Here is a 55904-nt window from a genome sequence, read left to right on the forward strand (position 1 = left end):
TGGAAATTGCCGTTGCCAAGGCTGCCAAGCCGGCAAGCCTGGCACCGGTGGCCGCACTAACACCTAGAAAATGTCTGCGCGCGGCATTGCGCGGCAGCTGCGGATCTTCCGTGGATGACATAGCTGGTGTCCTTTGTTGAAAAGAGTAACACCGGCAAAATTTACAATAGGTTGCATTCTATTCAACTTCGCAGAACAGCGGTAGGGTCTACTGAAAAGGGAGTAGGCAACGGTATGGAACCGGGCGCAATGGCCACCGAAGAGGTTTATGAATCTCCCAGCGATCAGGGGACGCAAGACAAGAGCGAACATTGTAACCAAAGGTTGAGTAGGCGCAAGCTGCTCAAGACAGGACTGGTTCTCAAACCTTGGTTTGGGAAGTAAGCGGCGGCCTTCGATGTTAATTTTGGGGTCCGCTTATCCAAGGAGATTGCGATGCAGGTCACGAAATTCACTGTATACGTCATGGTCGGTTTCAACACATTGCTTGCTGGCTGGCTCGCCCTTTACATGCTCTACGATCCTGAAAGCTGGTACTATTTTATCCCCGGCGTGACTGATACAGGGATGTTCAACCAGCATTTCATTCGCGATATCGGCATTATCCAGGGCTTCATCGCTCTTGCCTTTGCCATTGGTGTGTGGAAGGCGAGCCGGCGGGTCGAGCTGTGGACAGGGGCGACGCTTTGGCTCATCGCACATGCCACCTTCCACCTCTGGGAAGTTGCCGTCGGTATCTGTTCCTCGTCCGTCATCTTGCGGGATTTTCCGGCGGTAAGCTTGCCGGCGATATTCGGGATCCTGGCGACGCTCTGGGCAGTTCAACAGACCGCCGGCTCCGCGAACCGGCAGGGAGCTGCAAGCGTGCGAGCTTAGACTAAGGAAGAGGTCTCTCCGATATTGAAAGGGAGGCGCTGGTGGCGCCTCCCTTTTTCGTTTTCTAACCTCCGTAAATGCGGAAATGCTGCCGGCCTTTGGCGCGCTGTTATCCGCCGCCTTCTTGGGCTGCAATCAGCGACCGGAAAAGCCAGTCGTGGAACGTCAGACTTCCGGCCAGAGCGTTGGCGCCCGGCAGAAGCGTCGCGTTCGCAAGCCCGACACCGAAGTATGGCGCATCTGGATCGATTGCGATCGACCGCGTGTCCTCGGTCACCGTCAGTATCTCGCGTGCCAACTGGTCCAGCGGGACGGCTTCCGGGCCGGCGATTTCAACGATGTCATTATGGGGCAAGCCGATTGCGATCTGGGATATCAGGGTTGAAGCCTCATCGGCCGCGATCGGCCTCACCAGTGCTGGCGACAGCCGAAATCCATCGCCCTCGGCTGCCGAATTGATGATCCCGTTGAAGAACTCGAAGAACTGCGCGGATCGGACGATCGTATAGGGCAGGCCGGAAGCCCTTATGAGGTTTTCCTGCACCAGCTTTGCACGGAAGTAGTCGTTTTCGACGAGGCGATCCGCCGCGACGACCGACAGTGCGAGGTAGTGTCCAACGCCTGCCTGTTTTGCCGCCATCAGCAGATTCTTCCCCGCCTGCTTGAAGAAGTCGAGCGCGTCGGAATCTCCGAACGAGCCGGAATTCGTAACGTCGATCACTACGTCCGTATCGGCAAGCGCCGCCTGCAACCCTTCGCCGGTATAGGCATTGACGCCCGTCTTGGTCGAAGCTCCGCTGACAGACTGACCACCTCGTTCCAGTTCTCGAACGATCTTGGATCCCATCATCCCGCTCGCGCCAACCACCGTAATTTTCATCTCACGTCTCCGGGATTTGCCTGACTTCTTGAAAGGATAGCCGTTTCAGGGATCGGATCGATAAAACGAAGTTTTGGGTTGACCCGAACTAGGGATGGCGCGATCGGCCACGCCCGATATTCGGAGGATCAATAAAACCAGAGTTTGGCAAACCAAGGTTAGGGATGCCAGGCGCTGCATCGGCCGGTATCTGAGCATTCGTGAGCCGTGTTAACCGGACACGATGGAGATGATGAACGCAGGCATTTTTCCGGCTTCTTCCTGCGGCCAACGAATTGGCAGTCGAGCGTCCAACCCATCCGGCTTACGTCGTCGAGCAGGCAAGGCCGGCAGCGTCTGCTGCCGGTCTTGTTCGTACTTTGAGGACTAAGGAGGAACGAGCTGGTCTGGCCGGCGGTAGTAAACCAAGGTGTACCGTCCACTGGCATCTGGTCCGTGTTATCTGTTCGACATCTGAGGAAGCAGGCGTTGGCTTTCGGGCGCCAGCAAAGCATGGAGCGGGGAGGCGGCAGCTTATTCGGTTGTTGGACAATCTCCCAGGCACCAAAGAGGTAATTCGATGCAAAACGCTCAGGTAAAGACGGACAAGAGCGCCGAGCCGATCATTTACGTAATCGATGATGATGCAGAGATGCGCAGCGCCCTTCTGGACCTTTTTACGGTAACCAATAAGCGCGCGTCGGCCTTTCCAAGCGGATTGGAGTTTCTCAAGTGGGCAGATGTAAACGCGGCCGGCTGCATTGTCGTGGATCTACGGATGCCGGGTGGCACGGGCCTCGACCTTCAAAGTCAGCTTCTGGCCTTGGGCTGCAAGCTGCCGCTTATATTCCTGACGGCCCACGCGGACGTTTCAACGAGCGTTAAGGCGATGAAGGCCGGCGCCACTGATTTCATCACGAAGCCATTCGTCAATCAGGTTCTCCTCGATGCTGTCGATCATGCGATCAAGGTGGACGACGAACGTCGCAAGTCGAATGAGGAACTAAAACGCGTTCAGACGCTCGCGAACAGCCTGACCCCGAGGGAGCAGGAGGTCATGCATGCGGTGGCAAGTGGTTTGATGAACAAGCAGGTCGCCTATCAGCTTGGCATCAGCGAAATGACAGTCAAGCTTCACCGGATGAGCCTCATGCGCAAGATGCAGTGCCGTTCCCTGGCGGATCTGGTCCGCAAGGTCGAGCAGCTTCAGCGGGGCTAAAAACCGCCGGACGCTGTGGTCAAAGCGATCGGCATTCCAAGGAAGACCGCCTCGCTGTAGCTCGTTCAATCAGGCATTCCCGCTGGATTCTTGTTCGGCCGGCCGTCAGCCGATCCCCAACGTATGTTTGGGTATGAGTCCAAAGATAATCGCTTAGGCTTGAGTCCTGGCCGCTGGCAACGCAGCCAATCATTCCATAATGGATCCAGAACCGAAGCGATGATGCAACCTGTTAATTTTGCAAGGGAATTGCGGGAATTCTTCAGGTCCATGGATTCTGTGACTGCTGCTGTAACGCTTGGTTTGGGCAAAACTCGCCTGAATTAGCAGGCCCCGTCGCCTCGCTCCCGAAGCGTGGCGTTCTTCGAATCCTCTAGTAGAGCAAAAGGAGCACATCATGAAAATTGTTGTCATCGGCGGGACAGGCCTTATCGGTACAAAGCTCGTCAAACGCCTCCAGGCGAAGGGCCACGAGGCTATTGCCGCATCTCCCGCATCTGGCGTCAATACGATCACGGGCGAGGGCCTTGCGGACGTTCTCAAGGGAGCGCAGGTCGTTGTCGATCTCTCGAATTCCCCCTCGTTCGAGGATAAGGCGGTAATGGACTTTTTCCAGACAGCGGGCCGGAATATTGCGTCCGCTGAAGCGGCGGCCGGAGTGAAGCACCATGTCGCTCTGTCCGTCGTCGGCACCGAACGTCTTCCAGACAGCGGCTATATGCGCGCCAAGCTTGCCCAGGAGAAGATCATCAAAGAATCTGGGATTCCTTATTCCCTGGTTCACTCGACGCAATTTTTCGAATTCATGTTCGCCATCGCCCAGTCCGGCGTGCAGGGTGACAAGGTTCACCTTTCACCGGCCATGATGCAGCCGATCTTCTCGGATGATGTTGCTGACGCACTCGTCGACGTCGTTCTCGGAAATCCGCTGAATGCTACGATCGAGATCGCCGGTCCGGAGCCGATCAAGATTGCGGACGCCGTCACCCGCTACATGCGGCAGATCGGCGACAAGCGCGATGTCGTCGCCGATGACCAGACCCGTTACTTCGGTGCCCTCCTCAAAGAAGGCTCCCTTATGCCTGGCAGCCAGGCACGGATCGGCAAGACGCGGTACTCCGAGTGGGTCAAGACGGCGACGCCGCCTCCGGGTCACTGATCGGGCATTGAAATCCGCATAGAAATAGTCAAAGCCCCGAAAGGGGCTTTGATCATTTTGCGTCTGTTTGTCATGCCGATATCCGCGGATAAAGTCGATCTGCGGTTCAAACCTGCTCAGTCCGGCCTGCACTGTCCGGGAGGGAGGCGCCTTGCCGGCGCCTCCCGAAATCATCAGGCTTTGAAGAAGCTCAGCAGATCCGCATTGACGATGTCGGCGTGCGTCGTCGCCATGCCATGCGGCAGACCCTTGTAGATCTTCAGCGTCGCATTCTTCAGCAACTTTGCGGAAAGCGGCGCGGAATCGGCGACCGGGACAATCTGGTCATCGTCGCCGTGCATAACGAGAGTCGGAACCTCAATCGACTTGAGGTCGTCGGTAAAGTCTGTTTCCGAAAATGCCTTAATGCCATCGTAATGGGGCTTGGTGCCGCCGGCCATGCCCTGACGCCACCAATTCTGGACAATCGCCTGCGATACTTGTGCGCCCGGGCGATTGAAGCCATAGAACGGGCCACTGGCCAGGTCGATGTAGAATTGCGACCTGTTAGCCGCCAGTGCAGCGCGTAGACCGTCAAAAACTTCGATCGGCAGACCGCCCGGATTGGCCGGGGTCTTGACCATGATCGGCGGGACGGCGCCGATGAGGACGAGCTTGGCGACCCGACCTTTGCCGTGCCGCGCGACATAATGCGTTGCCTCGCCGCCGCCGGTCGAATGACCGACATGGATCGCGTCGCGAAGATCAAGGTGCTGGACGACCGCTGCGGCGTCTGCGGCGTAATGGTCCATATCGTGGCCGTCGCTGACCTGGCTGGAGCGGCCGTGACCTCGGCGGTCATGGGCGATGACGCGATAACCCTTGCCGAGGAAGAACAACATCTGGTTATCCCAGTCATCAGCGCTGAGCGGCCAGCCGTGATGGAAGACGATCGGCTGAGCGTCCTTCGGACCCCAATCCTTGTAAAAGATCTGAGTGCCGTCTTTCGTTGTGACGTATTGATTGCTCATAGCATGTTCTTCCTTCGATTTCTTTGGCTCGTCGGCCATTGCAGGTGAGGAAAGTTTCAATGTTGCGGCAGCGACCGCAAGTGTAATCGCTCCCGTCATCGTATCTCGGCGCGTTGGCCGAAATTGTTGCGGATCCACGTAAGTCTCCTTGTCTAGAAACACTTAATAAGCGTTGTGAAAGTTCCAGTTCTGAAAGCATATCGCCGTCGAGTCAGGCCGAGAAATTCTACATTCTATGGGGAGGATGGCGAGCTATACTTCAGTTTCATCTACGATAGTCTGTCGGCTTGAATGGCGGGGCTTGCGCGCATGGCGGTTTGAGGGCCGACGTTTGCGGCACCGTAGACCTGCCGATGTTCCGGTTAAACCTAAACGGACGTTTGATCGTCCGTCCGGTGCTCTTCGATTATGAACGAGGAGGGGGCGCCACAGACGGCAGATTCATCGCAAGCCATTGTTATATCTCGCAGACCAGTGCCCCGTCGCGTTGCTAGACGGAGAAACCCATGCAGCATGTCCTCATTGCCGATGACGATCACTCTGCACGCAGTCTCATCAGTGAATACCTTGTGCAGCAGGCGTTTCGTGTTACCGCCGTAGGCAGTGGTGATGACCTGCAGAATGTGCTCTCGACGGAGATGGTCGATGCCTTCGTCATCGATCTGAACCTTAAGGGGGAGGACGCCCTGGAGATCGTGCGCCAACTGTCGATCCTTTCGGCGCCGGTCATCATCACCAGCGCTGACCGGGTCGAGGAAGCCGACAAGGTTCTGGGATTCGAACTCGGCGCAAGCGACTACATCGTCAAGCCGTTCGGTCTGCGGGAGTTCCTCGCACGGCTTAAGGCAGCCATGCGGGTGAGGTCCCCGCCTGAGGCCGACCGCGGACGCCGTATCTATCTGTTTGGCGACTGGACGCTTTCCTTGCGTCAGCGGGCGCTTACGCGGCTGGACATTGGCGAAACGAAGCTGACTGCGGCTGAATTCAATCTTCTGGTCGCGTTTCTGAACGCGCCGAGACAGGTATTGTCCCGTGAGCGGTTGCTTGCAGCAAGCCGCGTCCATTCGGAAGAGGTCTTCGACCGAAGCATCGATGCACTGGTTCTGCGCCTGCGGCGCAAGCTCGAAACGGAACCGTCAAAACCGAGCCTGATCAAGACGGCACGTGGAACCGGCTATATTCTGGATTGCGATGTGATGGTGGATGAGCGCCCGAGGCTCAAACGATGAGTCTGGACCCTTGCCGCCTGTCAGCGCCTAGCAGCATAGTGACGGTTGGCTCTGCGGTCCCGGGCGAGATGATCGGGATCAGCGCTCTGCAGCGGAGGCTATGAATTCCATCAGGTCCTTGGAATTCAGCGGTTTTTCCATGAAGGCGGCCGCGCCTGATGATCTTGCCGCTGCTTCGGTGCGGTTGTCGGCAAAAGACGTCATAATACACACCGGCGGACCGCCCTCCCGAACCACGGCGCAAAGCAGGTCAAGTCCACTGGTTCCGGACATCCTCATATCCGTCAGTACACAATGCACGCGATGCATGTCGCCGGAATTGAGGAAGGCGTCCGCGGACGTATAGGTCCGACTTTCAACCCCCGTCGTTTCGAACAGATCCTTCAGCGATTCCAGCAGAAACGGATCGTCATCAATGATTGCGATCGTCGTTTTTTGCGCGGACTGCATAAGACCTCTGACAATATTGAGCCAGTTCACCCGACATTTCGAGGCATTGGCGATGCCTTATGACTCGCTGACATCAAGAGAAGCAAAACCACATCGTCTTTCAGATGTGCACCGATCTATTCGCCGGCTCCTGGCCTCGTTGATGCCACTGGAGGCACGAGCGACGGCCTCTTTCCGCGTGAGACAGCGCCAAGTCTGCATCCTATGGTAACGCATAACAGCCGCATTTCAACTAAACGGAAGTTTGCCTCACGCGAGAGATCCGACCCAGCCTGCTCAATCAAAGATTCTCATGCCGCGGTCCTTTGAAGATCTTGAAGTCTGCTCCGATCTCGGCTGGGTTTTCAACTGTGATGGTGGCGTCGATAAATATTGCCCGGACCGATTGGCGATAGCCCGAGGGTTGGCACGTTAAGGCTGGCGAACAACAGATGGCAGGTTTGGTGTCAAGCCAACCTTTGTTTTAGTGGTCGGGCAGCCGGATCATGCTTAGCTTCTAGAAGGTCGATTTTCTGGAGATTCACGACGCTCCCAGCTGGCTTCCCGAGGGGGCGACGAGCATAGTTCCACAGGAGCGCGAGCTCAAAACCAGTCTCTTCGCGAACACCCCGGTCGCTGTATTCCAGGCGGCGGCGGTGGGTGTGTTTCTCAGTACTTTTTATCGATGAGAGAACCGGATGCCGCAGGAAATCATTTTGTTTGCCGTCTTGCTGAACGCCTTGGGCATAGCTGGCATCGTCGTGTGGCATCTGCAGGGGCGCTCCCGGCCAAACGCGCGCCTCATTGCCCAGATCGCCTTCTTCGTCGCCATGACGATCGTTTTGATGCTCGGAAGGATTATCCCGTTTCGCTTTGACCCGCCGCATCTGGAAGGCGTGAGCGTCCTCTTTGTCTCTGCCAAAATCCTCTGGTGGGTTCACCTCTCCTGGGCCGTCATCGGGTTCCTGCGCATCTACATCGTGCTGGACGGCCGGCCGAGGGAGGCAAGGCTCATTCAGGACCTGTTGATCGCGGTCGTTTATCTCGGTGTTGCCCTGTCGGTAATGGCTTTCGTCTTCGGGGTTCCGATCGGCACGTTGCTCGCAACATCAGGCGTCATTGCCGTCATCCTCGGTCTTGCATTGCAGAACACATTGGGAGACGTGTTCTCGGGGATCGCCCTGACACTGGGGCGTCCCTATGTCATCGGTGATTGGATCTTGCTCAGCGACGGCACGGAAGGGCGGGTTGTCGCCAGCGACTGGCGCTCGACGCATCTGTTGACGGCTGCTCACAATATCGTCGTCCTGCCGAACAGCGTGCTTGCCAAACTCGGGCTGACCAATATCAGCCGGCCGGATGAGAACCACCTGATCACTCTGTCGGTCCGGATTGTCCCGACACATATGCCACACATGATCCTCGGCGTCATGCAGACGGTGCTGGATAGCTGCAATTCCATCATCAAAGATCCGCCGCCGGCCGTTTCGCTTGTCGGCATAGATGCCAGCGCGGTTGGTATCGAACTCTATTTCCAAGTAACCAGCCCGCTGCAGCGAGGCATCGCCCGCAGTGAGGTGATCGACCTCGTGTACCGACACTGCAAGTCCAGCGGACTTCAACTGGCGATGCCGCTCAGCAAGGTCATCATGGCGAGTGAGCCCCTCGCAGAGAATTCGCTGGCTTCCGGTGCAAGTCCTGCGCAAAGTCTGATCGAAGCGATCCCCGTCTTCTCGGGGCTCACAGCCGATGAAATAATCGCACTTGCGGCATCCGCAGCCAAACGCACTTTTTCCCCCGGTGAGGAGATCGCGAAAGAGGGAGACACTCTTGCCAGCCTTATGATCGTCCGGGCAGGCATCGTTTCGATGCGGAGAGATGGCGAGGAGACGGCACGCCTGGCGCCGGGCGATTTTTTTGGCGAAGGGGGGTTCCTTGCGGGAATTGGCGAGAGCCATGCCCTGCAGGCGGTAACACGGGTGACCGTCTATGAGATCGGCAAGGAAGCCTTTGCACCGCTCCTGAACGATCGTCCTGAACTCGCGGAGGACCTGGCCGCAAATCTCGCGCATCGAGAGGCATTGAGCGAGAACGCCGGCAATCATGCCATGCATCATGATCGCCGGCGGTCCTACCTTCTGCAGGCCATTCGATCGGTATTCCGTAACCATGCGCATGCGTGACCCCAGTGCTGCCGCACTCGATTGTCCGGGCGTTGCTATCTGCGTGCAGACTAAATTATCTGCAGCGGAGTGAGGCGAGATGGGCAATTTGCTGAGCGAAACTGCGGGACTGATCGCATTTGTGCGAACCGTGGAAACGGGGTCTTTCAGCGCTGCCGCGCGCAGCCTGCAGACAACGCCATCAGGGGTATCGAAAAGCGTTTCACGGCTGGAAAGCCTGCTGGGGTTGAAGCTCTTTCGTCGCTCGACACGCATCCTGACGCTGACGCCCGATGGTGAGACCTTCTTCGGAAACATTGCGCCGCTTCTTCGGCAGATCGAAGAATCTTCGGACGTCTTGCAGACGGATCGCGGCGCGACCGGCCATTTGCGCATAAGCCTCCCAAGCGAGCTTGCGAGGCTACTCATGCCGCCCATCTTCACGCGCTTCCTGCCACAGCATCCCGGCATAACGCTCGATCTCGGGACGACGGATCGGCACGTGGACCTGATCCGTGAAAAATACGATATTGCATTTCGCGTCGGCAAAGTCGCGGGAAGCGACCTGATGACGCGGACGCTTGTGCATCTGGAGATGGCGCTGGTCGCATCTCCCGCCTTTATCGAAACATGGGGATGGGTGAGCTCGGTGGAGAGGCTGCGCGAAGTTCCCTTCGCGCGATATGCGATCGACGGTCATCCCTATCCCATTCGTTTTGCCGACGGCGTGACAATGATACCGACGGGCCAGGTGGATCTCGATACGGCGACGGCGATCCGCGTTGCGGCATTGAGCGGACTGGGCGTCGCTTACCTGATGAAATGCATCGTCCAGGAAGAGCTCGATCGAGGGGAACTAGTCCAGCTCCTGCCTGACCTCGAGCTGGAGACCATGCCCTTCCAGGCTGTCCACGCTTTCGGTCGGATGCCCACTTACCGCCTGCGTCTCTTTTCGGATTTCATCGAAACCGAAATGCACAAACATGTATCGCGATGAGCAGTCTCCCGAGACCGCAGCAGGCGCAACAGCCTCGGCCCCCAACCGATGTTTAGCTACCGCTTTTTCTAGTCCTTGCTACTCGTTTTATGACCGAGTGCAGGCGATTGCCTCGGCGGTCTGCCCCAGTCAGAAATTCGAAGGACGAGGATGATATGACGCAAAGATTGAACTATGCCCACCTTTCGCCGGAGCTCGTTAAGAAGCTCACGGCGTTCACCATGGAGCTGAAAGAGAGCTCCATCGAGCAGACAATCAGGGACTTGGTCGAAATCCGGGCGTCCCAGATCAATGGCTGCAGCTTCTGCGTGGATATGCACTCCAAGGAAGCAAAGATCCATGGCGAGCGGGAACTCAGGCTCTATCACGTCGCCGCCTGGCGTGAATCGACGCTGTTCAGCCCCCGCGAGCGGGCAGCACTTGCCTGGACGGAGGCAGTCACCAAGCTCTCCGACACCGGCGTTCCGGACGAACTCTACGAGAAGGTTCGCGGCCAGCTTTCCGAGAAGGAAGTGTCCGACCTCACCTTCCAGATCATGGCCATCAATGCATGGAACCGGATTAGCGTTGCGGTCAAGGCAGTGCCGGGTTCGGCGGACAAGCTCTACGGCCTGGACAAGGCCGGACTGGCATAATAACCGGTCGACCGATATAGCGGCCGCATGAGAATGCGGCCGCTGCGGAAGCGATCCCATGTGGCTGCTGCAGGCGTCTTTGGCTGCTACAGGCGAAAATATCAGCCAGTGATCAGATCATTATATTCGGGATGCTTTGCGGCATAATGCGCCATGAACTCACATTGCGGAACGACCTTCTGGCCGTTTTTCCTGATCAGCGCGAACACCCCGTCAGCGAGCTTCGTTCCGATTCCAGCGCCAGAATATTCGAACGGTACCTCGGTGTGGGTAAGGACGATCTTGTCGCCCTCCATCCTGTAGTAGGCTATGGCCATCGCATCAGTGTTGATCGGCAGCTCGTAGCGCTGCATCCGGCTGTTGTTCTGAACAAGAAGCGGCAAGGTCATTCTCCATTCCATCATCACCCCAGCCTTCTTTCATCTCGCTGTTTCGTCAACGCAAACGATCGTTGAGCCAACCGATCGCTGCCTTATTGAAAAGCAACTATCCGTCGCTGCGGCTGCAGATCCGACGGTCGGAGCGGTGTCGAAACGGGGGCCGCACATTTTGATTTCAATTGTAACGCAGGGCTCCAGTTCGCCGTTTTAGCAAGGTCCAGATAAGCCCAGCAGCCTTTCCTGACTGCGTCAGCCCAGCCGGAAAGGGATATTACATCGATGAGAATAGGATCTGATAATTCAGTTTATGACCTCTTTGTGCCGAAGGCCCGAAAGGCACCTTCCGTCAACGACGAGAATATCGATTTTTCGCCTCGAAAGACAACGGAGGAAGCATCGCTTCCGAGCGAGGAGGAGCGTATTGCGCAATTCTACGACGGGCTGGCCAGTTCGCAGATGCGATGGGCGGATATCAATAAGGACGGTAAGGTCACCAGGGACGAATATCTGGCCGGCCAGGCACGCCTCGCCGATCAGAAGGGATACGCTTATGACGCCATCGGCAGCGAAGACCGTTGGTCGATCATCGATCCGAGCAACAAGGGTTATGTCGATGAAGCTGAAATGCGCGAAGGCATGACCAAGCTATTCAAAGTCAAGATCGGACATTTGCCTCCCGGTTATCGACTCCCTAATAGCTGAGACTGTTGAAAGACCCTGACGTCGGGGATTCTACCGTCGCGACGCGAGTGCTGCGCGACGGTCGTTATCATGCAGAACGCTTGGAGGCAGACGTTCTATGATACGGTGGCGCGATGCTCGAAACGCATGACACGGAAGTTCTTTTCCAATGATGCGGCAATCTGATCCGCGCCTGGAACGCCTCGAGCGGATTCCCACCTGATCTCGTAGGTCAGCTCGCGATGCCCGTTATTACTGTCTGTGAGCCCTGTAAACCTTGCTTCGGAGAGCTCGATAACCGTTGCCTTCAGATCCGGGATACCGGCGTCAACCGGAAGTGTGATTGCCACCATGCCGTTCTGTTGACCTGATATCCATCGGTCTACCTGCTTCAGCGGGGAAAGGATCAGGACGGCGAGAATAGTTACGATGGCGCCGACAACGATCTGTCCACCCCCGAAGCAGAGGCCGATCGCCGTGATCAGCCAGAGCGTAGCCGCCGTGGTTACGCCGGTGGTGATGTCGCCCCTTTTAAGGATTGCCCCGCCGCCGATGAAGCCCACGCCGGTGAGGACGCCGAGCGGGAAACGCAATATATCCATCGATCCGTTCGTGCTCTGGCTCGTTGCCAGAAGGATATTTGCCTGGATCATCGAGAGACATGCCGCCAATCCGACGAGAATGGTCGTGCGCAACCCCGCAACATGTCCTCCTCGCTCCCTGTCGAGGCCGATGAATGCGCCGGCGATGATCGTTGCCGTCAGGCGGATTGCGATGTCCGCCCAATTCGGCGTGATCGGCATCAGGTCGATCAAATCCAATTCCATGCTCCCCTCGTTACGGACAAGCGGCTCTTTCGGTGAAATGGAACCCTCGCCCTATACCGAGATGGCTCCCGAAGCCGGATCGCTGCCGATCGCTTAGTGCGGAAGCTAGAGCGCAGCCGGCAAGCCGGCTAGTGGGCCGGCCAGTAGGGTAGTAAAACCGGTCACGAAATCGGCGGGTGCAGAATCTGGCTCAGTCCGCCGAGACCTGACGGCGCAGGCTTCCGGCCGAATGGCGGATGACATCGGAAATCTGCAGGAGTTGTTTGACCAGCGGCGTCGAATTGCGCCAGATAATCCCGATCGTTCGCAAGGGTTGCGGCGTACGGAACCGGGAGACGGAAACATCCGCAGAGCGCGTCTCCACCGGCACCGCCATTTCGGGGATCAGGGTTACGCCAATGCCGGCGCTGACCATCTGCACCAGCGTGGAAAGTGAGCTCCCCTCCATAATCTCCCGCGGACGTGTCGATTCTATGCCGCAGAAGGACAGGGCCTGATCGCGAAAGCAGTGCCCTTCCTCCAGGAGAAGTAAGCGCATTTCGCGCAGGGCCTCAGGCTCCGGCACCGGCTTACCTTCGTCCTCGCGTCGCCGGACCAGCAGGAATTCCTCTTCAAACAACTTGATTTCTGTGAGTGATGGCGCCGATATCGGCAATGCGACTACCGCCAGATCCAGTTCGCCCTGTGCCACTTCGTGCACGAGCTTGGCCGTCAGCGTTTCACGTACCTGAATTTCAATATTGTCGAAGGTTCTGTTCAGGTCGCTGATGATCGCCGGAAGCAGATAAGGAGCGACGGTCGGAATGATTCCGATTCTCAGCCGTGTCAGCAACTTGTCTTGCGAAGAGCGGGCGAGATCACCGAGCTCGTCCACGGCGCGTAGAATGTCGCGAACCCTGAGCGCAAACAGCTGTCCGAAGGCCGTTAGCCTCACTTCCCGCGCACCGCGTTCGAAGAGATCTCCACCGAGTTCCCCCTCGAGCTCCTTGATCTGCATGGATAAGGCGGGCTGCGAAATCGCACAGGCATCGGCCGCATGCCGGAAGCGGCCATGACGCGCCAAGGCTTCAAAATAACGGAGCTGTTTGAGCGTAACATTGGTCATAAGGCGAACTTATCGCGGCCATCAGTAAATCCAACTTAAAATTATCATATGCTTCCGATAAAAAGGCAGGAGAGGGAGGATGTGTGCACCCCGATCGAACCGGACGAGTGTAGGCACGCAATCAGGCCCGATAGTTTAACGGACAAGGCGACTGTTGAACGGTCGCCTGGAGCAACAGGAGAAAACTATGGACCAGAAACCTGAAAATGCGGGCAAATGTCCGGTTGACCACTCGGGAGCACGTGGCAGAGGCAATCGTGACTGGTGGCCGAACCAGCTCGACCTGCAGGTGCTGCATCATCATTCCGACCTTTCGGATCCGATGGGGAAGGATTTCAACTATGCCGAAGAGTTCAAGAAGCTCGACCTCGATGCGGTGAAGAGAGATCTGCACGCGCTGATGACGGATTCGCAGGACTGGTGGCCGGCTGACTTTGGTCACTACGGCGGTCTCTTCATCCGCATGGCTTGGCACAGCGCCGGCACATACCGCATCACCGACGGCCGCGGCGGTGCCGGTCAGGGCCAGCAGCGCTTTGCGCCGCTCAACTCCTGGCCTGACAACGTCAACCTCGACAAGGCCCGCCGCCTGCTGTGGCCGATCAAGCAGAAATACGGCAACAGCATCTCCTGGGCCGACCTGCTGATCCTGACAGGCAACGTCGCGCTCGAATCCATGGGCTTCAAGACGTTCGGTTTCGCCGGCGGCCGCGCCGACGTCTGGGAACCGGAAGAGCTCTACTGGGGTCCGGAAGGCACTTGGCTCGGCGACGAGCGCTATAGCGGCGAACGGGAGCTTGCAGAGCCGCTCGGTGCCGTGCAGATGGGCCTCATCTATGTCAACCCGGAAGGCCCGAACGGCACTCCCGACCCGCTCGCGTCCGCGCGTGACATCCGCGAGACCTTCGCCCGCATGGCAATGAATGACGAAGAGACCGTCGCGCTGATTGCCGGCGGCCATACCTTTGGCAAGACCCATGGTGCGGGCGATCCGTCCTTTGTCGGTGTCGATCCGGAAGGTGGTGAGCTGGAAGCCCAGGGCCTGGGCTGGGCGAGCACCTTCAACAGCGGCGTCGGGCGCGATGCCATCGGCAGCGGTCTGGAAGTTACCTGGACCCAGACGCCGACGAAGTGGAGCAACTACTTCTTCGAAAACCTCTTCGGTTTCGAATGGGAGCTGACGACGAGCCCGGGCGGCGCCAAGCAGTGGGTCGCGAAGAACGCCGAAGCCACCATTCCGGACGCCTACGACCCTTCGAAAAAGCAACTGCCAACCATGTTGACCAGCGATCTGGCGCTGCGCTTCGATCCGATCTACGAGAAGATCTCGCGCCGCTTCATGGAAAACCCGGATCAGTTCGCCGACGCGTTCGCCCGGGCCTGGTTCAAGCTGACCCACCGCGATATGGGACCGAAGGTGCGCTACCTCGGCAAGGAAGTGCCGGCCGAAGACTTGATCTGGCAGGACGTCATCCCGGCCGTCGACCATCCGCTCGTGGACGACCAGGACATCGCCGGTCTCAAAGCCAAGGTCGCGGCCTCTGGTCTTTCGGTGCAGGAACTGGTCTCGACGGCCTGGGCTTCGGCCTCGACCTTCCGCGGCTCCGACAAGCGCGGCGGCGCCAACGGCGCGCGCATCCGCCTTGCTCCGCAGAAGGATTGGGAGGTCAACGAACCGGCGCAGCTCGCCAAGGTTCTGGGTGTTCTGGAAGGCATCCAGAAGGACTTCAATGCCGCGCAGACCGGCGGCAAGAAGATCTCGCTTGCCGATCTGATCGTGCTTGCCGGTGCGGCCGGCGTCGAGAAGGCGGCCAAGGCCGGCGGTCACGACATCGTCGTGCCGTTTACGCCGGGCCGCATGGATGCATCCGCAGAGCAGACTGACGTTGCGTCCTTCGCAGTTCTGGAGCCGCGCGTCGACGGTTTCCGCAACTATGTGAACAGCAAGCGCAAGCAGTTCATGAAGGCCGAGGAAGCGCTCGTCGACCGTGCCCAGCTCTTGACGCTGACTGCGCCTGAAATGACCGTGCTCGTCGGCGGTCTGCGCGTCCTGAACGTCGGCAAGCCCGAGCATGGCGTCTTTACAGCGCATCCGGAAACGCTGACCAACGACTTCTTCGTCAACCTGCTCGACATGGGCACCGTCTGGGCTCCCGTTGCAGGCAAGGATGGCGTCTACGAAGGGCGCGATCGCAAGACGAAGGAACTGAAATGGACCGGCACCCGCGTCGACCTGATCTTCGGCTCGCACTCGCAGCTTCGTGCTCTTGCTGAAGTCTACGGGCAGTCGGACGGCAAGGCGAAGTTCGTCAAGGATTTCGTTGCCGCCTGGAACAAGGTGATGAACGCTGATCGTTTCGATCTCGTCTGATTGGAAAGCTCTGTTTGGACGCGGCGGATGCCATCGCGTCCAAACGTCAGAGCGTCCTTTGCGCGTCCATCCGGACGCGCAAAGGACGCTCTCACTCTTGAATCTACGTCTTAAAATCCCCGAGAGTCGATTCCGGTTTCAGGTCGATGCCGTATTGGACGCGGGATTTTTCGTCCATTTCTACGTCGTCAGTTGCCGACCGCGCCGCGGGGCGCATGTTCAACGATCTCGCGGGCTGCGCCATAGTCGCGCTCGTGGGCCGAGCGAAAACGGTGTTCAGTGCGGCCGGTCAGATCACGGTAGTAGCGGTCGGTCATGCCGTCGGCATAGGTGCCGGTATCAGCGCCGAAGTCCTCGGTCGACGGATTGATCGAGAAAAATTTGAACATCTTCAGGGTCCTCCACAGCGTGCTATCAACACCCGGACGTGTCGTTCGGTTCCTTCCATGAGATGATTATAATGAAAAAATTAACCATGTTTAAACAAACGGCACGCGTTTGAGGCGCATGCCGTCTGATTGCTTAAGGTTATTATGCCTGATGCAGGAGCAGCGCCAGCAACTGCTGCAGCGATATGCCCCCAAGCAGCTGACCTTCCCGTGATATGACGGCGGCAGAGGAGACGTCGGCGCGAGACATTTCACGCAGGGCTCCTTCGATATCCATGTCTTCGAAAAGCTGCAGCTGGCTTTCGACCGAAATCTGCTTCGCGACGGCACCGATCCTGATCACCCGACCGCGATTGACCTCCTTGACGAAGGCGGCGATGTAATCATTGGCGGGGCTGAGGACGATCTCAGCCGCCGAACCCTGCTGGATGACTTCACCGTCACGCAGGATGGCGATTTTCTCCCCGAGCCGAAGAGCTTCGTCGAGATCGTGAGTGATGAAGACCACCGTTTTTTTCAGGTCTTTCTGCAGATCGAGGAGGACCGTCTGCATGTCGACGCGGATCAGCGGATCAAGCGCAGAATAGGCTTCATCCATCAGAAGGATTTCGGCATCATTGGTGAGCGCCCGCGCCAGGCCGACGCGCTGCTGCATACCGCCGGAGAGCTGGTTCGGATAGTGCCCGCCGAAGCCCTCCAGACCGACGCGCTTGATCCAGGCATTGGCCCGTTCCTCGCGCTCCGCCTTTGCGACCCCCTGGATTTCGAGACCGTAGACTGTGTTCTGCAGAACGTTGCGATGCGGCAGCAGGCCGAAACGCTGGAAAACCATGGCGGTCTTCCGGCGACGGAATTCGCGAAGCTGCAGGGTATCCATGCGGCAGACATCCGCACCGCCGTAGAGGACTTCGCCCGATGTGGGATCGATCAGCCGGTTGATGTGGCGGATCAGCGTCGACTTGCCGGAGCCGGAAAGACCCATGATGACCGTGATCTTGCCGCCGGGAATGGTGATGTTGATGTCTTTCAGCCCGAGCACATGACCATGCTCCTTATTGAGCTCGGTCTTTGACATGCCCTTGCTGACGGCTTCCACATAGTCGCGGCCGCGCGGGCCGAAGATCTTGAAGAGACTCCGGATCTCGATCGAATTGCTAGCCATGCACGATCTCCCGGTGCTTCTGTAGCCGCAGGCCATAGGCCTGGCTGATCCGGTCGAAGATGATGGCAATGCCGACGATTGCGAGACCGTTGAAGACGCCGAGGGTGAAATATTGGTTGGAAATGGCCTTGAGGACCGGCTGGCCAAGCCCTTGAACGCCGATCATGGAGGCAATGACCACCATGGCGAGCGCCATCATGATCGTCTGGTTGATACCGGCCATGATGGTCGGCAGCGCCAGCGGCAGCTGGACGTTGCGAAGCTTCTGCCAGCTCGACGAGCCGAAGGCATCGGCTGCCTCCAGGACATTCTCGTCCACCATGCGGATGCCGAGATTGGTGAGACGGATCATCGGCGGCAGGGCGTAGATAACGACGGCAATGACGCCAGGAACTCGACCGATGCCGAGAAGCATGACGACGGGGATGAGGTAGACGAAACTCGGCATGGTCTGCATGACGTCGAGGATCGGGTTGACGATCCTCTGCATCGCGTTCGACCGTGCCATCAGGATGCCGAGCGGCAGACCGATGACGATCGAAAGCACGGTACAGACGAAGATCATGGACACCGTCTTCATCGTATCCTGCCACATGTCGAAATAGCCGATGACAACGAGCGTCAGAACGCAGCCGACGACGACCTTCCAGCTGCGGCTGGCAAACCAGGCAATGGCGGCAAAAGCAATCAGAATGATTGGCCAGGGCGTGCCGGTCAGCAGCCGTTCTGCCCAGATGAGAAAACTTTGCAGCGGGCTGAAGGCTGCTTCGATGCTGTCGCCATAGGCCCGAGTGAAGGCGCGAAATCCTTCGTCGACGCTCTTCTTCAGTTCGCGCAGCACATCGTCGTTCATTGTCGGAAATTTCCAGAGCCAATCCATGCCGGTTCCCCAAAATAGATAATGGCGGCGGCCGATTGTTGTTTTGGCCGTCGCGCCGAAGGATTGTCTGGGCAGCGGCAAGGCTGCCCATGTCTGATTGATTAAAGCGACGCCTTGATCTTTTCGGCGGCTTCCGGCGAGACCCAGTCCTTCCAGAGGGGCTCATTATTCTTCAGGAAGTATTTGGCGCCGTCTTCGCCTGTTGCCTGGTTGTCTGTCATCCAGGCAATCAGCTTGTTGACGGTGTCGTTGGTCCATGCCCTCTTCTTCAGATAATCGATAGCGGGGCCGCCCCGGTCGGCAAATTTCTTGCTGATCAGCGTCTGCACGTCATCGGCAGGCCAGGCATTCGGTTTGGGATCAGGGCAATCGGCAACAGAGGTGCAGCGCTTCCATTCGGCGGCATCATATTCCGTGCCGTAGCCGAGCTTGACCATCTCATATTTGCCGAGCAGAGAAGTCGGTGCCCAATAATAACCGACCCAGGGCTGCTTGCTTTCATAGGCCTTGGCGATCGAACCGTCGAGGCCCGCCGCCGAACCGGTATCGACGAGCGTAAAGCCTGCTTTCTCGGCATTATAGGCTTTGAAGAGCTGTGTGGTGACGACGGTGCCGCCCCATCCCTGCGGGCCGTTGAAGACGGCGCCCTTGCTCTTATCTTCCGGAGCGGGGAAGAGCTCGGGATGTTTCAGAAGATCCGGAATGGTCTTGATGTCGGGGTGAGCCTCGGCGGTATATTTGGGGATCCACCAGCCCTGGATGGCGCCATCCGAGAGGATCTTGGCGCCCTCGACCACCTTGCCGCCTTCAAGGCCGCGCTTGACCAGTTCCGGCTGCAGGCTGACCCAGGCTTCGGGCGCAACGTCCGGCTCGCCCTTTTCGGCCATGGAAGTGAGCGTGGGGACGGTATCGCCGCTGACGATTTCTGCCGTGCAGCCATAACCTTCCTCAAGGATCATCTTGTCGAGGCTTGCAGCCACTTCTGCGGATTGCCAGTTCATGCTTGCGATTGTGATATTGCCGCAATCGGCGGCAAAAGCGCTTCCGCCCGCGAACATGGCGCCGGCTGTGAGAATGGTGGAGGCCAAAAGTACTTTCATTTTTTTGTTCCCTCTGGTCGCGGTGTATCCCTAACCGGGGCGCCGGCGCCACCGCGTACGCCGACCCTTGCATTGAGCCTGTTTTAAGACCGCAACGGCCATTCTGGTTGCGTCAAAAAATGGCGCATTAGAACCTTCTTTCAATGCTGTTTTAAATACGGCGTCGCTGACGGAACGATGGTGCGGCGTCATCACGTGGTGGTTGGTGCAATCGGGTCGTCATATCTTTCGGTTGATCGGCAAATTTCCCATCGCGATCACTGATGATGAGCGGCATCGCCCTTTGCCCCCAATGCCAACTCCCGCTCATAAAGCAGTTTTTCCACGGTTTCCAGGTGCTCGATGATACACTTGCAAGAAGTTGGATACTAATATATTACTTCCGCATCAATCAAAGGGAGGCGGTTCCCGGTGATTTCAAACATTCGATTTTCGGTTCTTGCCGGTAAAGGAACGCGATGAATTCGTCCTCTGGAATGATGCGTAAGAAGCGCTCCCTACAAGGGGTCACGTTGCTTTCGCACCAGAGGGCGGCGGCCCCGCGGGCGGCGACGCTCGTCTACAATGCGCTCCTAGACGATATCGTGTCGCTCCGCCGGAAACCTATGGAGCTTTTGAACGAGAAAGAGCTTGAGGCGCAGTTCGGTGTCAGCCGCACGCCGATCCGTGAAGCGATCATTCGTCTTGCAGATGACGGTCTCGTCGACGTCTTTCCGCAATCGGGCACGTTCGTTTCCCGTATCCCGCGCCGGGCGCTCTATGAAGCGATCCTCGTGCGCAAGGCGCTGGAAGACACCACGATTTCGATCGCGGTCGAGAAGATGACGCCGGCTGGCCTTAAGGCGCTGGAGCGCAATCTTGCCGATCTCGATGCCTGCCATAGGGAGGGCGACGTCGCGACCTTCCACATCATCGATAACAATTTTCACCAGCTGATCAGCACTATCGCCGGCTTCCCCGGCATCTGGGCGATTATCCAGCAAGTTAAGGTGCATAGCGATCGTTACCGTCTTCTGACGCTGCCGCAGCAGGGCCGACTTGCGCGCGTCATCGAAGAGCACGCCGCCGTCATCGATTGCATGCGCAGCGGTGACAAGGATGGGGCGAAGGCCGCTATGGAATTTCATCTCGGCAAGCTGCTGCACGAAGTCGAGAAGGCCGAGATGCTCGACCCAGCCTATTTCATTGAGGATGCCCCGCCGATGGCGGCATCTGTAGGAGAGAAGGATCATTCCAATGCAGATTGACGTACGACACGCCTCCCATCCTGAGGCGGTCCGCGGCTTCGATACTGAAGCATTGCGGCGTCATTTCCTGGTCGAGACGGTGTTTGTATCAGGTGAAATCAGGCTCACGTATTCCCACTACGACCGTATGGTCATCGGTGGTGCTGCGCCACTCGGCAAGGGGTTGGCGTTGACTGCACCGAAGGCGATCGGCCAGGATAGGTTTCTTGCAGAGCGCGAACTCGGCGTGTTGAATGTCGGTCATTCGGGCCGCGTGGTCGTTGATGGCAGGGCCTACGAACTGGCGAAGTATGACTGCCTCTATGTTGGCCGAAGCGCCGTCGATATCAGCTTTGAAAGCGGAGATGCCGGCAATCCGGCAAAATTCTACCTCGTCTCGACGCCGGCCCATGCAAGCCATCCGACCGTACTTCTGACACGTGACAAGGCGCGGCATCTGACGCCGGGCGAGGCGGCAACCGCCAACAAACGTTCGATCTACCAGTATATTCATCCGGAGGTCTGCCAGTCCTGCCAGCTGACCATGGGCTTCACTAGCTTGGAGACCGGGAGCATCTGGAACACCATGCCGAGCCATACGCATGACCGGCGCATGGAGGCCTATCTCTATTTCGACCTCGATGCCGACCAGCGTGTTTTCCATTTCATGGGCGAGCCGCAACAGACCCGCCATATGCTCGTTGCCAACGAACAGGCGATCATTTCGCCACCCTGGTCGATCCATTCGGGTGCAGGCACAAAGAATTACAGCTTCATCTGGGCAATGGCCGGCGACAACAAGAGCTTCACAGATATGGACCATATCGCTATTGGCGATCTGAGATGATGGCGATGCAGGCTCTCTTCGATCTCTCGGGAAAAATAGCTGTCGTCACCGGCGCCAATACCGGCATCGGACAGGGGATCGCCGTTGCGCTGGCAAAAGCCGGTGCCTCGATCGTCGCCGTCGGCCGCTCGTCGATGGATGAGACGGAAGCCTTGGTCGCGAGGGCGGGGGTGGGATTCCACGTCATCCAGGCAGACCTTGGCACGATCGAACCGGTTAAGCCGATCGTTGCGGAGGTGCTGGAGCGTTTTGGAGGGCTCGACATTCTCGTCAACAATGCCGGCATCATCCGCCGCACCGATGCGATCGATTTCACCGAGGAAGACTGGGACGCGGTGATGAATGTCAACCTGAAGACAGCCTTTTTCCTGTCTCAGGCCGCTGCCCGTCATATGCTCGAAAAAGGGCGCGGCAAGATCATCAACATCGCTTCGCTGCTCTCCTTTCAGGGCGGGATCCGCATCCCCTCCTATACGGCATCGAAGAGCGGCCTTGCAGGTCTGACCCGGCTGCTTGCCTGCGAATGGGCGGGCAAGGGCGTGAACGTCAATGCCATCGCCCCCGGCTATTTCATCACCAACAACACGACCGCGCTGCGTGAGGATGCCGATCGCAATGCGAGCATCCTGGCGCGCATACCCGCCGGCCGCTGGGGCGAGCCTGGCGATATCGGCGGTGCCGCGGTGTTCCTGGCATCCGCGGCATCCGATTACGTACACGGCACCGTGCTGCCCGTCGATGGAGGCTGGCTGGCGCGCTGACGCGACGGCCGGAGGAGACATGACGCCGTCCGGTGGCACGGCGAGGTCGCGCCAGTGGAGTTGGCGTGGCCGGAATGGAGGAGGATATGCAGTACCAGTTCGATTTTTCGGCCTTGCTGCCCTATTGGAGCGATTTCCTGTCCGGCGCGCTCGTCACGCTCGAAATCACCGTCTTTTCGGTGATCATCGGTCTGGTGATCGGCGTCGCCTGCGCGGTCGCCCGCCGCTCGTCGATCGGGCCGTTGCGTACCCTGGTCAGCATCTATGTCGAGACGGTGCGCAACACGCCCTTCATTGTGCAGATCTTCTTCATCTTCTTCGGCCTGTCTTCAGTCGGCATCCGTCTGCCGATCATTGCGGCGGCTGTCTTTGCCATGGTCATCAATGTCGGTGCCTATACGGCCGAGATCGTGCGCGCCGGCATGGATTCCATTCATCCGAGCCAGATCGAGGCGGCTGAAGCGCTCGGCCTGTCGAAGCTCCAGATCTATCGCGATATCATCCTTCTGCCGGCGATCGAGCGTGTTTACCCGGCACTTTCCAGTCAGTTCATCCTGATGATGCTGTCAACCTCGATCGCTTCGCAGATCTCCGCCGAGGAGCTGACGGGCGTCGCCAACAACATCCAATCGAACACATTCCGATCGCTGGAAACCTATGTGGTCGTCGCGGTCCTCTATATCGCCATCACCTATCTGATGCGGGCAGGTTTTTACGGCCTCGGTCTCATCGCCTTCCCGCGCCGCCGCCGGCTCGGTACGTCGCTCTAGAGGTTGCCATGCTCGGTGGGTTTTCCTTCAATCACCTGATCTATCTGCTCGATGGCCTCCTCTGGACGGTAGTGCTATCCGCGCTCGCCTTCCTGTTAGGTGGTATTGCCGGCTTCTTCGTCATGCTCTGCCGTATTTCCCGCTTCCTGTGGGTCCGGCGCGCAGCGCTGATCTATATCCAGATCGTCCAGGGTACGCCGCTCCTGATCCAGATGTTCATCCTCTATTTCGGCCTCGGGGTGATCAATATCTCCGTGCCGCCGCTGGCGGCGGCCGGCCTCGGCATGATGATCTATTCGAGTTCCTATCTCGGGGAGATCTGGCGCGGTTCGGTCGAGTCCATTTCGCGCACCCAGTTCGAGGCGGCTGAATGCCTTGGCTTGACGCGCTGGCAGGCGCTGCGGGACGTGATCCTGCCGCAGGCGCTGCGGATCGCCACGCCGCCGACGGTCGGATTCCTCGTCCAGCTTGTCAAGAATACCTCGCTTGCTTCGGTCGTCGGTTTCCTGGAGCTGACGCGTGCGGCGCAGGTCATCAATAATTCCCTGTTCCAGCCCTTCCTGGTCTTCGGCATCGCTGCGCTCTTCTATTTCTGCGTCTGCTATCCGCTGTCGGTCTGGAGCCGCTCTCTCGAGAGGAAACTCAATGTCGGTCGCCGTTAAACTCACCAATGTCGTCAAGCGCTTCGGTGCGCTGGAGGTGCTGAAGGGTGTGTCCTTCGAGATCAATGCCGGCGAAGTGGTGGCGCTGATCGGCCAGTCCGGTTCCGGCAAGAGCACGGCTCTGCGCTGCATCAACCGTCTGGAGACGATCCAGGACGGTTCGATCGAAGTCTGCGGCCATCGTGTCGACGATCCGCGGCTCGATCTCAGAACCTTGCGCCGGGATATCGGCATGGTGTTCCAAAGCTACAACCTTTTCCCCCACATGACGGTCGCCGAAAACATCATGCTGGCCCTGCGTCGCGTGAAGGGCATGCGCAAGGATCAGGCCTTCGAGATCGCCAAACAGGTGCTCGCCAAGGTCGGCCTGTCGGAAAAGATCGATGCCTATCCGGAGCAACTGTCCGGCGGCCAGCAGCAGCGCGTGGCCATCGCCCGCTCGCTCGCCATGCAGCCGAAGGTGATGCTGTTCGATGAGGTGACCTCGGCTCTTGATCCGAAGCTGACTGGCGAAGTGCTGCGCGTCATGGAAGATCTTGCCCGCGGAGGCATGACGATGATCGTCGTCACCCATGAGATGGGCTTTGCCAAGCGCGCCGCCAATCGCGTCATCTACATGCACACCGGCAAGGTCTGGGAGACGGGTGGCGCCGATATCCTGAGCAACCCGCAGACGCTCGAACTCAAGGAATTCATGGCCGCAGAGCTTTAGGCCTCGCGCGAGCGGGAGGAAATTGCCTGCCTCGGATGAGCCGATGCGGGTTTTTAGAGGAGGCCCGTCGGAGAACGGGCAGAGGCAATCGAGTAGAGGAGACTTGGAATATGCCGAGCAAAATGATTTCGAAACTGACAGTTCTGGCAGGTGCTGGCCTGCTGGCGCTGACAAGCGTCGCCCATGCCGATGTTCTCGACAACATTAAGAAGGCCGGCAAGGTGCGCATCGCGGTCGCGATGGGCATTCCCGAATATTCCTTCGTGGATGAAAACCTGCAGCCGTCAGGTTCCGATATCGAGACCGCAAAGCTGATCGCCAAGGATCTCGGCGTGCAGCTCGAGCTGGTCGAGATCACCAACGCCGCCCGTGTACCCTCGGTCCAGACCGGCAAGGCCGACATGGTCGTCTCCTCGCTCGGAATTACCGAAGAGCGCAAGAAGGCAATCGACTATTCCGTCCCCTATGCGACGCTGGCCCTCGTCGTCGCGGCTCCACCGAGCGTTGAGATCAAGAACTATGCCGATCTCGATGGCAAGCGCATCGGTGTCACTCGCGCCACGACCAACGATCAGGACATCACCGCCAATGCAAAGGGCGCCAATATCGTCCGCTTCGAGGATGACGCAACGCTGATCACGTCGGTCGTCTCTGGTCAGGTCGATATTCTCTCCAGCCAGTCGGCTGTCATCAACGGCATCAACAAGAAGATGGCCGACCACCCCCTGCAGGTGAAATTCACCCAGAAGGAAACCAACCTCGGCATCGGTATCCCGAAAGGCGAAGCGAACCTGAAGACCTGGCTCGACCAGTGGGTCAAGACCAACTTCGGCAATAAGGTGCTGCGCGACATCTATCGCAAGTACCACAATGCCGAACTGCCTGACGATTTGACATCTCGTTCATAAACATGGCGAGCGGGTGCTTTTAAGCGCCCGTTTGGTCCTTTCAGCGCCGCGGTCTATTGACCGCGGCGTTTGCTTTTCGGCCAACACCGAACCAGTACAGCAGATCCACATCGCACAACGTTGACGATTTATCGATAATTTCTTAGCAATATCGAAAACGAACGGCGGAGGCGATTTTGTCGGACACTACAGCTAGTAGCTGGGATTTCTGGATCGATCGTGGCGGTACCTTCACCGATATAGTCGGGCGCGACCCGTCCGGTGTCTTGCACGCCCGCAAGGTTCTCTCCGAAAATCCGGAGGCCTACCGCGATGCCGCTGTTCACGGGATCCGTCTCCATCTCGGTTTAACCACCGGTGAGCCGATCCCGGTCGGCCTGATCGGCGAGGTGCGTATGGGCACTACCGTCGCGACCAATGCGCTGCTCGAGCGTAAGGGTGAGCGCCTGGCATTGATCACGACAAAGGGTTTCCGCGACGCTCTGCGCATCGGCTATCAGGAACGCAAGAAGATCTTTGCGACCGAGATTATTAAGCCCGAAGCGCTCTATCAGGATGTGATCGAGCTTGACGAACGCGTGCTCGCTGACGGGACTGTCGAGATAACGCTCAACGAGACCGCGGCCGAAGCGGCGCTGCGCGATCTGCGTGTCAGGGGCTATCGCGCCGTCGCCATCGTCTTCATGCACGCCTATAAATATCCGCAGCACGAGGCAGCGGCTGCGCGCATTGCTCGCGCCATTGGTTTCGAGCAGGTTTCCGTAAGCCATGAGGTTTCGCCGCTTATCAAGCTGGTCGGCCGAGGCGATACGACCGTTGTCGATGCCTATCTTTCGCCGGTGCTCGGCCGTTATGTGCGGCAAGTATCGGATGAGCTTGATGTCGCAAGAACCGGCGCACGCGTCATGTTCATGATGTCGTCAGGTGGCCTGACGGCGGCCGACCTGTTTCAGGGCAAGGACGCGATCCTGTCCGGTCCGGCGGGTGGGGTGGTCGGTCTTGCCAAGACCGGCGAACAGGCGGGTTTCGACCATGTGATCGGTTTCGACATGGGCGGTACCTCGACGGATGTTGCGCATTTCGACGGCGAATATGAGCGCGCCTTCGAAACGGAAGTCGCTGGCGTGCGCGTTCGCGCGCCGATGATGCTGATCCATACGGTGGCAGCCGGCGGCGGTTCCATCCTGCATTTTGAGAGCGGCCGCTTCCGCGTCGGGCCTGACTCTGCCGGAGCCTATCCAGGTCCAGCCTGCTATCGCAATGGCGGGCCGCTCGCGGTCACCGACGCCAATGTCATGGCGGGCAAGCTGCTGCCGGATTTCTTCCCCGCAATCTTTGGTCCGAACCAGGATCAGCCGCTCGATGTCGAGACGGTGCGGCGGAAATTTGCCGAACTGGCAGCCGAGATCGGCGATGGGCGCAGCCCGGAAGAAGTGGCTGACGGCTTCATCCGCATTGCCGTCGCCAATATGGTCGAGGCGATCAAGAAGATCTCCGTCCAGCGCGGTTATGACGTGACGCGTTATGTATTGAATTGCTTCGGTGGCGCCGGCGGCCAGCATGCCTGCCTGGTCGCCGATGCGCTCGGCATGAAAAGCATCCTGTTGCATCCGATGTCCGGGCTATTGTCGGCCTATGGCATGGGGCTTGCCGACATCCGCTCCACCCGTCAGAAGGCACTCGGCGTGTCGCTCGATCGAAAGGCTCCGGCGGCGATTACTGCGCTTGGCCTTGAGCTGCAGGGTGAATGCCTTCTAGAGCTTGTTGCGCAGGGCGTGGATGCCGCCAAGATCAAGACGGTGCTTCGTGCCCATATCCGCTATGCTGGCACTGATACCTTGCTCGCTGTCGAGGCACTGTTCCCGCAAGATGATGATGCAACACGGCTTCGAAAAGAGTTTGAGGTGCTGCATAAGCGTCGCTTCGGTTTCATCGCCGCGGATAAGCCTCTGGTCGTCGAAGCAGCCGAAGTCGAATGCATCGGCGGTGCAGCTGCTGAGATCGATGTCGATCGTGGCGAGACGGGCAGCGGTGAAGCGCCCGCCATCCGCCATACGCGCTTCCATTCACAGGGCGAGAGCCATGATGCTGCGGTCGTTCTGCGCGATCGTATCCTTCCTGGTCAGACCGTCACCGGACCGGCCATCATTATCGAGCAGAACCAGACCATCGTCGTGGAAGATGGCTGGCAGGCGAAGCTGACGGCGCGCGATCATATCGTGCTGACCCGCATCAAGGCCTCGCCGGAACGCACGGCGATCGGCACCAAGGCCGATCCCGTTATGTTGGAGATTTTCAACAACCTCTTCATGTCGATCGCCGAGCAGATGGGCGTCACGCTGCAGAACACGGCTTATTCCGTCAATATCAAGGAGCGGCTGGACTTCTCCTGCGCGGTCTTCGATGCGCGGGGCAATCTCGTTGCCAATGCGCCACATATGCCCGTGCATCTCGGTTCCATGGATGCATCTGTCGCGACCGCCATTCGCGAAAATCCGATCATCCAACCGGGTGACGTCTTCCTGATCAACGCGCCCTATAATGGCGGCACGCATCTGCCCGATCTGACCGTCTGCACGCCGGTCTTCGATGATGCCGGGACACGCATCCGCTTCTGGGTGGCGAGCCGTGGGCATCATGCCGATATCGGCGGCATCTCGCCGGGCTCGATGTCGCCGCTTGCGACACATATCGAGGAGGAAGGCGTCTATATCGACAATTTCAAGCTGCTCGATCGAGGCCATTTCCGTGAAGATGCCCTTGCCGATCTCTTGACCGGGGCGCGTTATCCGGTACGCACGCTGGCGCAGAACGTCAATGACCTGAAGGCGCAGGTTGCCGCCAACGAAAAGGGTGTGGCGGAGCTGAAGAAGATGATCGCGCTTTTCGGCGAGGACGTGGTCGATGCCTATATGGCCCATGTGCAGGACAATGCCGCCGAAAGCGTGCGACGTGTTCTCGACCGGCTGCCGGACGGGCAATTTTCCTACGAGATGGATCAGGGCTGCAAGATCGTTGTCAAGATCTCGATCGATCGGGAAAAGCGCGAAGCGACAGTCGATTTCACCGGTACTTCGCCGCAGCGGCCGGACAATTTCAACGCGCCGGCGCCCGTTACCCGCGCGGCCGTGCTTTATGTCTTCCGCGTGCTCGTTGAGGCTGATATTCCCATGAATGCGGGTTGCCTGCGGCCGATCCGCATCGTCATCCCCGATGGCACTATGCTTACTCCGGCTTATCCCGCGGCCGTCGTCGCCGGCAATGTCGAAGTCAGTCAGGCGGTCACCAATTGCCTCATCGGCGCCGTTGGCGCCATGGCCGCAGCCCAGGGTACGATGAACAACCTCACCTTCGGCAACGACAAGTATCAATATTACGAAACCATCTGCTCCGGTGCGCCGGCCGGTCCTGGCTTCAACGGGGCCGATGCTGTCCATACGCATATGACCAATTCGCGCCTCACCGATCCGGAAATTCTGGAGAGCCGTTTCCCGGTCGTGCTGGAGGATTTCCATATCCGGCCGAATTCCGGTGGTCGCGGTCAGTGGCATGCCGGCAACGGTACGCAGCGCACGATCCGCACGCTTGAGAGGCTCGAATTTGCCATCCTCTCCGGCCATCGCCGCGTCGCGCCTTTTGGGCTGAAGGGCGGCGAATCGGGTGAGATTGGCCACAATTACGTGCGCCGGAATGACGGCAGAACTGATGAATTGACCGGGGCTGCCCATACGGTGCTGGAGGCCGGCGAAGCCTTCACGGTGGTGACGCCTACTGGTGGCGGATATGGGCCGCCCAGTGGTGCCGTTCGTGATGAGGAACGCCTTGATGGCTGACGATCAGGAACAGAAGCCTGCGCGCAATCTGATCGTATCGTCCGCTCATCTGGCGCTTGGCAGCTCGCCGGCCCTCTCGGAACTCGAATACGGATCGATCCTCTTTTCCCACGCCTTCAATCGTTGGATGGTCCGTTGCATGGCGGCCGCGGGTGTGCCTAGCCTGTCGCCGGTCGAGATCCTGATCATCCACTCGGTCCGCCATCGAGACCGGCCGAAGACATTGTCCGACCTCTGCCTTGTGCTCGATATCGAAGATACACATGTTGCCAATTACGCGGTGAAGAAGCTTGAAGCGGCGGGGCTCGTCAAAACCGGAAAATCAGGCAAAGAGAAGATAATCCAGGTCACCGACAAGGGTCTGGAGGCGTTGAGGCGTTATTCGGAAATCCGTGAGCGCCTGCTCGTCGAGGCGACGAAGGTTTCCGGCCTTTCGCAGGAGGATCTTTCCAGTATCGCCGCCCATCTGCGCGCCCTCTCGGGTTATTACGAGCAGGCTGCAAGATCGGCCGCCACCCTGTGAGCGGAGCGTTGGCTTTTTTGAGCAGGCAAAGCCCCGCAGCTCCAACGGGCCGAACATAATTGCCTCGCAGTATCGGCCCTGGAGGGCGGCTAGCCTGCCTGAGGTCGACCGCGCCGGCATTATGAGCCGGCCGGTGGCGCCACCGCAGACCTGAACAGGTGGCCTGTGGCGGTGCCCTGCGCCAGCGCGCCTAGCGCCTGCCTGGGTGCGACCGTATTTCGGCGTCCACCGGCGCATTCTCCGGAGGGGGCTCCCAGCCAAAGACGCTGCGGCCATCGAAAGCGGAGGATTGTTGGAACTCGCCGGCGACGATTTCTTTGAGATCAGGGCCAGTGACGTAACGTTCCATGGAACGCGACTGATCGTCCAGCCGGCGTAGCGCCTGCAGCTCCTCCTCGCGCCCGAGCTTTCCCTTCAACACGGCCGATTTCATGACATTGATCGTCTCGTCATAGACCTTGAGCGGCACGGGGAAGGGGTGTCTGTCCTTGCCACCATGGGCAATGGAGAAGCGAGCGGGGTCGGAGAAGCGGCAAGGCGCGCCATGCACCACTTCTGCGACCAGCGCGAGCGCCTTGACCGTACGGGCGCCGACACCCGGCACGAGAAGCAGATCCTCGAAGTCGACAGGCCCGCGATCGGCGGCAGCTGCTAGATTGCCATGGAGGCGCCTCATGTTGACGTCGCTCTCGCGCACATCGTGATGCGCGGGCATAATGAGATGCGGCAGCATCGGCTGCGCGACCGGCTCCGGTGCGGGGTCCGACTTCCAGGCGAGGGCGGCAGCCTCCCGGATAATGCGATCAGGTCCAAGCGTGGCGAGAAGATCGAGCTGGCCGTTTCGAGATTTTTCCGCCCGCCTGTCGGCGAGGTTGACGATCTCGCCCTGCGAGCGGCCCTCGATTGCCGCATGCGGAGAATTGACAAAGCTTTCCAGCCCTTCCGAGAACCAGTGATAGCGCCGGGCCTGGCGCTTGTCGCCATTCATCCCCTGCTGAACGATCACCCAATGACCGTCATCGGCGACGATGAAACCATGAAGATAAAGATCAAAACCATCCTGGACGGCCGCACTATCCACCTTGGCGACAAGGCGGCTGGTCTTTGCGAGGCCGGCTCCGTCGAGGCCGGTGCGATCGCCGATCGCCATCAGCTCGTCCGGTGTCTTGCGCGATTGCGCGCCGCGTCCGCCGCAGACATGCAGGCCGAGTTCGTTCGATCGTGGCTTCAGCCCGCGCTTCAATGCGCCCAGAACGCTGGTCGTGATACCGGAAGAATGCCAGTCCATACCCATGACGGCGCCGAATGACTGAAACCAGAAGGGATGAGCGAGCCGCCGCAGAAACTCGTCTCGCCCATAGTGGTGGACGATTGCTTCGGTAATCAACGCGCCGAGTGTCGTCATCCGGTTGCCCAGCCATGGCGGCACGCGCCCTCCATGAAGGGGGAGGTCGGCGCTGCCCGCTCTGTGCGACATGCTTCCTCTTTCTGCCTGCGATCTGCTGTTGTGGATTGGATCACCCGTTAAAACAGCTATCCGTCAAAATCGGGGCGATGGCAATAAATTCCTATATGTCGGAGGCCTGCGACGGAATGAGCTATGATATCCCGGTAATTATCTTCTCCGTTGGCGAAACAAAAAACGCGATTTCAGACCTGCTCGCGGAACCGAAGCCCGGCATTTCTAATTTCTATGTGAACGGGAATGCGAGATTGCGTCATGAAGTCGCTTGTTGCGCCATCTATATATCTGGCCATGTTCGGAATCGTTCTGGTTGGTGGGCTCGGATTTGCTTCATATGGACTGCAGGAACCGGAGCCACATCATTTCGCCAATCTCGATGCGCCGCTCTGGACGACGACGCCGACGCGTGTCGATCCGAAAACGCAAAATTACGAGCGCCTTCCGCCCTTCCAAGCCGCCGCGGACGACACTTCGTCTTCAACGCATGCCAACCTGGTTGGTGTATCGGCAATTGCACCACCTGACGCTACCATGACGGGGGCGATTGAGCAGCCGAAGCAGGAATGGATGGCCGGCAGCCGTCATCTCAGCCTGTGCCGGCAGCGCTACCAGTCCTATAATGTAGCTGATAATACATACCAGCCTTTTGATGGTGGACCCCGGAAGCCGTGCGTGATCGACGAAAGAGAGCTCTCCGTCGGGCTACCTGCGACAGATCCAGGCCGCGATCCGCATATATCATGGTGCGCCGCCCGCTATAATTCCTATCGTGCTTCGGACAACACCTACCAGCCGTTCAGCGGGCCAAGACGTCAGTGCATTTCTCCCGTGATCTGAACTAGGCCATTTGATTCTTGCTGTGACAAAATTCAGTCCTTGGACGCGGCCCCTGTTTGATATCCGGGACCAAAGTCTTAGGCCAACTGGTACCTATGTCCGATCGTCTTGCAATTTCGAAACAACCGGTCAATCTCGTGCTTACTGTTTTCAGCAGGCCAGTTTGGACGAAGCTCAAGGCAAAGGACGATGGTGATCTCGAAGCGCAATTTTCTAAAGGGCTGCGGCGCGAGTGTTCTTGCCGTCGCGACGCTTATACCGTTGAAAGTCGAGGTGGCGGGTTCGTTCCCCTCGCTCGCCATCCAGGCAGCATTCGCAAAGAACGAAAACGGCAATGGTAATGGCGGCGGGAACGGAAACGGTAACGGCGGCGGAAACGGTAATGGCGGCGGAAACGGTAATGGCGGCGGCAACGGTAATGGCGGCGGAAACGGCGGCGGCAACTCCGGCGGCAATGGTAACGGACATTCGGGCGGCAACGGCAATAGCGGTGGGAACAGCCGATCCGGCTCGAACGGAACCGGTAGCACGGACAATGCGCCCTCAACATCAGGAGCAGACGCGACCGAGGATACGGACGGATCGATCGATGTCCGGCATACGAATGGAATAACCGAAACCCTTCGTGCGGGACGCTACATCATGAAGGATTCGAAAGGCCGCACGATCATCAACAGGCGTGCGACATCTGCTGACAGTATGCGGCTCACGCGCTTCCTGCGCTAGCGCTTTTCGCGCCATCTCAACGCCGCTTCCGTCCTGTTCGTGACGCCGAGCTTAGTCAGGATCTGGGTCATATGATGCTTTACGGTTTTCTCTTGCAGATCGAGACGCAGGCCGATGTGCTTGTTTGAAAGGCCTTGCGCAACGAGATCCATCACTTCGCGTTCGCGAGGGGTGAGCGTGTCCCTTTCCGATGCCTGCCCGTTCAACGAATATTCCATGGCTTTGGCCGACATCGCCGGGGAGACATAACGGGCTCCCTTGAAAACGGCGCGGATCGCTTCAGCCAGGCCGCGCGAACCAACACCCTTCAGAAGGTAACCCTTTGCTCCGCGTTGCATCGCTTCGATGAGCGTATCGACTTCCTCCGAGGCGGTGAGCATGAGGATTTTAGTGTCCGGGCTTATGGAAAGCACCTCGTCGATCACCGAGAGCCCGTCCCCTGGCATCGACACGTCGAGAAGCAGCACATCCGGACGAGCATCGGCGGCGATCATTGCGGCATCAGATGTGTTGGCGCCTTCTCCGACGACGACAAAATCGCTGACCTCGGAGAGGCTGCGGGTTACCCCCTCGCGGAACAGGGGATGGTCGTCCACGACACCGACCTTGATGGACGTCATTCTATTCCTCCACTTCCATGGGCGCGAAGGTCATGATGACAGTCGTTCCGCCTTCGCCGGTTTTTATGTTGAATTCGCCGCCAAGGCTATCGATCCGTTCTTTGAGCCCCACAAGGCCGAGGCTCGCCGGCCTCACCTGCGTCGGATCAAAGCCCTCGCCATGGTCGCTGACTTCTATGCGGACGCTGCCACCGTGTGATGTCGCCCTGACGGCCTGCTCAATGCCGCCGCCATGGCGATAGGCATTGTTGAGCGCCTCCTGAATGAAGCGGTAGATGCAGATCTTGAGAGCAGGGGCAAGCTCCGGATCGTCCTCGTCAATTGTTGTATCAACGATGGTGTTTGTTTTTTGCTGATGAGCCTCGACTACGCGTTTCACGATCTCTGTGATCGAAGCCTTCTCGATTTGCGGTAGGACCAGTCCCTTGCAGATATCGCGGATCTCTTTCATCGCCTCGGCAAGGCTCGAACGAATCCAGGCGAGTTCCTCCTCGCGCGCCTCCGGCTGGGTGGCTGCATCGATCAGCAAGTCGCTGTCGAGACGCAACGAAGCATAGGCGATGTGTTGGGCCGGGCCGTCATGCAGATCGGCGCCGATACTGCGCAAATATGTTTCGTTCAAGGCTGCGGCGCGCTGGGAGGACAATTGAAGCTTGCGTTGGAGGCCGCGATTTTCGGCGAGAAGTGCGGAGAGCTGGTCTACTCTTGCCTTTAGTGCTTCGCGCTGGACTTCGATTGTTCTGCTTCCCCGAAAGACGAGAATGGAGAGTGCGAGAAAGAAGATTGCGGTCAGCCCGGCCACGGCCAGCCAGCTCCTGAGCCGTGCCGATGCAAGACTGTCTTCCAGTCCTTCGGCCGTCTCGTAGAATTCAAGCACGGCCACAGCCTCTCCCGACCAGGGCTGCAAAACGGGATTGTAAATTTCCATGAACGGCTTGCCGAGACTGCGTTCCTCAGCGCTTTCAGGGTCGCTTGCGATCTCGTAACGTGCGACCAGCGAGCCTGCAAATGCTTGAGCGAGCTTATCATTGACCGGAAACGTCTTCCCCACCAGTTCCTTCTCATTGGAATAAAGAATTGTCCCATCACGGCGCCACAGCTTGAACGATACGAGACGGCGGCCGAGCGCGCCCTGTCCGAGTGTTTCGTCGAGCGCCAGCGCACTTGCTTCATCGAGCAGCGATTGCTTCTGCATATCCGGAAGCAGAGGGGCGACGACGCTGTCAACATAGAGTGCTGATGCAGCACCGGAATTGTGAATGACCGCATCCTGGATGAGATGGGTGACGATGAGCCCGACGACGAACATCGCGGCAAGGGAAACAAGCCCTCCCATAATGAAGAACTGAGAGGCGAGGGAGCGGGCGTTCCAGCGTATGGGCCAGTTCATTTCCAACCTTAATTGCGACGATTCATTCAAACTATCGCATCGGCTGGACTTTTCCAGTTCACTTATCCTCTTCACCGAGCCTCGATGACATCGGCGCTCGGGATGCTGGCAGTCAACTGGTCGGTATCGCCCGACATGGCCGTGCCGAAGATATAGAGCATGACGGCAAGAAAGACGACGAGAGCTAGCAGGGATGCATTCCACGCGCTGGAAATTTGCGGCATTTCGTTCCTGTCGTCCATAACCAAACTCCTCTTTCAACAGAGAGCGAACGGGCGGGAGAGACGCTGTGTTCCGGCTCTCGGACCTCAGTCTGGGCATCATCAGACCAAAGTCCGAGGTGACTCCGACTGAGGTCCGAGTGTCGGAACAGCGATGAATGCCGGTCGTTGAATTGGCAGCGGTCAAGGAGGCCGCAAAACCAAAGGAGGAAAAAATGCTCTCCAAGCTCATAGTAGGCACGGCAGTGGCCGCGTCTCTCATGTCGGGCGTGGCACTTGCCCAATCTTCGACTGTCAACGGAGCCGCCGGTGGTGCCGTGACCGGCGCAATTGTCGGCGGTCCGGTCGGCGCCGCAGTTGGTGGTGTAACCGGCGCAATTGTCGGCACGGCCATCGATCCGCCGCCGCAGAAGGTTGTGAGCTATGTTCGCGAGGCCCCGGCTCCGCAGGCCCGCGTGGTCGTCAAAGAAAAGATCGTTGTCGGTCAGCCTCTTCCGCAAACGGTTGTCGTAACACCCGTTCCCGACAATCCGAAATATGCCTATGCGGTGGTCAACGATGAACGTGTCATCGTCGAGCCGTCTTCCCGCAAGGTGATCCAGGTCCTCAACTGACCCGGTACCGGGCGCGGCAATGCCGCGTCCCATTCAATCCAAGCACAGGCGTTGAAGTCGCCGCGAACGGCGGCGATGGACTTGTGCGACCAGCAAACACAGAGAGATTGTCATGAAAACCAAGACGCTTGCCGTCCTGATGACGGCATTGTCGATTGGCGCTTCGCCCGTCGGCATCATTTCCGCTTCTGCTCAGGATGCACCAATCCTGCCCAAGAAAGGTGCGACGCAAAATGGCGCCTCATCCGATGGCGAAACACAACAACAGCCAAATTCGGGTGCGGTAACGGGAGGCAGCTCCTCCGGTTCTGACACCGGTAACGGTGCGACCAGCGGCCAGGCGCCGCAAGCGCCTGCCGACAGCAGTGAACCGTCAACTGGAGGATCGTCCGGCCAGTCGACATCAAAGCCTCAGCCGCAATCCGGTACGTCCGATGGCACCTCCTCGGGCACTTCACAGCCCGGCAATGCCAAGAAGTCGACCGGTACCGATGCCGGTAGCACAAATACAACGAAGTCCGGCCAGTCCTCGACCGAAACGCAAAGCTCTGGCGGCAGCCAGCCCTCAGGATCGTCGAACAGCACGAACGATCAGCAGAAGTCGGGCAGCAAGGCTCCGTCGGATGGCAGTTCCACAAACACGAAATCGAACACCAATACGAATGTCGAGAACAACACGACGGTCAACGGCAAGAGCAGCACCACGACCGAAACAGGCAATGCGACCAATGTGAATATTTCGGTCGAACAGCAGACAGAAATTCGTCAGGTGGTCAAAGAAGTCCACGTCGAGCCGGTTCGTGAAACCGACTTTACTGTCTCGGTCGGCGCGACCATTCCGAAGAAGATCAGGCTTGAGCCACTTCCGCCGCGAATCGTCGAGATCGTGCCGCAGTACAAGGCTTATCGCTTCTTCATTCTCGCGGATGGCCGGATCGTGATCGTTGATCCCAATTCTTATGCGATCGTCTACATCATCTCGGCCTGATTTTAGGCCATCCCGGCGGCGACAACGTCGCCGGGTCGAGGGAGGTTATTAATGGTCTATCCCAAGGAAAGATCCAGTGGCTTTGCCATGCCTGTCATAGCGATCCTGTTTGCGATGGCAGGACTCATCGCCGCGATTGTGATTTCGGAGGATCGCAATAACCGTCGCGGCGCCCAGGTATGGGTTCCTCTGCAGCGGGATGTGAATGTCTCTGACGACGGCTATGGAGCGCAAACATCAAATGTTGCTCGCACCGACAGTATCCGGGTCGGTCCGTAGCCGCCCCATGAAGGGGGCGCCTACGCCAATCCGGGACGTCAGAATGTCATCGGTCTTCAGCGTGACCAAGCTGCCAAGGCGAGAGTTTTCTGAAGAAATTAGTGATTGCCGATAGCGAGGCAGCCCGCATGCGCAGCAGCCTTTGCCGGCGCAGAGCGTCGACGCGGGTGCCGGGTGCCTTGGCGAGCGCTGACCGGGCGTCCCTCACCGGACCCACCAGGCTGGCAGCGACATCTGGCAAGGCATGCACTTCTGTTTCGAGGCGTTCGAGATAAGCATTGAGACCATCAGCCGCGGCTTGCCGCAACCGGCGGGTCGGGGCGTTCCGAAGTTTGCGCGTCGCCCAGCGGAGATGTTCCTCGGCATGTCGGTGCAGCGCTTGCGGATGTTTGTAGGCCCTGTGGTCGCCAAGCGTGTCGGCGACGAATGCCACTTCTCCGAGTTCGCCACAGCGCCACCAGAGCTCCATATCCTGCAGGTATTGCCAGGCCGGATCCCAGCGACCGGCCTTGAAAAAGACGTCTGTGCGAATGGTCGCACCTGGCATCGCGACCATATTGTTGAGCAGCAACAGTTCCCGAAACGCTTCTCCGCTGTTGCTGTAGCTCCACCCGAAGCGACGGCCGGGAATGGGATCGCCCTCATAGGTGATCTGTCGGAAACGGCCATGGATCAGGGCAGGATGGCGCGTTGCGGCACGCCCGATAGCGCGCAACGCCCCCGGCGCAAGACGGTCGTCCGCGTGCAGGGTAACGAGGTAATCTGCATGCGCGCCGGCGGTATAGGCGCGATTCCAGTTGTCCGTGCGCGGTACGACATCCCGGTGCAGGGCCGGCTTTAGCCGTGGCGACACGTAGGATTCGATTATTTCCCGACTGCCGTCCGTCGAGCCGTTGTCGCAGATATGCACCTCGAAATCTGGATAATCCTGCGCCAGAGCGCTGTCGAGCGCCTCAGCTAATGTCTCGGCATTGTTGAAGCAGGGTATGATGATGGCGAGGGAGGGCAATTTGCTCGATGTCCCGGCTGTCATGATAAACTCCCGTCCTATTTGCTAGGTCCCGATCCTCGCGAACGCGTGTCGAGCGGATCGTTGGTGAGGCTCCGCTCGGATCTTTCGAAGCGGAGCGGCGCCAGTATTCTCCCGCATCTTCGACGCTACCCAGCAAGGGCAGCGTCTGCGATCTTAACATCGAACACGTCACGCGCCGGCAGCGTCCGGACATCGAAACCATGTGCGACGACGCCGTTCAGCATCGGGCAGACGAAGAGCAGGCCGTTATGCGCGAGGCTCGCCCGGTTCTGCAGGCTATGCGTCAGAGCCAGATGAAAAATGGCGACGTTGCGGAAGGCATAGACGCCTGCCGACGCATTGTCGGAAATGACGATCTTCTCCCTCGCTTCCAGCATCCGGCCATCGTCTCCAAGCCTGATATAGCTATATTGCGGATTACGGGAGCCAAACGTGAGCGCCAGACCGCCGAGGTTGGAATCGGCAGCAAAGGATGCAGCAATATCTGCATCGCTGTCGAAGATGATGTCGCAGAGATCAATGACGACAGGTGAATCCGGAAAAGCGACGAGGGCCGCACCCGCCGCAGCGCTCCAGGCAGCGCCGCCGCTCATTTCGGACAGCCATACGAGCCGCGCGGTCGGATAGCGCGTCAGCAATGTTTCCTGGGCGTAGCGCCGCGAGACAGGTTTGTCTCGAAGCACAAAAACAGGCACGGTCGCAGCGCCCCACCAGGGGCGCGCTTCCAGCGTGGCGCCGAGCAACGTCGTCTTTCCAACAGGCATTTCTGCCTTTACCGAGCCGTCGAGCTTCTCAAAATCATTCCCGGCCATGGGAATGATGATGTTCAGCGGCGCGGTCGCGCCCGGTCTGAGATCGACGTCATGCATAGGCCTGCTCGCGCCCCTGCAGGTATTCAGCCAGATCCTCGGGCGTGCCAAGCCCATGCATGTTCCTGACGTCGATCTCGTAAACGCCAATGCGTGCACCATTGCGGATGGCATAATTATAAACGGGGCAGACATAGAACTCGTTGTTGGTGCGATCATTGTGCACCATCATGTCGAGCGCGCCTTTCATAAAATCGCCGGCGCGACGGAAGAAGTAGATGCCGACGGTCGCGAGTTCGGAGATCGGCTGCTTTTCTGCAACCCTGAGCACGAAGCCTGCCGCATCCGTTTCGGCGAAGGACCATTTCGGGTCGCGCTTCGGATCGCGGAAAACGAGGATCGACCCGTCGAGATCGCGCGCCATGCAATCGTCAATGAAATCGACGATACGCATATCTACGACTTGGTCGGAATTGGCGATGAGAAGCGGAGCCTCCTCGTCGAGTTGCTGGCGCGCCAGAAGAACCGTGCAGGCCGTGCCCTCGGTCACCTGATCGACAGAGACGATACCGACGCCCTGCGAGCGCAGGTCTGCCACCGCATCCGCCTGGCTCTCCAGATGTTCGCGCAGCAGCAGGACTGTCGGCTGTCCGCCGGGCGGCAGGGTGTTTTCCAGCACATGCTGTATCATCGGGCGGCCAAGCACGTCGATGAACGGTTTTGGACGCGTGAAGCCAACCTTGGCAAAGCGGCTGCCGCGACCGGCAGCAGGCACCACCAACTGCACGGGCGGATTGGCATGCGCGGCTGACAGGCGACGCACACCGTTTACCTCGAAATTCTCGATCATTTTCGGGTTGTAGAAGCTGTGATAGCGGTCGGCAGCGATGTTTTCGGAAACAACGCGACCACCATCGAGGATCACCTCGTTCAGCGCAGAGCTTACAAAATAGCGGCCTTCCACGGTAACCCCGTGCCGCAAGGCGGCAGTCGCCGCTTTGAAGAAGATCTGCGCCTCGCGAAAATAGTAAAATCCGGCGATCGCCTTGTTGCTGATCACTTCCTTCTCGGAGGTGCGGTTCACGAGACCGTCGTCGCCGAGGGTCGCGTAGGACCAGCGCGGGTGGATCGTCTCGAAGGTGATGACACCGGCATCTGCGTTCGCAGCCTCAAATTCCGCAATCACCGATGCAAGACGGGTGTCGATGATCTGGTCGCTATTGGCGATGACCAGCGGCTCGGTGGGATCAATTCTATCAACCGCCATCAGGCAAGTGCAGAGCGCGCCGGCCGTCGGGCCTTTTAGCATCACCACTTCCGAGCGGCCGTTTGTGCTCAGGTCGAAGATCCGCTCATAGGAATATTTGACGGCATCCTGCTGATCGACGACGAAAAGGAAATGCGTATCGCCACCGAGCGACTTCATGTTTTCGATGGCCCACAGGATCATCGGCTTTCCGGCCACCTCGATGAGTGGGCGCGGATACGCATAATCCTCAGGGCTGAAGTGGGGGCTTGCGCCCGTGGTGGGGAACAGGACGATCATGCCATCACCTCCGAAACGCGCTTGATTTCCGATACGATCCGGCCGTGGATGACGTCGGCCGGCGTTCCGATCTGCATGACGTAAGCGCCGCTGTCGCGCGCGGCTTTCAGGCCATATTCGTTGTCCTCGAGAATCAGGCACTCATCCGGCCTGAGGCCGAAGCGCTCCATCGTCGTCACATACATTTCCGGATCCGGCTTTGCGCGGGTGACGTCTTCGTTGGAAACGATGAGGTCGATATATTCCATCAGCCCGGCGCGCCGCATCATCGACTCGATGGTTACGCGGATGGAGTTCGAGCAAACGGCGATCTTGTAGCCGTCATGCTTGAGGCGGCTCAACGCATACTGATGGGCAAATACGGGCTTGCAGCGGGTATAGATCAGCTCCATCGTATAGTCCTGTTTCAGCTCATGGATCAGATCGTTGAGCCCTTTCGGCAGGCCATTGGAACGGGAGAGGATCTCCAGCTTGCGGCGGGTCGGCAGGCCATCGAACGTTGCCAGATGCGCCTGTCGATCGATAGGCATGCCGAAAAGATCGAGTGCCCGGTTCAGCGCCTCGTAATGCCATTCCTTGGCGTCGATCAGCACGCCATCCATGTCGAACAACACAGCTCGGATCATGTGACTTTCTCCTCAACCATCCAGGCAAAGCTTTGCTCGGCCGCATCGGGCAGATCGGTGCAGATCATCAGCCGCTCAAGCGGAAGGCCACTCTTCGCAGCTTGCCGCAGTTCGGATGACCAGGCGGTCCAGGCTGCCTCATGTGCGCGCTTGTGCAGTTCCGGCGAGACCATTGCTACATATTTGCCGCGTCTGAGATCGTCGATTGCTCGTTCGATAGAGGCTGGCTTCTCGGTGAACGAATCTACCCAGACACCCTCGCAGCGTTCGTAGAAGGAGGGGTGGATCTCGACCTCGCTGAAGCGAGTGAAGACGGGAATATCGCTATCGAGGTAGGGCCTGAGATCGGGAACCGAGGCGTCGAAAACAAAGGAGCGTTTGGTTGCCCCATATTGTTCCAGCATCGGCAAGAGGGCCGGGCATAGGCCGTCAGCCTTGATATTGATGGCCAGCCGTGCGGGCGCGCCATTTGCTGCATAGCATTCAAGAACGCGCTCGAAAGGCAGCGCGCCGGTTGTGGGAGGGTCGTGTGAAATAACCAGCTCGCCGTTCAGATCGCGAACATCGAGTTCAACGCCATGCCCGGCTGCAAATGCCTTTTCGAATGCTCCTAAACTATTCCGCTCATGGGGTGCATGCCACCAGCCACGATGTGCGAGTATCATCATGATTACGCCCCTTCGGTCCCAAACGGCCAACAAACGATTTCGTGGCACCGCAAACAACCGGATAAAATCCATGCATCTGCTGGCAAATCCTCATATGCATGATTGTAATTTCTAATTAACTATGCAGAATTGAGTATAAATCGTCAATATCGAATATAATCTAAAGTTGTTACTTCGGTAACACATGCGAAGCGCGCAGGAATGCCAATATATAATACAGGTAAACTGAAAAGAACATGTGACCATGGGCACATCTAGTGTTGCATCAACTGCAATGTCCGGCGCAGAAGAAGATCAGAAGTCACGCAACGCATCTACCTCACGGGATGCGCTGTGGGTCTCGGGCGCGCGCCTGGTGAGTCAGCTCTGCGGCATCGGCACGTTGCTGGTCGCCGCTCGCGTCCTGTCACCGGCCGAGGTCGGTGTCTTTGCCATGGTCTCCTCGACCGTATTGCTGCAATCAAAGATTGCCGAGGCCGGATGGAGCGAATATCTGATTGCTGCGCCGCATGATAGGGAACTGCCTGGTACCGTCCTCTATTGCGCGCTTGCAAGTGGCCTTGCGTTCACCATTCTCGGCTTCCTCGGGCTTGCTGTTTCCCTTATCTGGCTGACGCCAAGTGGATCCATCGTCCTCGCACTGTTGTTGCTGATGGCCACTATCGTTCCCGGCACTTTCATCATCTGCCAGAGCGGCGTGCTGGTGAGGGGGCGACGCCTTCGTGACCTTGCCTGCTATCAGGCGGCTTCGGAGTTTTCCGGCCTTCTCGTGACTGCCGGAGGGCTTTTGCTCGGCTGGGGCATTGTCGCGCTTGCAGCGGGGCGGTGTTGCGTCGTGCTTGTTGCGCTTCTGATGTCCACTGGCTTTGCGCGTTGGCTTCCCCGTTTCGAATTCAAGCTGGCCACCGCCCGCGAGGCATTGGCCTACTCTACGCGGCTGCTGGCATCGCGCCTGATGCAATTTGCGCAAAGTTACGGCGCGGAATTCCTGATCGTCTTCTTCATCGGGGCGACGGAGGTCGGTCTCTACAGAATGGCAAGCCGCATCGTTGGCGCCGTCACCGAGCTGATTTCAGAGCCTGTGCGTATGCTGGCATGGAGCTACTTCTCGCGCCAGCAGAGCGGGGCAGGCGGCGGCGTTGAAGGCCTCAGCCGTCTCACCGGATTGATCATGGCAGCGACGGCTTTTGCAGCGCTACCCGTCTTCATGGGCCTTGCCGTGATATCGGAACAGGTCGTCAACGCACTGCTCGGCGCTCAATGGCTTGCAGCGGCGCCGGTCCTCATTCTGCTGGCCGCTGCGCGCGGCATTGCCGTGATCCAGATGCTCAACGAGCCAGTGCTCAGCATTATCGGTCGGGTTGCCCTTCTGCCACGCCTGAACATGCTGTTTACGGCGACCAGCCTCGCCTGCCTGGCAGTCGCCGGCTGGATCGGGCCGGCACTGCTCAATGTCGCTGTCGCCCAGGTGGTGGCTGCGGCAGCGACGACTGCCGTATCCCTCTATTTCCTGCAGCGCGGCACGGGATTCCGCTGGCAATCGCTATTGCGGAGGATCTTTCCTGCCGGTCTGGGCGCCTGTGTCATGGTCGGGGCTGTCGCGCTTGCTCTCTACCTGGCAGGCGGTAGCCTGCATCTTCCCTTCGTCGATCTTTTTATGGGGATTGTGGTTGGGGGGCTTGCCTATCTGGTCATTGCCTGGTCCAGCGGTCGCGCCTTGATGGCGGAACTCAACGATGTGACGGCCGCACGATAACGTGCCCTGCTTTCAAGACCCAAAAAGTTCAATCAAGGCGCAGCCAATAATAGCCATAGGGCTGAAAGGTCAGCCGGTAGTCGGTTTCGGAAATTTCGGGAAACGGCTCACCATTGATGAGTTCGACCGGGGCTCGGCCCTTCAAACCAACGAGTTGCACATCGGTGGCCACGGATGCGTCCGATAGGCTGGCGGCACAGAGCAATTTCTCTTCGCCATATTCACTCAGGTAGGTGATCACGGCCGGGTTGTCGTTTTCCAGAAAACGGATCGTTCCGCGCCCGAAGGCTTGATGCGCTCTGCGCAGCTGCAGGATGCGGCGAAGCCAGTTGAGCAGCGAATGCGGATCGCCTTCCTGCTCGCGGACATTGATCGCCCTGAAGCTATATTGCGGATCGTCGATCGGCGGCAGAGAGAGCTGCTGTTCGGGTGCGGTCGAAAAGCCGGCATTCCTCTCTGGCGACCATTGCATCGGAGTGCGCACTCCGTTCCGGTCTCCCAGATCGATATTGTCACCCATCCCCAGCTCGTCGCCGTAATAGAGTACCGGGCTGCCCGGCAATGATAGGAGCAGGACATGCAGGAGCTCGATGCGCCTGCGGTCCTGACCCATCAACGGTGCGAGCCTGCGGCGGATACCGAGATTGAGCCTCGCCCGCTTGTCTGCCGCATAGGTATCCCAGAGGAAGTTGCGTTCCTCTTCGCTGACCATCTCCAGCGACAGTTCGTCGTGATTTCTTAGGAAGATCGCCCATTGGCAGCTCTTCGGGATATTGTATGTCTGGCCGACAATGGTGACGATCGGCTGTTTGTCGGCTTTGGCGATCGCCATGAAGATCCGCGGCATCAGCGGAAAATGGAAAGCCATATGGCATTCGTCGCCCTTGCCGAAATATTCGCGTGCTTCCTCCGGCCATTGATTGGCTTCGGCAAGAAGCACCTTGCCGGGATAACTGCTGTCAAGAGTCCTGCGGATATGTTTCAAAAGCGCATGAGTTTCAGGCAGATTCTCGTTGCGTGTCTCGTCCCGCTCGACCAGATGCGGAATGGCATCGAGACGGAAGCCATCGACGCCGAGATCCAGCCAAAAGCGCATAGTATTCAGAAGCGCCTCGACTACTGCCGGGTTTCGATAGTTGAGATCGGGCTGGTGGGAATAAAAGCGGTGCCAGAAATAGGATTTTGCTAAGGGGTCCCAGGTCCAGTTGGACCTCTCGGCATCAACGAAGATGATGCGGGTTTCTTTGAATTTCTCGTCCGTGTCCGACCAGACATAGAAGTCACGCTCGGGTGATCCCGGAGGCGCTCGTCTTGCCCGTTGGAACCAAGGGTGCTGATCGGACGTGTGGTTGACGACCAGTTCGACAATCACCCGGATCGACCGCGCGTGGGCTTGCTCAACAAACCGACTGAAGTCGTCGAGCGTTCCGAACTCCGGGCGGATGCCCGCATAGTCGGAGATGTCGTAACCGTCGTCTTTACCCGGCGACGGGTAAAATGGGAGCAGCCAGATGGTGTTGATGCCGAGCTGTGCCAGGTAATCCAGCTTCTGCGTCAGCCCCTGGAAATCGCCGATTCCATCGCCATCGGCGTCGAAAAATGATTTGACGTGCAATTGATAAATGATTGCATCCTTGTGCCAAAGAGGATGCTGCAGCTCGCTATCCGACATCTACACCTATCAAATCCGATCCTCCACGAACTGTTCGGCGCCCTCGACCGGCTGCAGCCAGGGTTCGCGCCGTTTGATCCAAAGTTCATAAGTGGGCTTGAGGCCGGTCGGCGCATCCTGAAGAGTTCCGAGTTTAATCTCGGCCTCGTCTTCGTTGCTGGCAAAGACCCGCGAGCCGCAGGCGGGACAGAAGCGGCGGCCATGATGCACCGCAGTTTCCCCGGTGGTTTTAAACGCGGACGCGGGCCAGACAGCGAAATAAGTGAAGGCCGCACCGCTCTCCTGTCGACAGTCGGTACAATGACAGAGCCCGATGCGCTTTGGTTCGCCCTCCACCTGATAAAGCACTTTGCCGCAATTGCAGCTCCCGTGTCGTATTGTCATCGAAGGCGATCCCTTAATGTTTCATTCCAGAGGGCTGTTCGTCGTCGTCGAAATTGCCGTTGCTCAAGCTGTCGTAACGATTGAGGCTTGGTACGCCGCCTCGGGTGCCGAAGGCTGTCAACTGCACCATCATCTTCCTGGCGCAGTCGATGGCGTCTTCTTCGCTCAGCGCCGCCGCGTCGGGAAGGCGCACCGTCAGCTGCTCGCCGGCGTCGCCGAAAAAGTCGATATGCCAAGCTTGCTGCTGATGGGTCACCTTTGCTCCGTTCAGATGCATCGAAACCTCCCTCCGGCCATTCTGCCGGTTCGCGTCTCCTTTGGCACGGATTCAGTATATCAACCGATGCGCTGGCGATTGGTTCCGAAGCTCGCGCACGACTTGCCGGACGACGCATCCATTTGTCGCTCTCTGCGTTCACTTCAAGGGCGATACCTAGTTCCAACCTCGAAAGGAACGCATATGAGTTTTCCAGTCCCGACAAGCAGTGATCCCACGCGTCGTTTTAAGGACGCGACCAATGCCGCCCGCGCTGCCCTGGAGGCACTTATCGCCGATGCCAACGCCGCGGGTTGGGGCACGGATGAAATGACTGTGGCGCTCGTTGAGGCGGCGCAGTCTCTCAAAGACGCAAACACCAGAGATCCCAGTCCTGCCGACGATCCGGCAATCAGCGATGTCGATGCGAAGCAAGGACAGATTGGACGTGGTGAGCTATTTGATTGAACGTCCATCAAACCGTCGCTCGCAGCGGGGCGAACAACTCGCATCTGGCGGGACGTCGTCTCATCAGATCCTGATCTGTGGCAGCCTTGCTCGGGCCACTTGTCTGCCGTGGCACCAGAACGGATGGATCATGTCACTGGTGGTCAGGACGTCGGCACATGGAACAAGCGGCGACCATCCCTCGTTGGCAGAGAGCCCGACAAAGGCCAGCCTTGTCAGGGATCTCGTGCCTGCGAACAGATCCTCATCATCGACGGTGATGTCCACCCGCAGCACTTCCGGTGCCCGCACGGAGCAATCGACGGCTTCCCGGGCGATTGCCGTCACCGACGTACTTGCTCCGATGTAGAAGGCCGTGATCGCATTCTTGGCGAAGTCCGCGATGGCGGGAACGAGCAGGTCTGAGGGCAGGGCTGTCAACGTCTCGCGTGTACCGTCAAACCGGTGCCCCATTGCATCTCCGCCTGCGTGACTGCGATTTCCCGAAAACTGAAAGAATATCTCGCGTCGAGTCAGATATTCGACGGTCCAGCGACCGAAATGGACTGCTGCGTTTGAAGTCGCGAGCGTTTCGATCTCCGACAGGACTTCATGGAAGGTGGTGCGAGCGTCGGCCATGGCAATTCTCCTTGCGAGGACAAAGGCAGCCGGAGGGTGAATGTTCCTGTCAAAAGAGAATAACTTCCTATGCTGGCGCGGTGACCGACGCCCGCTAGCATGGCTCAGTGCCTTTCGTGGTGCTCTAAGGCTCGAAAAGTGCCATCATATTGACGCAGTGCGCATTAACCTTTGGGGACGAAAGGAGATGAGCAATGGCCGGACACGATAGCTACTATATCGAGATCACCACGCGTCTTCGATCGGTGCGATCTTTCTGCGACTTCCTGTCGAGCGGCGGCACTGTCGGCGTTGCTCCGGCGGACGGCTCACGCTACGGCGATGTCACCAGCGATCTGCTCGCAAGAACGCGGAAGGAAGCTGAGACCCTTGATCGCATGCGTCGTCAGCTTTTTCCGGATCGTGCGGACGAAGAGGTCTCACCCGCGCTCTATACTTGTGAAGTTACCGGCTCCGGCCGGTCGCGCAGGGGAGATCGAGCTCGATCATGAGCGGCGCATGGTCGCTGGTATGGTCCCACCCTCGAGGATTGCGGCGGACGCTGGCAGAGCGAAGATGTCCCACGAGGTCGGGACTGAGAAGGACATGGTCGAGCCGCAGTCCTGCGTCGCGTTCGAATGAGTTTCTCCAATATTTCCAGAACGTATAGATTCGCTCATTCGGGTGAAGGTAGCGAAGTGAGTCCGTCCATCCTTGTTGAACCAGCCTGGCATAGGCTTTTCTGACTTCGGGCCTGAACAAGGCGTCATCGCGCCAGCGTTCCGGAGAATAGACATCCATGTCGGTTGGCATGACGTTGAAGTCGCCGATGAGCAGGGTCGGAATTTTAAGATCCAAGAGCTCTCCTGCGTAGTCATGCAGTCGACCAAACCAGCGCAGTTTATAGTCGAATTTCGGGCCGGGAGCAGGGTTGCCGTTTGGAAGATAGAGGCAGCAGACCAAAAGCCCGTTTACGGCAGCTTCGATATAGCGGCTGTGGCTGTCGTCCAGATCCCCTGGCAGACCTCGACGCGTAAGCACCGGCAAAACATTTCTCGCAAGGATTGCCACACCGTTCCAACTCTTTTGGCCATGCCAGACGGCGCGATAGCCGGCACGTTCGATGTCCCGTTGAGGGAATTTGTCGTCGGAAGTTTTTAGTTCCTGAAGGCAGACGATATCAGGCGCATCCTCTCTCAGCCATCGCAGGAGTATCGGAAGGCGACCGATAATTCCGTTGATATTATAGGTTGCTATTTTCAATCGACCTCCGGGCGGCGAGGCGGACCGGACAGGTTGGGTGCTCGTCTGCCGTTTCGTTAGCCATGGCGGGAAACCGGAAAAATCGCCATGTTCACCATCCCTATCGCGTCCGGTTGACACGGTCCGCACTCGGCGAAGGGAATGTGCGTGGCTTCAGAAAGTTCCCATCGGCCGGTGGTCGAGGCGGATCGGACTGTCTTGCAATACCATCATGTTGTTCTTACTTACGTGGGACCACCCGTACCGACTGGGCAAGGCCCACAAAACGACAAGAGCTCCTCTTGAGGATGCGCGGTCCCGCAGGATTTTCGCAACAGCAATCATGAGCTGGTTCCGCACAGATGGTAATCGCACCGGCACAGCACGGTGACAAAGCGCAATCCTTTGATCGTTTTCATCCAAGGCTGCCTCCGACTGTGCCATTCGCACAGATTTAATGCCGAGGAATTGCCCAGGCCGAGCGGGCTCAACGCTATCATCCGAAAGGAGAAAACATGCAGGTCATTGTCAGAGACAACAATGTTGAGCAGGCGCTCCGCGCTCTGAAGAAGAAAATGCAGCGCGAAGGGTTATTTCGGGAGATGAAAGAGCGACGGGCCTATGAAAAACCCTCTGAGCGCCGTGTCCGCGAAAAAGCCCAGGCGATTGCCCGACAGCGCAAGGCTGCACGCAAAAGGATGCAGCGCGAAGGGCTTCTGCCGGCCGCAAGGCGCCGCGCATCCACACGCTGATGACAGATGCGGCGCCGCAATATGCCTGCGGCGCTCGACACGAACCCTCTATTTTGGAAAAGGACATCATGGAAGAGTTGCGTAGTTTGACGGTTTCCGATGATCGGCTTGACGATTGTCGTGAGGCCATTGGAGCGGATCTGCAGGACTTGATCGATGCGACCGTCGCCTCCGGTTTTACGGTCGAAGAAACATTGATCGCGATCAGCGAACTCGTCGCGGAGGATTTCGCCTCTGCGGTGAAGCTCCCGAGCGTTCACTGAGGCGAGTGCACCAGATCAGCCAGAGCCGGAGGGAATGGAGGTCGATCGCTCAGGCGCGCGATACGCGGTCGCGAGGCGGTGCATCATGAGTGTCGCCCGCTTTTTCTTCTCTATCGAGAGCGTTTTGCATTTCCTCGAAGACTTGAATGAGCTGCGAGGCAGACGGCGCTGCATCGTCCGAAGGGACTGTGTCGGAAACAGTATTGACGGGTGTCTTGTGGCTCGTTTGCGCCAGCGTCGGCAGCAGGGTCACGATGAGTGAGGCGAAAAACTTCTTCCGGCGTTCGGCGACTTCCGCCAGCAGGAAGCAAAGGATGAAGCAGGCGACGAGCAAAGCCGCCGCCATCGGAATATGCTCCTCCACCGGATGCAGGAAGGACGCAAACATCAGGATGAGCGGCTGGTGGACCAGATAGAGCGTAAAGCTGCCACCAGCCAACCATTTGATCGCCGGACCTGTCTTCTTGAACAGTATTGGAGCCTGATACAGCAGCGATGCCGCGCCAATGAGGTGCAGGACCACGGCAAGACCGATGAGATTGAAATATACGAAATTAGTCGCCTCCTGAGACAATGACCAGGTCTCGTACATGTTGGTCGCTGCGCGATCGGCAAAAAATTTCAGGCTGACGAATAGTGCAAGCGATGCGCCGATCATTGCGATTGAGATGGGGCGCTGCAATGGCGGACGTTCGATGACCCACTTCATCGTTGACCAGCCCATGAGCCACAGCGGCATATACATCAGGATTTTCGGACCAACAGCAGCAGCCCAAAGGCATAGCAATGGTACTTTCGCGCGCCGCGGCGAAAAAGCGAACAACCCGAAGAACAGGTAGTACTGAACTTCGAAGCCCAGCGACCAATAAGGCTCGCCGCTGCCGAAAACGGCATGCACAAACCACAACTGATTTGTGAAGGTCACATAGGCCAGGGCGGCTTCGAGTGATATCGGCCTGAAAAATCCGGTATTGATGAAATCATAGTAAAAAGCGTTCGCGCGCATCCCGATGCTGTCGGCGACGAAGATCACCGCGATCGCCAGCAGGGCAACGGGCATTATTCGAGCGATACGGGCAACGAGGTATATCCGCCATTCCTTTTCGCTCACCTGCCGGATGTAGCTGATGACAAATCCTGAGAGAACAAAGAAGATGGCGACTGCTTCCCGACCCCAACCAAGGGGTCCGATCTTGATAGAGGGGAGCAGGAAAATATGCGCATGGGAGAGGAATACGACGACGGCCGCGCCGAGCCGAAGTAAATCAAGATAGATAGAAAGATTGCTGTCGATCTTCCTGCCTTCGATCGCGCTCATGATTGATTTCTCATCGGATGACAAAGCCGGCCTGAAAAGCCGCACCTTGTTTTAAGCCCTGATTTCTGCGCTGATGCGCGAGGGCGTCATTCGACAAGCAAACCTTTTAAAAGTGTTTAGCGGACAGGTTTAAATATTGATGAAGCCGTTGATATCATCGAAATATCCGGCGCTGTGAGAGTGAGGCTACTACAACCGTTCAGCCCAGGTCGTCGTGCGTTCCGACAGCCGCCGCAGATGATCGGCGACGGAATAGCCGGAAATCTTCTTCCGCGGCTTCAGGTCGTGGTCGCCATCTTCCAGCCAGAGGAAATCTATCTGATCTGACAGCGTATAGGATGAGACCTCGTACCTTGATCCAAAGGGATCGCGTGTTCCCTGACAGATCAGAGTGGGCGTGCGAAGGCTTTCCAGATGCGCAGTGCGAAGCTGGTCGGGTTTTCCTGGTGGGTGAAACGGATATCCGAGGCAGAGCAGGCCCCTGACTTTTCCTGCCGCGAAAGTCTCATCGGCGATCATGCTTGCAACGCGGCCTCCCATCGACTTGCCGCCGATGATCAGTTTGCCGGCGTCCAGTTGATGGATCGCGGCACGATACTCATCCAGGAGATGGTCGGCGCGCGGTGGAGGCTTGATCGCTCCGGTCAGGCGCCGTTGCGCCATATAGGCGAACTCGAAACGCGCTATTCTGAAGCCGCCATCTGCGAGTGCTTTCGATAGACCCGTCATTGCGGCGGAATCCATCGCTCCGCCCGCGCCATGCGCGAGAAGGATGGTGAAGTTGGCGGTTTCGGGTCCAATGATCAGAAAGCTCGTCATCCGTGAGGCCTGGTCGCGAAAACCACCATCGACTTTGCAAAAGTAGGGATTCGTCCGGTCCGAACGATCCTTATACGGTGGAATCCTGTGTCAACAAGAAGCGTATTGATAGTCTTTTCTGACCAAAACTTTATATGCCCATGGTCTCGGAGAGGCATAAAATGCTCATCCATCCTTCCGGCGACGGCAAGGGCGAGGTTCTTCCAGTACCCGTGAAACGGTGTTGACAACACGAATAGACCCCCAGGCCGAAGGAGATCAAAGGCGGTTTTGGCAAATTTACGAGGGCGATAGAGATGCTCTATAACCTCAAGCGACAGAACGGCATCCCATTCGCCGTATTTGTCGACAAGGCGATCATAGGCTGATGCGATTTCCACAGGAAGCATCGGATATTTCGTTCTGGCCTGGTTGATGCCATCCAGCGATGGATCGATACCGTAAACCTTGAAGCCATCTACGGACAAACGTTGCAGGACATCACCGGTGCCACATCCGATCTCGAAAACCGCGTGAATCGAGGAATTGCGTTTCAGCTCGCGAACGACAGCAGGATAGATATAGGCCTGCGAAAGGTTTGGGGCCCAGTGGATGTAATCATCAGCATTGTCGTCTGCGCTACGCAAGGTGATTACCTGCATGCCTGATTACATCGTTTATTAATTATATAAAAAATAAACCGAGTAGAAAAGCCAGCTGCTGGAGAAAAATAAAGTAACGCAAGACCTATTCGTCGCGCTTAATACCACAGCGGCGAACAGTTAAGCGCCATAAGCTCTGTAGGTTTCTTGCGGACAGTATATAATGTCAGAGGTTCGGCGGAGTGGTCGACTTCGCCGAAGAAACGCTCGATTGGTGCCGCGATAGGAACTGTTGAGGCAGCCATGAGATGATGCGGCGGAGGCGGGAAAAATGCGCCGGCAGCCAGATGCCGCAATTCGATCTGACATCGTTACAGGCGAAGCCGGGCTCTTGAGAGTGATCCGGCAGCAGGCGGCGGGCCAGCGAAGCCCGCCTTTCCAGCAACGAAGGTCGTCCGTTCCTATCTTTTCTCGGGTTTCTTGCCGATGGCAAAATAACCGAAGCCATGTTTAGTCACGTCACTCAGAGAATAGATGTTCCTCAAGTCAACGATCACAGGAGTTTTCATGATCGTTTTAAGGCGCTTCAGATCAAGCGCACGGAACTCTTCCCATTCGGTGACGATGACGATTGCGTCGGCATCAACGGCGATCTCGTAGGGGTCCTTGCCGTAAGTGATCGGGCCGAGCATGCTCTTTGCGGCCTCCATGCCCTCCGGATCGAAGGCATGGACTGCGGCGCCCCCGTCGAGCAAAGCCTGAACGATGGTGATCGATGGCGCATCGCGCATGTCGTCGGTGTTCGGTTTGAAGGTCAGACCAAGGATGGCGATCTTCTTGCCGCGCACATCGCCATTGCAGGCGGCGATGACCTTGCGGCCCATCGCGCGCTTACGGTTGTCATTGATCGCGACCGTCGTCTCGATGAGACGTATCGGGCTGTCGAAGTCCTGTGCGGTCTTGACGAGCGCGAGCGTATCCTTCGGGAAGCAGGAGCCGCCGTAACCAGGGCCTGCATGCAGAAATTTATCGCCGATGCGTTTATCCATGCCGATGCCCTTGGCAACCTTCTGGACATCCGCACCGATCTTTTCGGAGAGGTCCGCAATTTCGTTGATGAAGGTGATCTTCATCGCCAGGAAGGCGTTGGCGGCGTACTTGATGAGTTCCGACGTCCGTCGTTCGCAGAAGTAGAGAGGCGCTTCGTTGAGATAGAGCGGGCGGTAGACCTCGCGCATAACCTCGATGGCGCGGGGGTTCTCCGTGCCGATCACGATACGGTCGGGACGCTTGAAGTCGGTGATAGCCGCGCCTTCCCGCAGGAATTCCGGATTGGAAACGACAGCAATATCCTTTTCCGGGAACTCTTCGCGGAAGATGCGCTCGATTTCGTCACCAGTGCCGACCGGGACGGTGGATTTTGTCACGACGACCGTAAATCCCTTGACGGCGGCAGCGATTTCACGCGCCGCAGCATAGACATAGCTCAGGTCGGCATGACCATCGCCGCGTCGTGACGGCGTGCCAACAGCGATGAAAACGACGTCCGCTTCGCCGACCGAGGGAACGAGGTTTGTCGAGAAATCAAGGCGTCCGGCTTCGCGGTTCTGTTGAATAATAGCCTCGAGACCAGGCTCAAAAATCGGCACCTCGCCGGCTTCCAACGCCGCAATTTTTGCTTCGGACTTATCGACGCAAGTCACGTGGTGACCAAAGTCGGCAAAGCAGGCGCCAGAAACGAGGCCGACATAACCGGAACCAATCATAACGATACGCATGAAGCTGTCTCCAAGTTAAAATAACGCCATTTGGGCTATATGCTGCAACGCAACAAATCAAGCCTAAATGGCGTTTTAATGGAATGTTAAGAGCGGCCGAACTCGTCGACGATGCGAATGATGTCGTCTTCGCCGAGGTAGGAGCCGGTCTGGACTTCGATGAGTTCCAGGATAATTTTGCCGGGATTAGCGAGACGGTGGACCTCGCCGAGTGGGATATAGACCGATTCGTTTTCGCGCAGCATCTGTACGTTTTCACCGATCGTAACTTCCGCCGTTCCCTTCACGACAACCCAGTGCTCGGAGCGGTGATGGTGTTTCTGTAGCGACAGTTTTTTGCCTGGCGTGACGAAGATACGCTTCACTTGGAAACGGTCGCCATTGAAGATCGACGTGTAGCCTCCCCAGGGACGGTAGGAGGTGGGGTGTGTCTCCGTCAGCTTTGACGTCTTCTTCTGCCCGGCAAGCAGCTTGACGAGGTTACCGACTTGCTGGCTTTCCTTCAACGGGCCGACATAGACAGCGTCCTCGCTGGCAATGACCGCTACATCGTCCATGCCCTGAACGGCGAGATGCACACCATGAGTCATGACGAGCGAGTTGCGGGTGTTGACGACAGTTGTATTGGCGGCGGCTATGTTACCGTTTTCGTCCTGAACGCCGGTCTTCCATATGGCATCCCAGCTGCCCAGATCTGACCATTTGAAGGCGGAAGGCACGACCACCGCTTGGGACGTCTTTTCCATGATTGCATAATCGATGGAAATATCCGGGCTCTTTGCGAATTGTTCTGCGTCGAGACGTGTAAAGTCCAGATCACGTGTCGCTCCGGAAACAGCCTTGCTGGCCGCCTTCAGGACATCCGGTGCATAATTCTCCATTTCGGAAAGCAGTTGGGCGACCGGGAACATGAAGATGCCGGAATTCCAGTAGAAACCACCGGCGGCCAACATTTCCTCGGCTTTTTCGCGAACTGGCTTTTCAACGAAGCGCTTGACCTCGTGCGTACCGCCCGAGATCTGCTTACCTGCCTCTATATAGCCATAGCCTGTCGCCGGCTCCGTCGGCGTAATGCCGAAGGTAACGAGCTTGCCCTTCGCCGCTGCATCCCGCGCGGTGCGGATGGCATCGAAATAAGCCTCGTCGGCAAGAATCTCATGATCGGATGCCAGCATCTGGATAATAGCATCTTTACCGAAATGCTCTGAAGCCAGGCTTGCTGCTGCAGCCACTGCCGCAGCAGTATTGCGGGCAACAGGCTCCAGCAAGGCTGCGGCGAGGCGAATATCGAGTTCGCGTGCCTGTTCTGCAACGAGGAAGCGAAAATCCTCATTCGTCACGACGATGGGAGCTTCGTAAAGTGCCGGATCGGCAACGCGGACCAGGGTCTCCTGAAACAGCGTCTTGTCCCCAACGAACTGGATGAACTGCTTCGGCGCGGTTGCACGCGAGAGTGGCCAAAGGCGTGTACCCTTGCCGCCAGCCATGATCACGGGGACGATTTTCTGTGTCATCGGATGTTCTTCCTCGAAATGAACGGCTAAATTTGTCGCATGCTTACCGGGTTTCTGCCCAGCGCTTAATTCGGGTTAGTCCGGCATGCAACAGGTCGGAGGCACCTGTCTCGCCCTCGGCTTCCACGTAACACCGCATTTCCGGCGCGTTGCCAGACGGACGGAAATGAATGATGCTGCCATCACGCAACGTCACGCGCAAACCGTCAATATCGCTTTTCGAACCCACTTCCCCGATCGGTTGCAGGAACTCCGCAAGATTGGCATCGGATGCGCGCAGGTAGTTCATCAAGGCTGCACTGGTTTCGACCGGGAAATTCTCAAGGCGGTCGGCGGCGGCAAAGGGCAGTTTGTAGGAGGCTGCAATGGCCGAAAGCGGCTCCCTGCGGATCGCAGCAAGCGAAAGCGTCGCCAGCATCGGCAGGAAACAATCGCGAGTGGGCAATGCTCGCACACTGCGACCGTTAATGTCGAAAGGTGTTGCCGTCAGCATCCCACCATTCGCCTCGAAGCCCATGACGAGATCCTTGCCAGCGGCAACCGCTTCTTCCATGCCGGCGATCACGAAGGGGGAGCCAACGCGGGTACGGATGACGCTAAAAGATCCGGCCGCCTCAATGCCGGAATTGGAGGTGACTGGCGTGACGACGGTGCCGGCGCCCAGGAAATTCGCCGCGATCAATCCGAGGAGATCGCCACGCAGCGGCGTTCCGCTCTCGTCGGCAACCAACGGACGATCGCCATCGCCGTCGGTGGAAACAATCGCGTCAAGGCCATGCGTTGAAGCCCAACTCTTCAGAAGGGCGATCGTCTCTTCGGACACGGCTTCGGTGTCTACAGGAATGAAGGTTTCGGATCGGCCAAGGGCGACGACCTCGGCACCATAATAGGCGAGGATATCGACCATCAGATCGCGGGCGACGGTGCTGTGCTGATAGACGCCGACCTTCATCCCAGCGAGTGCTGCTTT

The 55904-nt window shown here is 58.1% G+C and carries 57 protein-coding genes (1 of these 57 running past the window's edge); 28 read left to right on the forward strand and 29 right to left on the reverse strand.

From position 1 onward, the window contains the following. Positions 1–435 precede the first annotated feature (435 nt). The gene (locus EV281_RS27335; RefSeq protein WP_132657575.1) at positions 436–876 is read left to right on the forward strand and encodes a hypothetical protein; all 441 of its coding nucleotides are present in this window, start codon (positions 436–438) and stop codon (positions 874–876) included. A 109-nt stretch (positions 877–985) separates the two neighbouring features. On the opposite strand, the gene EV281_RS27340 is transcribed toward EV281_RS27335, so the two are convergent. After that, a complete protein-coding gene (locus EV281_RS27340; protein WP_132657577.1) occupies positions 986–1756 on the reverse strand; it encodes an NmrA family NAD(P)-binding protein in 771 nt (256 codons plus the stop codon). A 559-nt stretch (positions 1757–2315) separates the two neighbouring features. On the opposite strand from EV281_RS27340, the gene EV281_RS27345 reads away from it, so the two are divergent. Both EV281_RS27345 and EV281_RS27350 read left to right on the forward strand, forming a co-directional pair. Next, on the forward strand, positions 2316–2954 hold the full coding sequence (locus EV281_RS27345; protein WP_132657579.1) for a response regulator: 639 nt from the start codon (positions 2316–2318) through the stop codon (positions 2952–2954). Between the two features lie 397 nt (positions 2955–3351). After that, on the forward strand, positions 3352–4113 hold the full coding sequence (locus EV281_RS27350) for an SDR family oxidoreductase (RefSeq protein ID WP_132657581.1): 762 nt from the start codon (positions 3352–3354) through the stop codon (positions 4111–4113). Positions 4114–4286: 173 nt separating this feature from the next. Here EV281_RS27350 and EV281_RS27355 read toward each other — a convergent pair whose 3' ends face one another. Beyond that, on the reverse strand, positions 4287–5222 hold the full coding sequence (locus EV281_RS27355; protein ID WP_132657582.1) for an alpha/beta hydrolase: 936 nt from the start codon (positions 5220–5222) through the stop codon (positions 4287–4289). A 407-nt stretch (positions 5223–5629) separates the two neighbouring features. Here EV281_RS27355 and EV281_RS27360 point away from each other — a divergent pair, with 407 nt between their 5' ends. Next, a complete protein-coding gene (locus tag EV281_RS27360) occupies positions 5630–6352 on the forward strand; it encodes a winged helix-turn-helix domain-containing protein (RefSeq protein WP_132657584.1) in 723 nt (240 codons plus the stop codon). 78 nt (positions 6353–6430) lie between these two features. On the opposite strand, the gene EV281_RS27365 is transcribed toward EV281_RS27360, so the two are convergent. Continuing rightward, a complete protein-coding gene (locus EV281_RS27365) occupies positions 6431–6802 on the reverse strand; it encodes a response regulator (protein ID WP_132657586.1) in 372 nt (123 codons plus the stop codon). A 677-nt stretch (positions 6803–7479) separates the two neighbouring features. Here EV281_RS27365 and EV281_RS27370 point away from each other — a divergent pair. The 3 genes from EV281_RS27370 (at position 7480) to EV281_RS27380 (ending at position 10575) form a co-directional block, all read left to right on the forward strand. Next, complete coding sequence (locus EV281_RS27370; protein WP_132657588.1) at positions 7480–8964, forward strand: mechanosensitive ion channel family protein; 1485 nt, start codon at positions 7480–7482, stop codon at positions 8962–8964. Positions 8965–9043: 79 nt separating this feature from the next. Then, a complete protein-coding gene (locus EV281_RS27375) occupies positions 9044–9940 on the forward strand; it encodes a LysR family transcriptional regulator (RefSeq protein ID WP_132657589.1) in 897 nt (298 codons plus the stop codon). A 155-nt stretch (positions 9941–10095) separates the two neighbouring features. Continuing rightward, positions 10096–10575, forward strand: coding sequence for a carboxymuconolactone decarboxylase family protein (locus EV281_RS27380; protein ID WP_132657591.1), 480 nt, complete (start codon positions 10096–10098; stop codon positions 10573–10575). 101 nt (positions 10576–10676) lie between these two features. Here EV281_RS27380 and EV281_RS27385 read toward each other — a convergent pair whose 3' ends face one another. After that, entirely contained in the window at positions 10677–10964 is a 288-nt protein-coding gene (locus EV281_RS27385; protein ID WP_245508377.1) for a GNAT family N-acetyltransferase, read from the reverse strand. A 270-nt stretch (positions 10965–11234) separates the two neighbouring features. Between EV281_RS27385 and EV281_RS27390 the strand changes: the two genes are divergently transcribed. Then, positions 11235–11657: an EF-hand domain-containing protein gene (locus EV281_RS27390; protein WP_132657593.1), complete on the forward strand. Its 423-nt coding sequence runs from the start codon at positions 11235–11237 to the stop codon at positions 11655–11657. 95 nt (positions 11658–11752) lie between these two features. Here the strand turns inward: EV281_RS27390 and EV281_RS27395 are convergent, their stop codons facing one another. Further along, positions 11753–12463 (reverse strand): MgtC/SapB family protein, encoded by a 711-nt coding sequence (locus tag EV281_RS27395; protein ID WP_132657595.1) that lies wholly within the window; start codon positions 12461–12463, stop codon positions 11753–11755. Between the two features lie 190 nt (positions 12464–12653). Next, positions 12654–13568 carry a hydrogen peroxide-inducible genes activator gene (locus tag EV281_RS27400; RefSeq protein ID WP_132657597.1) on the reverse strand — a complete coding sequence of 305 codons (915 nt, stop codon included), beginning with the start codon at positions 13566–13568 and terminating at the stop codon, positions 12654–12656. Between the two features lie 187 nt (positions 13569–13755). Here EV281_RS27400 and katG point away from each other — a divergent pair, with 187 nt between their 5' ends. Beyond that, positions 13756–15939 (forward strand): catalase/peroxidase HPI, encoded by a 2184-nt coding sequence (gene katG / locus EV281_RS27405; protein WP_132657599.1) that lies wholly within the window; start codon positions 13756–13758, stop codon positions 15937–15939. Positions 15940–16127: 188 nt separating this feature from the next. Here the strand turns inward: katG and EV281_RS27410 are convergent, their stop codons facing one another. From EV281_RS27410 to EV281_RS27425, 4 genes are all read right to left on the reverse strand, one after another. After that, positions 16128–16328, reverse strand: coding sequence for a hypothetical protein (locus EV281_RS27410; protein ID WP_132657600.1), 201 nt, complete (start codon positions 16326–16328; stop codon positions 16128–16130). 142 nt (positions 16329–16470) lie between these two features. After that, positions 16471–17490 (reverse strand): glycine betaine/L-proline ABC transporter ATP-binding protein, encoded by a 1020-nt coding sequence (locus EV281_RS27415; RefSeq protein WP_132657602.1) that lies wholly within the window; start codon positions 17488–17490, stop codon positions 16471–16473. Continuing rightward, positions 17483–18370: a proline/glycine betaine ABC transporter permease gene (locus tag EV281_RS27420; protein ID WP_132657604.1), complete on the reverse strand. Its 888-nt coding sequence runs from the start codon at positions 18368–18370 to the stop codon at positions 17483–17485. The genes EV281_RS27415 and EV281_RS27420 overlap by 8 nt, the downstream gene beginning before the upstream one ends. 101 nt (positions 18371–18471) lie before the next feature. After that, a complete protein-coding gene (locus EV281_RS27425; RefSeq protein WP_132657606.1) occupies positions 18472–19470 on the reverse strand; it encodes an ABC transporter substrate-binding protein in 999 nt (332 codons plus the stop codon). 458 nt (positions 19471–19928) lie between these two features. On the opposite strand from EV281_RS27425, the gene EV281_RS27430 reads away from it, so the two are divergent. From EV281_RS27430 to EV281_RS27470, 9 genes are all read left to right on the forward strand, one after another. Then, positions 19929–20717 carry a GntR family transcriptional regulator gene (locus EV281_RS27430; protein WP_132657614.1) on the forward strand — a complete coding sequence of 263 codons (789 nt, stop codon included), beginning with the start codon at positions 19929–19931 and terminating at the stop codon, positions 20715–20717. After that, entirely contained in the window at positions 20707–21543 is an 837-nt protein-coding gene (gene kduI, locus EV281_RS27435; protein WP_132657615.1) for a 5-dehydro-4-deoxy-D-glucuronate isomerase, read from the forward strand. The genes EV281_RS27430 and kduI overlap by 11 nt, the downstream gene beginning before the upstream one ends. A gap of 5 nt (positions 21544–21548) precedes the next feature. After that, the gene (gene kduD, locus EV281_RS27440; RefSeq protein ID WP_132657813.1) at positions 21549–22304 is read left to right on the forward strand and encodes a 2-dehydro-3-deoxy-D-gluconate 5-dehydrogenase KduD; all 756 of its coding nucleotides are present in this window, start codon (positions 21549–21551) and stop codon (positions 22302–22304) included. An 86-nt stretch (positions 22305–22390) separates the two neighbouring features. Beyond that, on the forward strand, positions 22391–23074 hold the full coding sequence (locus EV281_RS27445; RefSeq protein WP_132657617.1) for an amino acid ABC transporter permease: 684 nt from the start codon (positions 22391–22393) through the stop codon (positions 23072–23074). 8 nt (positions 23075–23082) lie between these two features. Continuing rightward, positions 23083–23736: an amino acid ABC transporter permease gene (locus EV281_RS27450; RefSeq protein WP_132657619.1), complete on the forward strand. Its 654-nt coding sequence runs from the start codon at positions 23083–23085 to the stop codon at positions 23734–23736. After that, a complete protein-coding gene (locus EV281_RS27455) occupies positions 23720–24448 on the forward strand; it encodes an amino acid ABC transporter ATP-binding protein (protein ID WP_132657621.1) in 729 nt (242 codons plus the stop codon). The genes EV281_RS27450 and EV281_RS27455 overlap by 17 nt, the downstream gene beginning before the upstream one ends. Before the next feature lie 110 nt (positions 24449–24558). Then, positions 24559–25356 carry a transporter substrate-binding domain-containing protein gene (locus EV281_RS27460; RefSeq protein ID WP_132657623.1) on the forward strand — a complete coding sequence of 266 codons (798 nt, stop codon included), beginning with the start codon at positions 24559–24561 and terminating at the stop codon, positions 25354–25356. A gap of 176 nt (positions 25357–25532) precedes the next feature. Further along, positions 25533–29189 carry a hydantoinase B/oxoprolinase family protein gene (locus EV281_RS27465; RefSeq protein WP_132657624.1) on the forward strand — a complete coding sequence of 1219 codons (3657 nt, stop codon included), beginning with the start codon at positions 25533–25535 and terminating at the stop codon, positions 29187–29189. Then, entirely contained in the window at positions 29182–29712 is a 531-nt protein-coding gene (locus tag EV281_RS27470) for a winged helix DNA-binding protein (RefSeq protein WP_132657625.1), read from the forward strand. The genes EV281_RS27465 and EV281_RS27470 overlap by 8 nt, the downstream gene beginning before the upstream one ends. Before the next feature lie 190 nt (positions 29713–29902). Here EV281_RS27470 and EV281_RS27475 read toward each other — a convergent pair whose 3' ends face one another. Next, positions 29903–31189, reverse strand: coding sequence for a DUF763 domain-containing protein (locus tag EV281_RS27475; protein WP_132657627.1), 1287 nt, complete (start codon positions 31187–31189; stop codon positions 29903–29905). A 243-nt stretch (positions 31190–31432) separates the two neighbouring features. Here EV281_RS27475 and EV281_RS27480 point away from each other — a divergent pair, with 243 nt between their 5' ends. Further along, positions 31433–32014 (forward strand): BA14K family protein, encoded by a 582-nt coding sequence (locus EV281_RS27480; RefSeq protein ID WP_165911969.1) that lies wholly within the window; start codon positions 31433–31435, stop codon positions 32012–32014. A 189-nt stretch (positions 32015–32203) separates the two neighbouring features. Further along, a complete protein-coding gene (locus EV281_RS31300) occupies positions 32204–32740 on the forward strand; it encodes a hypothetical protein (protein ID WP_165911968.1) in 537 nt (178 codons plus the stop codon). On the opposite strand, the gene EV281_RS27490 is transcribed toward EV281_RS31300, so the two are convergent. The 3 genes from EV281_RS27490 to EV281_RS31305 form a co-directional block, all read right to left on the reverse strand. After that, entirely contained in the window at positions 32737–33360 is a 624-nt protein-coding gene (locus tag EV281_RS27490) for a response regulator transcription factor (protein ID WP_132657633.1), read from the reverse strand. The two genes, EV281_RS31300 and EV281_RS27490, sit on opposite strands and share 4 nt — an antisense overlap. A gap of 1 nt (position 33361) precedes the next feature. Continuing rightward, entirely contained in the window at positions 33362–34750 is a 1389-nt protein-coding gene (locus tag EV281_RS27495; protein ID WP_132657634.1) for a sensor histidine kinase, read from the reverse strand. A 71-nt stretch (positions 34751–34821) separates the two neighbouring features. Next, positions 34822–34992, reverse strand: coding sequence for a hypothetical protein (locus EV281_RS31305; protein WP_165911970.1), 171 nt, complete (start codon positions 34990–34992; stop codon positions 34822–34824). A gap of 194 nt (positions 34993–35186) precedes the next feature. Between EV281_RS31305 and EV281_RS27500 the strand changes: the two genes are divergently transcribed. From EV281_RS27500 to EV281_RS27510, 3 genes are all read left to right on the forward strand, one after another. After that, entirely contained in the window at positions 35187–35585 is a 399-nt protein-coding gene (locus tag EV281_RS27500) for a DUF1236 domain-containing protein (protein WP_132657636.1), read from the forward strand. Between the two features lie 112 nt (positions 35586–35697). Further along, the gene (locus EV281_RS27505) at positions 35698–36573 is read left to right on the forward strand and encodes a DUF1236 domain-containing protein (RefSeq protein ID WP_132657638.1); all 876 of its coding nucleotides are present in this window, start codon (positions 35698–35700) and stop codon (positions 36571–36573) included. A 51-nt stretch (positions 36574–36624) separates the two neighbouring features. Then, positions 36625–36852, forward strand: coding sequence for a hypothetical protein (locus EV281_RS27510; protein WP_132657639.1), 228 nt, complete (start codon positions 36625–36627; stop codon positions 36850–36852). A gap of 46 nt (positions 36853–36898) precedes the next feature. On the opposite strand, the gene EV281_RS27515 is transcribed toward EV281_RS27510, so the two are convergent. The 5 genes from EV281_RS27515 to EV281_RS27535 all read right to left on the reverse strand — a co-directional run bounded on the left by EV281_RS27515 (position 36899) and on the right by EV281_RS27535 (position 41534). Then, complete coding sequence (locus EV281_RS27515) at positions 36899–37885, reverse strand: glycosyltransferase (protein WP_132657641.1); 987 nt, start codon at positions 37883–37885, stop codon at positions 36899–36901. 125 nt (positions 37886–38010) lie between these two features. Then, positions 38011–38754: a hypothetical protein gene (locus tag EV281_RS27520; RefSeq protein WP_207896904.1), complete on the reverse strand. Its 744-nt coding sequence runs from the start codon at positions 38752–38754 to the stop codon at positions 38011–38013. After that, on the reverse strand, positions 38747–40240 hold the full coding sequence (locus EV281_RS27525) for a glycosyltransferase family 2 protein (RefSeq protein ID WP_132657643.1): 1494 nt from the start codon (positions 40238–40240) through the stop codon (positions 38747–38749). Before EV281_RS27525 ends, EV281_RS27520 begins: the two co-directional genes overlap by 8 nt. After that, positions 40237–40866, reverse strand: a complete 630-nt coding sequence (locus tag EV281_RS27530; protein WP_132657645.1) for an HAD family phosphatase — start codon at positions 40864–40866, stop codon at positions 40237–40239. The genes EV281_RS27525 and EV281_RS27530 overlap by 4 nt, the downstream gene beginning before the upstream one ends. Further along, positions 40863–41534: a hypothetical protein gene (locus tag EV281_RS27535; RefSeq protein ID WP_132657646.1), complete on the reverse strand. Its 672-nt coding sequence runs from the start codon at positions 41532–41534 to the stop codon at positions 40863–40865. Before EV281_RS27535 ends, EV281_RS27530 begins: the two co-directional genes overlap by 4 nt. Positions 41535–41808: 274 nt before the next feature. On the opposite strand from EV281_RS27535, the gene EV281_RS27540 reads away from it, so the two are divergent. Beyond that, entirely contained in the window at positions 41809–43290 is a 1482-nt protein-coding gene (locus EV281_RS27540) for an oligosaccharide flippase family protein (protein ID WP_165911971.1), read from the forward strand. 28 nt (positions 43291–43318) lie between these two features. On the opposite strand, the gene treS is transcribed toward EV281_RS27540, so the two are convergent. Both treS and EV281_RS27550 read right to left on the reverse strand, forming a co-directional pair. Continuing rightward, the gene (gene treS, locus EV281_RS27545; RefSeq protein ID WP_132657650.1) at positions 43319–44962 is read right to left on the reverse strand and encodes a maltose alpha-D-glucosyltransferase; all 1644 of its coding nucleotides are present in this window, start codon (positions 44960–44962) and stop codon (positions 43319–43321) included. Between the two features lie 9 nt (positions 44963–44971). After that, positions 44972–45346 carry a GFA family protein gene (locus EV281_RS27550; protein ID WP_132657652.1) on the reverse strand — a complete coding sequence of 125 codons (375 nt, stop codon included), beginning with the start codon at positions 45344–45346 and terminating at the stop codon, positions 44972–44974. 460 nt (positions 45347–45806) lie between these two features. Here EV281_RS27550 and EV281_RS27560 point away from each other — a divergent pair, with 460 nt between their 5' ends. Next, positions 45807–46070 (forward strand): hypothetical protein, encoded by a 264-nt coding sequence (locus EV281_RS27560; RefSeq protein ID WP_132657656.1) that lies wholly within the window; start codon positions 45807–45809, stop codon positions 46068–46070. Positions 46071–46133: 63 nt separating this feature from the next. Here the strand turns inward: EV281_RS27560 and EV281_RS27565 are convergent, their stop codons facing one another. Next, positions 46134–46688, reverse strand: coding sequence for a hypothetical protein (locus EV281_RS27565; protein WP_132657658.1), 555 nt, complete (start codon positions 46686–46688; stop codon positions 46134–46136). 194 nt (positions 46689–46882) lie between these two features. Between EV281_RS27565 and EV281_RS27570 the strand changes: the two genes are divergently transcribed. Then, complete coding sequence (locus EV281_RS27570) at positions 46883–47179, forward strand: hypothetical protein (RefSeq protein ID WP_132657659.1); 297 nt, start codon at positions 46883–46885, stop codon at positions 47177–47179. Here EV281_RS27570 and xth read toward each other — a convergent pair. After that, positions 47133–47930 carry an exodeoxyribonuclease III gene (gene xth / locus EV281_RS27575; protein ID WP_132657661.1) on the reverse strand — a complete coding sequence of 266 codons (798 nt, stop codon included), beginning with the start codon at positions 47928–47930 and terminating at the stop codon, positions 47133–47135. The genes EV281_RS27570 and xth overlap by 47 nt on opposite strands. A 494-nt stretch (positions 47931–48424) precedes the next feature. On the opposite strand from xth, the gene rpsU reads away from it, so the two are divergent. Further along, positions 48425–48661: a 30S ribosomal protein S21 gene (rpsU, locus tag EV281_RS27580; protein ID WP_132657662.1), complete on the forward strand. Its 237-nt coding sequence runs from the start codon at positions 48425–48427 to the stop codon at positions 48659–48661. Between the two features lie 68 nt (positions 48662–48729). Beyond that, positions 48730–48924 (forward strand): hypothetical protein, encoded by a 195-nt coding sequence (locus EV281_RS27585; protein WP_132657663.1) that lies wholly within the window; start codon positions 48730–48732, stop codon positions 48922–48924. A 49-nt stretch (positions 48925–48973) separates the two neighbouring features. On the opposite strand, the gene EV281_RS27590 is transcribed toward EV281_RS27585, so the two are convergent. The 6 genes from EV281_RS27590 to EV281_RS27615 all read right to left on the reverse strand — a co-directional run. Next, positions 48974–50242, reverse strand: coding sequence for an acyltransferase (locus EV281_RS27590; RefSeq protein ID WP_132657665.1), 1269 nt, complete (start codon positions 50240–50242; stop codon positions 48974–48976). 189 nt (positions 50243–50431) lie between these two features. Further along, complete coding sequence (locus EV281_RS27595; protein WP_132657667.1) at positions 50432–51061, reverse strand: alpha/beta family hydrolase; 630 nt, start codon at positions 51059–51061, stop codon at positions 50432–50434. Continuing rightward, positions 51058–51702, reverse strand: coding sequence for a class I SAM-dependent methyltransferase (locus EV281_RS27600; protein ID WP_132657668.1), 645 nt, complete (start codon positions 51700–51702; stop codon positions 51058–51060). The genes EV281_RS27595 and EV281_RS27600 overlap by 4 nt, the downstream gene beginning before the upstream one ends. 401 nt (positions 51703–52103) lie before the next feature. Next, a complete protein-coding gene (locus EV281_RS27605) occupies positions 52104–53420 on the reverse strand; it encodes a UDP-glucose/GDP-mannose dehydrogenase family protein (protein WP_132657670.1) in 1317 nt (438 codons plus the stop codon). Positions 53421–53506: 86 nt separating this feature from the next. Beyond that, a complete protein-coding gene (locus tag EV281_RS27610) occupies positions 53507–54934 on the reverse strand; it encodes a mannose-1-phosphate guanylyltransferase/mannose-6-phosphate isomerase (protein WP_132657672.1) in 1428 nt (475 codons plus the stop codon). Between the two features lie 43 nt (positions 54935–54977). Further along, a protein-coding gene (locus tag EV281_RS27615; RefSeq protein ID WP_132657673.1) for a phosphomannomutase crosses the window boundary here: on the reverse strand, positions 54978–55904 show its 3' portion. It continues 498 nt past the right edge of the window; the window shows 927 of its 1425 coding nt (coding positions 499–1425); its start codon lies beyond the right edge, outside the window; it ends in the stop codon at positions 54978–54980.

Source organism: Rhizobium sp. BK418 (assembly GCF_004341105.1).
Lineage (GTDB): Bacteria > Pseudomonadota > Alphaproteobacteria > Rhizobiales > Rhizobiaceae > Rhizobium.

Coding starts and splice junctions, on each gene's coding strand:
- EV281_RS27335 (WP_132657575.1), top strand. CDS start 436: ATGCAGGTCACGAAATTCACTGTATACGTCATGGTCGGTTTCAACACA.
- EV281_RS27340 (WP_132657577.1), bottom strand. CDS start 1,756: ATGAAAATTACGGTGGTTGGCGCGAGCGGGATGATGGGATCCAAGATC.
- EV281_RS27345 (WP_132657579.1), top strand. CDS start 2,316: ATGCAAAACGCTCAGGTAAAGACGGACAAGAGCGCCGAGCCGATCATT.
- EV281_RS27350 (WP_132657581.1), top strand. CDS start 3,352: ATGAAAATTGTTGTCATCGGCGGGACAGGCCTTATCGGTACAAAGCTC.
- EV281_RS27355 (WP_132657582.1), bottom strand. CDS start 5,222: ATGACGGGAGCGATTACACTTGCGGTCGCTGCCGCAACATTGAAACTT.
- EV281_RS27360 (WP_132657584.1), top strand. CDS start 5,630: ATGCAGCATGTCCTCATTGCCGATGACGATCACTCTGCACGCAGTCTC.
- EV281_RS27365 (WP_132657586.1), bottom strand. CDS start 6,802: ATGCAGTCCGCGCAAAAAACGACGATCGCAATCATTGATGACGATCCG.
- EV281_RS27370 (WP_132657588.1), top strand. CDS start 7,480: ATGCCGCAGGAAATCATTTTGTTTGCCGTCTTGCTGAACGCCTTGGGC.
- EV281_RS27375 (WP_132657589.1), top strand. CDS start 9,044: ATGGGCAATTTGCTGAGCGAAACTGCGGGACTGATCGCATTTGTGCGA.
- EV281_RS27380 (WP_132657591.1), top strand. CDS start 10,096: ATGACGCAAAGATTGAACTATGCCCACCTTTCGCCGGAGCTCGTTAAG.
- EV281_RS27385 (WP_245508377.1), bottom strand. CDS start 10,964: ATGACCTTGCCGCTTCTTGTTCAGAACAACAGCCGGATGCAGCGCTAC.
- EV281_RS27390 (WP_132657593.1), top strand. CDS start 11,235: ATGAGAATAGGATCTGATAATTCAGTTTATGACCTCTTTGTGCCGAAG.
- EV281_RS27395 (WP_132657595.1), bottom strand. CDS start 12,463: ATGGAATTGGATTTGATCGACCTGATGCCGATCACGCCGAATTGGGCG.
- EV281_RS27400 (WP_132657597.1), bottom strand. CDS start 13,568: ATGACCAATGTTACGCTCAAACAGCTCCGTTATTTTGAAGCCTTGGCG.
- katG (WP_132657599.1), top strand. CDS start 13,756: ATGGACCAGAAACCTGAAAATGCGGGCAAATGTCCGGTTGACCACTCG.
- EV281_RS27410 (WP_132657600.1), bottom strand. CDS start 16,328: ATGTTCAAATTTTTCTCGATCAATCCGTCGACCGAGGACTTCGGCGCT.
- EV281_RS27415 (WP_132657602.1), bottom strand. CDS start 17,490: ATGGCTAGCAATTCGATCGAGATCCGGAGTCTCTTCAAGATCTTCGGC.
- EV281_RS27420 (WP_132657604.1), bottom strand. CDS start 18,370: ATGGATTGGCTCTGGAAATTTCCGACAATGAACGACGATGTGCTGCGC.
- EV281_RS27425 (WP_132657606.1), bottom strand. CDS start 19,470: ATGAAAGTACTTTTGGCCTCCACCATTCTCACAGCCGGCGCCATGTTC.
- EV281_RS27430 (WP_132657614.1), top strand. CDS start 19,929: ATGAATTCGTCCTCTGGAATGATGCGTAAGAAGCGCTCCCTACAAGGG.
- kduI (WP_132657615.1), top strand. CDS start 20,707: ATGCAGATTGACGTACGACACGCCTCCCATCCTGAGGCGGTCCGCGGC.
- kduD (WP_132657813.1), top strand. CDS start 21,549: ATGCAGGCTCTCTTCGATCTCTCGGGAAAAATAGCTGTCGTCACCGGC.
- EV281_RS27445 (WP_132657617.1), top strand. CDS start 22,391: ATGCAGTACCAGTTCGATTTTTCGGCCTTGCTGCCCTATTGGAGCGAT.
- EV281_RS27450 (WP_132657619.1), top strand. CDS start 23,083: ATGCTCGGTGGGTTTTCCTTCAATCACCTGATCTATCTGCTCGATGGC.
- EV281_RS27455 (WP_132657621.1), top strand. CDS start 23,720: ATGTCGGTCGCCGTTAAACTCACCAATGTCGTCAAGCGCTTCGGTGCG.
- EV281_RS27460 (WP_132657623.1), top strand. CDS start 24,559: ATGCCGAGCAAAATGATTTCGAAACTGACAGTTCTGGCAGGTGCTGGC.
- EV281_RS27470 (WP_132657625.1), top strand. CDS start 29,182: ATGGCTGACGATCAGGAACAGAAGCCTGCGCGCAATCTGATCGTATCG.
- EV281_RS27475 (WP_132657627.1), bottom strand. CDS start 31,189: ATGTCGCACAGAGCGGGCAGCGCCGACCTCCCCCTTCATGGAGGGCGC.
- EV281_RS27480 (WP_165911969.1), top strand. CDS start 31,433: ATGAAGTCGCTTGTTGCGCCATCTATATATCTGGCCATGTTCGGAATC.
- EV281_RS31300 (WP_165911968.1), top strand. CDS start 32,204: ATGGTGATCTCGAAGCGCAATTTTCTAAAGGGCTGCGGCGCGAGTGTT.
- EV281_RS27490 (WP_132657633.1), bottom strand. CDS start 33,360: ATGACGTCCATCAAGGTCGGTGTCGTGGACGACCATCCCCTGTTCCGC.
- EV281_RS27495 (WP_132657634.1), bottom strand. CDS start 34,750: ATGAACTGGCCCATACGCTGGAACGCCCGCTCCCTCGCCTCTCAGTTC.
- EV281_RS31305 (WP_165911970.1), bottom strand. CDS start 34,992: ATGGACGACAGGAACGAAATGCCGCAAATTTCCAGCGCGTGGAATGCA.
- EV281_RS27500 (WP_132657636.1), top strand. CDS start 35,187: ATGCTCTCCAAGCTCATAGTAGGCACGGCAGTGGCCGCGTCTCTCATG.
- EV281_RS27505 (WP_132657638.1), top strand. CDS start 35,698: ATGAAAACCAAGACGCTTGCCGTCCTGATGACGGCATTGTCGATTGGC.
- EV281_RS27510 (WP_132657639.1), top strand. CDS start 36,625: ATGGTCTATCCCAAGGAAAGATCCAGTGGCTTTGCCATGCCTGTCATA.
- EV281_RS27515 (WP_132657641.1), bottom strand. CDS start 37,885: ATGACAGCCGGGACATCGAGCAAATTGCCCTCCCTCGCCATCATCATA.
- EV281_RS27520 (WP_207896904.1), bottom strand. CDS start 38,754: ATGCATGACGTCGATCTCAGACCGGGCGCGACCGCGCCGCTGAACATC.
- EV281_RS27525 (WP_132657643.1), bottom strand. CDS start 40,240: ATGATCGTCCTGTTCCCCACCACGGGCGCAAGCCCCCACTTCAGCCCT.
- EV281_RS27530 (WP_132657645.1), bottom strand. CDS start 40,866: ATGATCCGAGCTGTGTTGTTCGACATGGATGGCGTGCTGATCGACGCC.
- EV281_RS27535 (WP_132657646.1), bottom strand. CDS start 41,534: ATGATGATACTCGCACATCGTGGCTGGTGGCATGCACCCCATGAGCGG.
- EV281_RS27540 (WP_165911971.1), top strand. CDS start 41,809: ATGTCCGGCGCAGAAGAAGATCAGAAGTCACGCAACGCATCTACCTCA.
- treS (WP_132657650.1), bottom strand. CDS start 44,962: ATGTCGGATAGCGAGCTGCAGCATCCTCTTTGGCACAAGGATGCAATC.
- EV281_RS27550 (WP_132657652.1), bottom strand. CDS start 45,346: ATGACAATACGACACGGGAGCTGCAATTGCGGCAAAGTGCTTTATCAG.
- EV281_RS27560 (WP_132657656.1), top strand. CDS start 45,807: ATGAGTTTTCCAGTCCCGACAAGCAGTGATCCCACGCGTCGTTTTAAG.
- EV281_RS27565 (WP_132657658.1), bottom strand. CDS start 46,688: ATGGCCGACGCTCGCACCACCTTCCATGAAGTCCTGTCGGAGATCGAA.
- EV281_RS27570 (WP_132657659.1), top strand. CDS start 46,883: ATGGCCGGACACGATAGCTACTATATCGAGATCACCACGCGTCTTCGA.
- rpsU (WP_132657662.1), top strand. CDS start 48,425: ATGCAGGTCATTGTCAGAGACAACAATGTTGAGCAGGCGCTCCGCGCT.
- EV281_RS27585 (WP_132657663.1), top strand. CDS start 48,730: ATGGAAGAGTTGCGTAGTTTGACGGTTTCCGATGATCGGCTTGACGAT.
- EV281_RS27590 (WP_132657665.1), bottom strand. CDS start 50,242: ATGAGCGCGATCGAAGGCAGGAAGATCGACAGCAATCTTTCTATCTAT.
- EV281_RS27595 (WP_132657667.1), bottom strand. CDS start 51,061: ATGACGAGCTTTCTGATCATTGGACCCGAAACCGCCAACTTCACCATC.
- EV281_RS27600 (WP_132657668.1), bottom strand. CDS start 51,702: ATGCAGGTAATCACCTTGCGTAGCGCAGACGACAATGCTGATGATTAC.
- EV281_RS27605 (WP_132657670.1), bottom strand. CDS start 53,420: ATGCGTATCGTTATGATTGGTTCCGGTTATGTCGGCCTCGTTTCTGGC.
- EV281_RS27610 (WP_132657672.1), bottom strand. CDS start 54,934: ATGACACAGAAAATCGTCCCCGTGATCATGGCTGGCGGCAAGGGTACA.